Source organism: Arthrobacter sp. UYCo732 (assembly GCF_040547265.1).
Taxonomy (GTDB): Bacteria; Actinomycetota; Actinomycetes; order Actinomycetales; family Micrococcaceae; genus Arthrobacter.
The window spans coordinates 1-43,112 of record NZ_JBEPPJ010000027.1; the positions used below are offsets into that span (position 1 = coordinate 1).

Genomic DNA, 43,112 nt, shown 5'->3' on the forward strand with positions numbered 1-43,112 from the left:
GCACGGGGTCCGATGCCAGGTATCTCATCAAGGCGTGAGATGGCGGTCAGCTGGGCCGCGTCGGGTCCGGTGCCGGCGTTGGGGCCGGTGGTGCCATCGGGGTCGACGCCTTGGGCTGCGGGGATTGCCGCGATCATCTCTTCGATTCGGGTGCTCAGATGTTCGATCTGGCCGGTCAGGGTGTCGACCTGGTCCAGCAGGACCCGGGCCAGTTCGCCGTGGTGGTCGTCGAACCGGCCGGTGAGGGCCTGAACCAGCGCGGCGTGTTTGACCCGCAGCCGGCCCCTGGCCAGGTCCGCCGGGACGAGGGGGTCAGGTTGCCCGGCGAGCTGTCATGACCGTGACCCTGGCAGGTGCCTTTGCATTTTGCGCTGGCGTGGCCGGTGTTCGGCGCCGGCACAGAGAGTGCCTCGACCGTCTGCTCCTCAGCTGGCTTAAGTGGCAAGCCAGCCGCCGAGGAGGTCGGCGGCCTGAGCATCCGCGATGGCGGCCAGTCACCGGGCAATCTGACCGCGCGGCAGTTGAGCGTGGCTGGCGATTACATTTCAGTAGGGAAGCAGCAGGGGGTGCTTCGAGATGGCCAGATCATCGCGATAATGATTGCGCTGCAGGAATCCAGCCTCAGGGTTCTGGCCAACACGAGCGTCTCTGCATCGCTTGGCTAACCGCATGACGGTGTCGGGAGCGATCACGATTCCCTGGGTACCGCTCAGCACCGTCCGGCTGCCGGCTGGGGGAGCGTTGAACAGCTGATGGACCCCATCTATAAGGTGCGGGCCTTCTACGGCAGGACTGCCGGTCCCAACCACGGAAGCCCGCGCGGGTTGCTGGACATCCCAGGATGGGAAACTATGAGCAAAGGCCAAGCGGCGCAGGCTGTTCAGGTGTCGGCGTTTCCCGAGCTGTATGCGCGATGGGAGTCCGAGGCGACTGCCATTGTTGATGCGATCAACGGCGGGACAGCGCCGGCTGCCCTATCGAACGTGTTCAGGTCAGCCAACCCGGACTTTTTAAACACCTGGAGTGTCAGTCCACCTGTGCCGTCAGGCCGGCGGCAGTGATCGCCGTCGATGCCGCGGTCTCGTCGTTGTCCGAGCTGTCGCCGCTGATGCCCACGGCGCCCACGATGGCGCCATCGGAATCCCGGACCAGCACGCCGCCGGGGACCGGGATCAGCCGGCCACCCAGCGCAGCGGTGGCCGCGGCGATGAAGTAGGCCTGCTGCTCGGCGCGCTCCATGATGGCACGCGATCCCATCCCGAGGGCCAGTGCCCCGTAGGCTTTGCCTTGGGCGATCTCGAAGCGGTTGTTCGAGGCTCCGTCCTGGCGGGCCGCGGCGCTGACGTGCCCGCCGGCGTCAAGCACGACGACGGTGAGGGGTTTGAAGCCGTGCTCCTGGCCCGCGGCGACGGCTTTGTCGATGATGGTCCGGGCTGATTCCAGTGTCAGGTTCATGGTGCGTTCCTTGCCCGGTTGCCGGCGTTTTTGTGCGCGGCCCGGCGCCGGTGAAGCACGAGCTCGGTGTAGCCGGACGGCTGGGCCGCGCCCTCGAGGACGAGTTCACGGGCGGCGAGGAACGCCTCGCCGTCGAACGCGGGGGACATTGGTGTGTAGCTCGGGTCGGAGGCGTTTTGTTCGTCGACGACGTTGGCCATCCTCCGAAGCGATGCCTCCACATCCTCCTGGGTCACTATGCCGTGCAGCAGCCAGTTCGCGACGTGCTGGGAGCTGATGCGGCAGGTGGCGCGGTCCTCCATCAGGGCGGTGCCGTGGATATCGGGCACCTTGGAGCACCCGACGCCGTCGTTCACCCAGCGCACGACGTACCCCAGCGTGCTTTGGATGTTGTTATCCAGTTCGTTGCGCCGGTCCTCCTCCGACCAGCCCGTAGGGTCGCCCACCGGGATGGTGAGCAGCTGGCGGAGGGTGGAGCGGCGCTTTCCGGCGAGTTCGGCCTGCCGGGCGTCGACGTCTACCTGGTGGTAGTGGATGGCGTGGAGAGTGGCGGCGGTGGGTGAGGGGACCCAGGCGCAGTCCGCGCCCGCGAGCGGGTGGCCTGCCTTCTGGGCCAGCATGTCTGCCATGTTGTCCGGTGCGGCCCACATGCCCTTGCCGATCTGGGCGCGGCCGCTGAACCCGCAGGCAAGTCCGATATCGACGTTGGCGTCCTCGTAGGACTTGATCCAGCTGGAGTTACGCATGTCCGCTTTGCGGACCATCGGTCCGGCGAGCATGGAGGTGTGGATCTCATCGCCGGTGCGGTCCAGGAACCCGGTGTTGATGAATGCAACCCGTTCGCGGGCCTCGCGGATGCAGGCCTTCAAATTGGCCGATGTGCGGCGTTCCTCATCCATGATCCCGATTTTGAGGGTGAGCGGGTCGAGGCCCAGCACTTTCTCGGTGCCGGCCAGGAGCTCGCAGGCGACGGCGACTTCGGCGGGGCCGTGCATCTTCGGCTTGACGATGTAGACCGAGCCGGCGCGGGAGTTGTGCCCGGCGTGGGGGCCGCGCAGGTCGTGCACCGAGCCGAGTCCCGTGAACAGGGCGTCGAGGATTTCCTCGGGCACCGGAGCGCCGGCGGCGTCCAGGACGGCGTCGCTGGTCATCAGGTGGCCGACCTGGCGGATCAGCAGCAGTGAGCGCCCGGGCAGGGTCAGCTCTGAGCCGTCGGCTGCGGTGTAGGTCCGGTCGGGGTTGAGCCGCCGGGTGTGCATGCGGCCGCCCTTGGTTACTTCGGCTGTCAGGGTGCCCTGCATCAGCCGGAGCCAGTTGCGGTAGCCCTCCACCTTGTCCCTGCCGTCGACGGCGGCGACCGAGTCCTCCAGGTCCATGATCGTGGTCAGCGCGGCTTCCAGCACGATGTCCTTTACCCCGGCCGGGTCGCCGGAGCCGATCGAGTGGTTGCGGTCGATCTGGATTTCCACGTGCAGGCCGTGGTGGACCAGCAGCACGGCCTCGGGCTGGCCGGCCTCGCCCCGGTAGCCGGCGAACTGGGTCGGGTCTGCCAAGCCCAGTTCGCCGTCCGGTGCTTCGGCGACGAGGGCGCCGTCCGTGATCCGGTAGGCGGTGACTGCGGTGTGGGATCCGCCGGCCAGGGGAGTGTGTTCGTCCAGGAAGCAGCGTCCGAACGCAACGACGGCGGCGCCCCTGACCGGGTTGTATCCGCCCGTGCGCCCGCGGCCCTCCGCATCGTCGATGGCGTCGGTGCCGTATAGCGCGTCGTAGAGCGAGCCCCACCGGGCGTTGGCCGCGTTAGCGGCGAACCGGGCATTCAGCAGCGGGACCACCAGTTGGGGTCCGGAGACGGTGGCGATCTCGGTGTCCACGCCGTCGGTGCTGATGTTGAAATCGGCCGGTTCCTCGACCAGGTACCCGATGGACCGCAGGAAGTCCTCGTAGGCCTCCGGATCCAGGGGCATCGAGCCCTGCGAGCGGTGGTACTCGTCAATCTGGCTTTGCAGCAGCTTCCTGACATTCAGTAGTTCCAGAACCCGTGGCGAAAAGTCGGAAATCAGGGCGGCGGCGCCGGCCCAGAACTGCTCGGCGTCGAGGCCAATCCCCGGCAACGCCTCGTCCCGGACGAAGGAGAAGAGCTCCTCCGCGACGTGGAGTCCGTTCGTCTCCAAGTGATTCGGCATTCCGGTCACGCTCCGTTCAACTTTCATAATGCGAAAGAAAAATATCGATCTATAAAGGTAGCCAGGGGCTCCATGGCTGTCAACGCCGTTCCGCGGGTTCATTGGCGGCAGCCCGAATGGCTGACATCAACCATTGACTGTGATCTAAATCTCACATATGGTCTATCCACAAAACAAGAGACAACCTTCACCATGTGGAATTTGTGCCGTTGTTGGATTCTCACCTCGGGCCGCCCGGCCCACTGTTGCCCAAAAACAAAAGGAGTTTTTGTGAGTCCAAGGTTTGAGTCTTTTCAGCAGGTCGTCGATCCGATTGCCGGGTCTCTTGCTGTCTCGGCGGTGGTTGCCGCGCTTCCGCTGCTCCTGCTTTTCGTCCTCCTCGGCGCCTTCCGGGTCAAAGCGCACAAGGCCGCCATCGCCAGCCTGTTGCTCTCCATCGTGCTGGCCATCGTGGGCTGGCGGATGCCGTTCGGCCAAGTGCTCAGCGCCACCGCCCAGGGCGCCTTCTACGCCATCTTTCCGATTCTCTGGATCCTCATCAACGCCTTGTGGGTCTACAAGCTGACGGTTGCCACGGCATGGTTCGAGGTTCTGGGCCGGACCATCCGCTCCATCTCCAACGACCTGCGCATCCTCGCGATCCTGGTTGCATTCTGCTTCGGCGCGTTGCTGGAGGCGCTGGCCGGTTTCGGCGCGCCGGTGGCCATTTCCGCTGCCATGCTCGTAGCCGCCGGCATGAAGCCGCTGAAATCGGCCATCGTGGCACTCCTTGCCAACACCGCCCCCGTCGCGTTCGGAGCGATGGCAGCTCCGATCATTGCCCTCAACGGCGTGACAAACATCCCGTTGCATGACCTCGGCTCCATGGCCGGCCGCCAAACCCCCTTCGTCGCGGTGCTGGTCCCGCTGATCCTCGTCTTTATCGTCGACGGCAAACGCGGCCTGCGGCAGACCTGGCCGGTGGCGCTGGTATCCGGAATAGTGTTCGCTGTGGCGCAGTTCCTCGCCTCGAACTTCCTGGTCGTCGAACTCACCGACGTCGTCGCCGCCATCGCGACGGTTGCAGCGGTGCTGCTGATGCTCAGGTTTTGGCAGCCGGCCGAAATCGTCGGAATGCACAACGTCAAAGGCAGCGGCCCCGCAGAGGTGTCGCTGGTCAGCGCCGGCCCTCCCGCCCGCACCGGCTACGGCACGTCCTCCGGCCTGGGCGGTGTCAGCCGCAACGGCGAACCCGTCGGCGCCGGCCGTGCGGACACGCCAGCGGGCGCCGCCGTCAGGCCGCCGAACCGGGAGGTATGGATGGCAGTCGCCCCGTACCTGATCATCATGGCCGTGTTCTCCATCGCCCAGTTGCCGGATGTGAAGACCTGGCTGACCGCCGTCGGCTCCGTCACCTTCGAATGGCCCGGCATTGACGCAGTGGACTCCGCCGGGCACCCGGTCGCGGCCCACAAGTTTAAACTGGACCACCTGAAGGCCACAGGCACGTTGCTGCTGATCTCGGGCATTATCACCATGGCCCTTTACAAGCTCAAGCCGCTGCAGGGATTCCGTACCTACCGCGACACGCTGTTCCAGCTGCGCTGGACCATCGTCTCGGTCACGTCCGTCCTGGCGCTGGCGTTCGTCATGAACGTGTCAGGCCAGACGAACTCGCTCGGCATCGCGCTGGCCTCCGCGGGCGGGTTCTTCGCCTTCCTCTCGCCGCTGCTCGGCTGGATCGGCGTGGCACTCACCGGCTCGGACACTTCCTCGAATTCACTCTTCGGGCAGCTTCAGGTCACCGCCGCGCAGCAGACCGGCCTGTCGCCAACGCTGATGGCAGCCTCGAACTCCTCAGCCGGGGTGCTGGGGAAGATGCTTTCGCTGCAGAACCTGGCCGTCGCGTCGGCCGCCGTCGGCCTGGACGGGGCCGAAAGTGTCCTGTTCCGCAAGCTGCTGGGCTGGAGTCTGGGGCTGTTGGCCTTCATCACCATCCTCATCCTCCTGCAGTCCACCCCCATTCTGGGCTGGATGGTTCCGTAGGAAACGGCCTTTCCCTTTACGCCGGCGTCCCGGCCGCGGACAGCCTGCCCGGCGGAGCCGGGAGGAGAGCGCCAAGCAACCATAAAGACCTGCAAACGATAGAGAGCAGACCCTGTGAGCACTACCGCTAACCACACGAAGGCCCAGGCAGGCGCGGAGCTTCTCGCCGCGGCCCGGCACGGCACCGCCGACGAAGCCGACCGGATGAGCGTAAATACCGACCGGTCCGGGTACACGCCCGGGACGCTGCCGGACGGCGTTGTGTACGCCACCAGCGTCGACGACGTCGTCGAGACCATGGTCCATGCGACAGCGGGACGCATCCCCATCGTCGCCCGGGGCGCCGGGACCGGCCTCGCCGCCGGTTCCTCCGCCCAGGCTGGCGAGATCGTCCTGGACCTTTCCAAAATGAACCGTATCCTGCGTCTGGATCCGCTGGAACAGATCATCGTCGTCGAACCCGGTGTCCTCAACGCCGAGGTCAACGCCGCCGCGGGCGAGCATGGACTGTTCTACGCCCCGGATCCCGCCAGTACCGCCATCTGTTCCATCGGCGGAAACATCGCCACCAACGCCGGAGGCATGCGGTGCGCCAAGTACGGCGTCACCCGTGAGTCCGTCCTGGCCCTGAAAGTTGTCCTACCCGACGGGCGGCTCCTCGTGACTGGCCGCGCAACGATCAAGGGCGTCACCGGCTACGACCTCAACGCCCTAATGATCGGGTCCGAAGGGACACTGGGTGTGGTGGTTGAAGCAACTCTTCGCCTCCGGCCGCTCCCCGTGGCGACGGCAACCGTCGCAGCGTTCTTCCCGGACATCGTTACCGCCGCCCAGGCCGCCTCGGCTGTCATATCCGCGCGCATCACGCCTTCGGTGCTCGAACTCATGGACGGGCCGACCCTGGCCGCAGTCGACGCCGCCCTGGGCACGGACTATCGAAGCCGCGGCGGCGCATTCCTTTTGGCCCAGACGGACGGATACGGGGCCTTCCTAGAACAGGAGGTGCTGATTCAGGCCATTGAGCCTTTCGCTTCGTCCTACGAAAAAGCCACAGACCCGCAAAGGACGTCGGAACTCCTGACTCTGCGCCGCGAGGCCATTCCTTCGTTGGAACTGCTGGGCAACGTCTGCATCGGTGACGTCGGAGTTCCACGCGGACGTCTCGCCGAGATGGTCACCGGGATCGAGGAAATTTCCCGCCGCACCGGTGTCCGGATCTTCACCGTCGCGCACGCCGCCGACGGCAACCTGCACCCTATGATCGTGCTGGACGAGGGCCAGCCCTCCACGGAAGGACCGGCGAAGGACGCGCTTGGTCAAATGTTTCATTTGGCCCGCGGCCTCGGCGGCACACTGACGGGAGAACACGGAGTAGGAATCCTCAAGCGCGACTGGCTGCGAGACGAACTGGGCAGCGACTCCCTCGAACTGCAGCACGCCATAAAGAATGTATTTGACCCGCTCGGCATCCTCAACCCAGGCAAGGCAATCTAGCCGGCGTCAAGGAGGAGCTGGCCGCCGCACGCACCGGGGAAAACCAACTGGCCCGGGACCTGGAGCGAGCCCAAGTATCGGCTGCCACTGCACAGCAAGAAGCGGAAACAGAGATTGTCGGTCTACGGGTCGACGTGGAGGCTGTCCGCGTGCGACTGAACCATGGGGAGCAACGAGTCACAGACCTCCACGACACCTACAAAGGCCTAATCACCCAGTTACGCGATGAACTAACCCAGGCCCGCGCGGCGGAGACCAAATAACCGAGGCCGCGACCACGATCTGACGCAGAGAGCTAACGGGCAGGTAGCGCAAGCGGGAAACTGACAAAAGTTGCCAGGTACGCGAGACCGGCACGACCGGATGCACGGAGACGGGGTATTACTGCGACGGCCATCCTCAGAAGTCGTCTGCTGTGAATCCAGTGGGAAGCCTCGGGCATGTCCAGTTCCAAAATGGCCTTGCTGAACCGCCACGCGGCCCCGCCGGGGAGAGAACAGCACCAGAAGCACCAGTGAGTGTCCGACAACGATTGTTACCGTACATGGCCCGGTACTCCTGAGCGTGTCCCCAGGGGCAATCTAGGTGCGTCCGGGTTCCGGCCCCGGAAACGGTAGAGTCGCCGGCATGCGGGATCTGTTTGAGGATGAAGAGAACGACGTCGAGATCAAGCACGAATTTGAGACCCGGGATCTGCTTGCCGCGGTTGATGTCTTCGATGAGATGCGCACGCACCTGAACGACATGGGTATCGCCAGGCCGCCGCAGATGCGCGGTGAGCTCCTTGACCTGCATCAACTGGCAATGGAGGCTTATCCGAATGGTTCCAAGGAAGACCTCATCAAGCTCTACGAAGACGCCGAAAACCTCGAAAGCGCGGCTTTTGAGCTGATGGAACAGGCCGAAAAGCTCCATCAACTTCTGGAATCCCTCATGGCCACCGAACCTGAAGACCTCCGCGGCTACTGAACGGACCGGTTCAGCAGGGTGTCATACACTTCAACATCCAAGGGTAGGCCTGTGATCTGGTGGCCGCGAAGCAATAACCACCCCACGACGATCGCAGCAGCTGTTCCCTGGGAGCCCAGCCTTCGTGTACGTTCTGCCCTGAGATAATGGCCACCGTACCGGCGGATGCTCAATCAGTCGGTACGGTGGCCATTATTCCAAGGAGAGGAGCTGTATCCCCTGGTCCCGCGCCGGCAAGCCCTTATGAAGACGCCAGCGATTAGAGTTCGCTGATGTGTCGGAGCTGGTTGTCGTCAAAGCCCTCCGGTCCGGCCATTGGCTTGCCGGGTTGGGGGTTGTAGCTTCCGTACAGCCGTTGGCGCTAAGGATGTTCCGGCATGGGTTTGGCGGTCTGGATGTTGCGATAGATGGTCATGGGGGTGACGGCGCAGGAAGCTGCGATTTCGGCCATGGTGAATTGTCGGGCGTCGTACATGCGCTGGGCTTTGTTGATGAGCTCTGGGGTCATTTTGGGTTTGCGTCCGCCTTTGCGTCCTCTGCTCCGGGCTGCGATGAGTCCGGCCTGGGTGCGTTCGCGGATGAGGGCGGCTTCGTATTCGGCCATGAGCGCGAACATGCCGAAGACGAGTTTGCCGTGTGCGGTGGTGGTGTCCACGATGCCGTTGGTCAGTGATTGGACGCCGATGCCGCGTTCGTCGAGGGTGGCGACGATGTCGATGAGGTTGCGCAGGTTCCGTCCGAGTCTGTCGATTTTCCAGACGACCAGGGTGTCGCCGGGGCGCAAGTCGTCCAGACACAGTGCCCACTGTGGCCGGTCAGCTTTGGTGCCGGTCGCCGTGTCTTTGTAGATCTTCAGGCAGCCTTCGGCGTTGAGTGCATCGAGCTGCAGCTGCGGGTCCTGGTCGGTGGTGCTGACCCTCGCGTACCCGATTTTGTGTCCCATGCCTGCCAATCTAACAAAATCCATGAATCCTGGCCTGTTTAGTTATCTAGATTTCGTTGCGGGTTTTGTGAGCCTGCAACCGCTGGTTGGGTATCGAGATGGCGGATCGGTGTGGGGTCTACCGCAGACGACCGTTTGTGATAGCCGGCAGACGCATCGTGGACGAGCCCGATCCGGCCCAGGTCTAATGGCGATTACTTCCGAAAGACCTGCCCATTAAACAGGTCACAGGAATGATTTATCCAACGATTGTAAAATCGCATACCTTTTGCTAGCGTTTGGGTCGAAGTTGCCCGGTGCAACCATTGTGCGGGCGGCTTGGGTGGTGGGGGACCTGACAGGGCGACTGCAAAGTCGTTGGTGAGTGGCCAGCGTCTTAAATGGTGAGACGATCCGGTGGTGGCTGTTAAAGAGCGGGAACCCCTGTTAAGCATGTGAATGTTCAAGCCCACATGTTGCCAGGAGTTCCCTGTTGTCATCTTCTCATCTTGCCGCGTTCGTCGACGAATTCACCGGGGCAGGACCGGCCGAGATCGATCCCGGCAAGGTGCTTGCCGCCCTGTGTGAACTATCCGATCCGAGGGCCCGACGCGGTGTCCGGCACCGCTTCCCCCACTTGTTGGTCATCATGGTTTGTTCCGTGCTGGCCGGGGCGAAAACTTTGGTGGAGATGGCCGAGTGGGCCTCCGACACGGCCCGGTTCCAGCTCGCAGCCCTGGGTATCGGAGCCCCGCACGCGACTACCCTCGGTCGGGTGCTGGAGCGGCTGGATGCGGATGCCCTGGACCGGCTGGCAGGGGCGTGGGCGCAGGCCCAGGCCGCCGCGAGGGCCATTGCTATCGATGGGAAGGAGGCCCGTGGAGCGAAGAACGGCGGCGGTGACCGCGTGCATTTGATGGCCGCCATCGACCAACGCACCGGGGCCGTGCTGGGCCAAGTCGACGTCGGCATCAAGACCAATGAAATCAGCATGTTCAAGCCCCTGCTGGAGAGGATTCCTGCCCTGGACGGGGTGATTGTGACCGCGGATGCCCTCCACACGCAGACCGGGCACGCGAAGTATCTGGCGGAGCGGGGCGCCCACTACGTCCTCACGGTCAAGGGAAACCAGCCCACGTTGCACAACCAGCTGCGGTCCCTGCCCTGGGAAAAGGTCCCTGCCGGGGACCGGTCCCTGGCCACGGCGAACGGCCGGGAGATCACCCGCACCGTCAAATGCGTCAGCGTTGCCGCCGGCATAGGCTTCCCGAATGCGGAACAAGCTGTCCAGATCACCCGCAAGTCCCGGCCCCTCGGGACCCGCAAATGGCATATCGAAACCGTCCACGCGGTCACCTCCCTACCCTCGTCCGAGGGCAAACCGGCCCAGATCGGAGCCTGGATCCGGGGACATTGGGCCATTGAAAACGGTCTTCACTGGCGCCGGGACGTGACCTGGAATGAGGACCACAGCCAGATCCGCAACGGTCAGGCGCCTCGGGCCATGGCGTCGCTACGAAACCTGTGCATCACCATCCACCGACTCGGGGGCCAAACCAACGTCGCCAAGGCCACCCGAGCCGCTCGAAACCACCCCGACCGCGCCCTCCAGCTCGCCGGCATCACCACCGTCTAACGACTTTGCAGCCGCCCTGGGGGACCTGATAAGGCTGAGTTCTCTGTCCGCGTGACCTGGAATATCCAACATCCGAAGCAGGGGAATTTCGTGACTCAGCGCAGATTCAGAACAATGCCACTTCCAGCGGCACTCGTATTGTTGCTGGCTTCGTCGGCAGGCATCACTGCCGCGCAGGCGGCACCCGCGCCGGCGCACGGTGACTTCAGGACATCTGTTCCTGCTGCTGCTGCCAAAGACGGATTTGCGGATCGGCTCTCCGTCTGGGGAGAGAAAGACGGCGTGCTTCAGGTCGGTCTGACCAGCATCCACGGGAACGAGTTGGCTGCGCTGAAAGCGCGGCTGGGGCCAGACGTCAGTGTATTCCAACACGACGCTGTTGAGTCTGCTGTGAAAAAAACGCCTGTCCCGGCCGCAGTGCCCGTCCATACTGTAACGCCAAGCCGTAAGAAGCAGTCCCCTTCTGTGACCAGCACTCTTTCCGCGTCAACGACCCCGAGCAATATCCCGCCATTCATGGACAGCTTGCCGTACTACGGCGGCGACCGGATAGTCCGCACTACGGTGGAAAACGGGGTCAACTATGTCATTCAGTGCACCGTTTCAGCCCCCTACGTGAATAGCTCGACCGTCTACATGATGACTGCCAGACACTGCGGGCCCGCAGGAACCGCTTGGAATCAGGGCTACTTCGACGGGACGAATATCTACATTTCAGGATCGATGGGAACGGCATCTTCAGTCCAGTGGGGCAACAACAGAACTGACGGAGCCCTCCTGACCGGCACTAGCTACGCCCCCTACATCTGGACCGACGGCGCCAACTATGCCAGCGCACATGTCACAGGTGCTGCCACGGTCGTGCCCAAGGGCGCCGGCCAGGGAACGCCCGTTTGTACTGATGGTTCCTTTACAGGGTATGCGTGCGGTGGAACAGTTAGCTTCACCAATGCTTGCGCCAACATCTCCGAAGGAAGCGTCGTCTACTACGTTTGCGGGCTCGATATCGCAGATTCAGCGACTCCCATCGTGCAGTCGGGAGACAGCGGCGGGCCTGTCGTTGTGCCCGCATCCGGAGGGGTCCTGATGGCCGGAACAATCAGCGCCCAGTCCAACGGCGGGAAAGAAGTGCTGTTCTCCGATGTCAACTATCTTCAGCAGGTCTTCGCTGTCTCAGTGGCCTCCTGACTTGCTGCTCCTGCGGCACGTGACGAAAGGGGCCGCCGCGGTGATCATCACCGCTGCGGCCCTTTTCGGTCTTCTGTCCTGCGGAGCAGACACGGGCAGCCCCGGCCAGGGGGGCGGCGTCACCAGCCCGTCAACAACCAATCCTGGGCCGCCTGCCCCAGTGAAGACCGGCCCGGCCATCCAGACCGTAACCCCGGACTTCTCCGAGCTCCGCGTCGACACCTCACCGGCGGCGGCGGGCGACACGGTGCCATGGAAGCTGGTGAAGGTAGATACGGTGAACAACCGCATTTACCTTTCTTCCGAGCAAGTCAGCTGCACGGTCCCAGAAGTTGTCCACCTTCAGGAGACCCGCACGGAGATCGTCATCGCCGTGGCTGGCGCGCCGACCTCAATGACATGCGCTGCCCGGAAGGTAAGCCTGATTGGCTACGTGCAACTAAACGACCCATTAGCCGGCCGCCGTGTTGTCGGGAACAGCCAGTAAATTCCATGGCCTTGTAGTTCGTGGTGACCCCGGCGGAACCGTTGGAGGTGAACTGGTCGAAAATGTTGTAGGTCTGGGTGGTGGCCCCGGCGGCGGTAGTGTTGCCGTTCGCGTCGTAACTGTAGGTAGTGGCTCCGCCCGGGGTGTGGGGCAGTTCGGGGCTTGAGGACCAATGCTCGGAAAAGTCACGCTAAGCCGATCTCCAGTGGTAACAATGGTTGCCTCGGTTCATCTGTATGGCTAAACACAAATATTTGACTGCGGCCGAGGAGGCCTCGTACGGGCGATTCGAGGCGCAGGCCCCGGCGCAGGCGGTGTTGGAGCAGTTTTTCTTTCTGGACGATGTGATCTTGTTGCGAACCACCGGCGGCACCCCTAACTCGGCGCAACAGCAGCTCCGACCTGCCTTAGCGGACGATTCCGTTCCATTACTACTCAGACCCCTACAGCCTGATTCCGTCCTCGGACGAACCCTCAACTTTCGAAACCGTTGACGCCTCTTTCTAGGATTCGCGAGGGTGATGCACATTCAGCCTTGGTCGTTGATGGCTCGGAGGAAGTAGCTGACGGGCTTTCTGAGGTGCACCCAGGCCGCTAGCGCGAAGGAAACAAGGACGGCAGCCCCAGGACGAAGCTCGGCCCGGCAATAGGGTCCTTTCCAATGGCTTTCCCGTGGCGTAGAAGCACCGCATGTCGAGCATCGGAAACACAGGAAGCTCACGATCTTCGTTGCCAACGCGGCCGCATACCCACGGGATACCGCTAGTGCCCGGCGAGTCGTGAGGTGGGTACCGTAGGCCGCTCTGCCAGGCAGCGATCAGATTGACATATTCATCCCGCGGCGGCGGTTTGAGGTGGACCCTCCGGTGTTGTCGATCCTCAACCTGAGAAATCCTCGGCATTGTTTGGGGCCATCGAAATCCTTTCACAAACTTGCGTAAATCCATGGGTTCTACCCCCTGGCCGTGTGTAGGCTCCCAACAGCGACCACCTTCAAGGAGCAAAATGAAACGCACTCGGTTGTGGCAATACACGGTTCCGCTCCTATTTCTCGGCTTGCTGTTGACGTCTTGCGGAGACAGGAAAACGGGCGGACCAGGAACTGCTGTGCCCACGCCCAGCTCCACAAGCTTCGCCACCCCCACCAACTCCGCAACGCCCACCGACTCAACCCCTGGCTCGACCGGCACCGCGGCACCCCAGGAGACATGTGCGGCGTTCCTGCCGTCGACCCCGTGCACTAAATACACAAGCGTCTCCGGCACGGCCAGCGGCAAAGATTTACCTTGGGTGGCCTCCGGCGGGGTCAGGGCACAGTTGACCTCCGTGAACGGAGAACTTCAGCTGACCGTGACGACCAAATGCGGCCCCATGAGCGGGCAAGCGACAGTCACCGGTAACACGCTGAACGCCCGGAACATAGCCACCGGCGCTGTGGGGTGCTCCGGCGATGTCGGCGAACAACATCTGTGGGTACTGGAATTCCTGAAGCGGCCCATCGAACTGACATTCAGCCAGGGCACTCTCACCTGGAAGAGCGGAACAGACACACTCAGCTTCAAAAGCGAGTGACCGCTCGCCTATTTTCGAATCGCCACCCTCACGGGTGGTGCCCATTCACGACGTAATCAAATATCGATGAACTAATCCAAAATTGGGGGAACAGTGAAGTTCATAACTCATGCCGTCCGCGTGACGGCAGTAATCATGCTCGCCTTGACAGGCATTGGAGGAGGCACAGCAGTCGCCAGCCCAAATCCGCCCACAAGCCCGGCAGGGCTCGACGAAATCGACCGCTACGCACAAGCGCAGGGCGCCACATTCATCGCCAACCAACAGCAACTGTCAGATTTCAAGCACTGGGTCATCATGGTCCCCGGGATTGAAGACGCCGGGTACGTGGAGCAGGTCAACGACGCATCCAAGCTGGCCACGAAGTTCCTCTGGAAGGGCCAGTCACTGCTGCGTGACACAGTCCTGGCTGAAGCCAAGGCCCGCGGAATCACCGCAACGTTCGCGGAGAGGCCATACTCTCTGCCGCAAATCCGTGCAGCAATTAAGAAAATCGACGCAAATAAGGCTGCATTCGCTACACTCGGGTTCCAAGTCGAGGGAATCGTCGGAGTCCGTGACGACGACGGCTCCATTGCCATCGAAGGCCACGCCATCGACGGTGCGGCGCCTGACATAACCAAGGTGTCAGCAACCGCCAGCCAAGCTTCTGGTGTAGCAGTGCGTGTGGCCGACAAGCAGCGAGCCACTGCCACCACGGCGACACGATCCAATGACACCGCACCCTTCAACTCGGGCGGCTACATGCTCCGTGTTGGCGGGGGCACCTGCAGTACAGGGTTCGCAATAGCGGACGCCAGCCGCACCTACACGGTCACGGCAAGGCATTGCCCTCAGGGGTCGTACTACGACCGCGACAACTCAGGGGTCTACGTCGGCTACGAGTTGCGCGATTCGCCAGACGGCCAGGCGTCACTGCTGGACGGAACCGGAAGCAAGTGGATGTTCGACGGAGCATGGAACAACAGTGGGGGCTACGCCAAGGGAGTTTCCGGATTCCAGGACGTGTCCGTTGGCGATTATGTCTGCACAAGCGGAGGGAACTCCGGGGTGCACTGCACTATCAAAGTCGTCAGCACCAATCGCTGGTGGAACGACGGGTGGGGTGGCGCCTGGAACATCGAGGGCTACCAGCAGACTGCCGGTGCAATCTCCGCTATCCAAGGTGATAGCGGAGGCCCAGTCCTCATGCCCCGCTCAGACGGCACTGTCGGCGCGGTCGGTATGATCCAAGCTGTCCTCAACGCTGACACCAACAACTGCGGGTCAGTTCACGACCAGGGGACGAACGTCTGTTCCCCCGACGTACTATTCACTTCAACCAGGACAATAGCCAACAGCCTCGGTATGAGCCTTGTCACCTGGTAGACGAAATCTGAAGGCTTCCCGGACCCGCTCTCACAGGCGGCCGGGGAGCCTTCTTTGCGAGCGGAACTCCCCTGGCAATCTCTGAACGTCTCGGGGGTGCGGTCCCGGCTGGAGTCCTAGCCAGCCTTGATCCTGGGTTATGAGATCCAGCCAGCCGGGAGCTGCGAAAAGTAGACTGACCAGTGGATGCGCATCGTCGAACAGGTCAAGCTCGGGCAGCCGCCGGGACGGAGGGCTTGAGGACCCCAATGCTCGAAAAGTCACGCTAGAAGCCTGTCCCTAGTCAAGTGGTAACGATGGGTGCCTCGGTTCGTTGAGCCTGTATGGCTAAACATAAATATTTGACTGCGGCCGAGGAGGCCTCGTACGGGCGATTCGAGGCGCAGGCCCCGGCGCAGGCGGTGTTGGAGCGGTTTTTCTTCCTGGACGACGCCGATCTGGACCTCGTGGCGAAACGGCGCGGTGATCGGAACCGGCTCGGGTTCAGTCTCCAACTGGTGACTGTCCGACACTTGGGCACGTTTCTGGAGGACCCCCTCGACGTGCCGAACACGGTGGTGGATTATGTGGCCGGACAAGTGGCGGTGGCGGATCCGTCGTGCGTGAAGGGGTACCTGGAGCGGCGGCCGACGCGGTTTGAGCATCAGGCGGAGATCGCCGAAGTATACGGTTATGTCTCCTACGCCTCGGCGGAGGCGGAGTTGATCGGTTGGCTGGACGGGCAGGCGTGGACGACCGGTGATCAACCGAAGCCGCTGTTCTACGCGGCGGTGGGATGGTTACGCGCACGGAAGGTGCTGCTGCCGGGGGTCACGACGTTACGGGACGAGGTGGCCAGCGTCCGCAAGAAGGCGGAAACCAGGCTGTACGCGGCCCTGGCGGGGGCGGTGACCGGCGAGCAGGCCCTTGAGCTGGAGAAACTGCTGCAGGTGCCCGAGCGGAGCCGATGGTCGCAGTTGGAGATGTGGCGCAAGGCGGGGAAGAACACGACCGGGCGCGGCATGGTCAAGGCGCTGAACCGGGTATCGGAGATCGCCGGGCTGCACCTGGGCGAGGTCGACGTGTCCGGGGTGCCCAAACGGCGGTTGATCGCACTGGCGAAGGAAGGCCGGAACGAAACGGCGACCAAGCTTGACCGGTTGCCGTACGAGAAGAAGATCGCCACGCTGCTGGCCACGGTGCGGTGGCTGGAGGTGTCCGCCACCGACGACGCCCTGGAACTGTTCGACGTATTCATGTCCAACGAGCTGATCGGGCGGGCAAACAAGGCCGCGGAGAAGGCCACAATCAAGCGGGCGCCGGTGGTCGCCCGGGCACGCCCGGGTCCTGAAGTCGGTGGTGGAACTTCTGCTCGAGGCCGAGGGGGCGAGTGAGACCATGCCGTTGGGCATGGTGTGGGAAATGATCGAGCACCAGGTGGGCTCCCGGGCGCAGATCGCCGCGGCCGTAGAGGGAATCCGGGAGATCATCCCGCCGCCGCAGGCCGAACCGGAAGGGCAGTGGCGGGAGGCGGTCGTGGAGCGGTACGCCACCGTACGCGGCTTCGCCAGGATGCTGTGCGAGGTAGTCGGGTTCTCGGCGACCGCCGACGCACACAAGATCCTTGCGGCGATGCAGGACCTGGCGCATCTGCTGGACCTGAGGGAGAGCGTGAAGGTGCCCAAAGGGTACCTCGATGCCCGCAAGGTCGACCTGTCAGTGGTGCCGAAGGGCTGGTGGCAGAAGCTCGTGTTCCCCGCCGGCAGGCCCGGGGAAACGGTGGACCGCAACGCCTACGTGTTCTGCGTTCTGGAGCAGTTCCACACCGCGCTCAAGCACCGCGACATCTTCGCGTCCACCTCCGACCGCTGGTCAGATCCCCGGGCCCGGCTACTGTCGGGCCCGGCGTGGGAGAACGCGAAGGGCCCGGCGCTGGGCGCGTTGCTGCTGCCGGAGCAGCCCGACTCTCTGCTCGCCGAGCATGCCGGGACCTTGGATGCGGCATGGCGGACGGTGTCCGGCGCGATGACCGCCGGCGGGGACATCACCGTGGACGCCGACGGCCGGATGCACCTCGGCAAGGACGACGCCCTGGAGGAGCCGCCCGGCCTGAAAGACCTGCGTACCCGTGTGGCGGGCATGATCCCGCGCGTGGACCTGTCCGAGCTGGTGCTCGAGGTGATGGGCTGGCACCCGGACTTCGCCGCGTCCTTCACCTCGGCAGCCGGCGTGTCCTCCCGGCTGACCGACCTGCACGTCTCGGTCGCCGCGCTGCTGACCGCGCACGCGCTCAACATCGGGTTCGGGCCGGTGATCGCCGACGCTACGGCGCTGACCCGCGACCGGCTCTCCCACGTCGACCAGCACTACCTCGGCTCGGACTCCTACGCCGCAGCCAACGCGGTGCTCATCGATGCCCAGGGAGCCAGCGACCTGGCGCAGGCATGGGGTGGCGGGCTGGTCGCCGCCGTCGACGGGATGCGGTTCGTCGTTCCGGTCCGCTCCGTCGACGCCCGCCCAAACCCGAAGTACTTCCACCGGAAGAAGGGCGTGACCTGGCTGAACATGATCTCCGATCAGTCCGTCGGGCTGGCGGCCAAGGTGGTGTCGGGCACGCCGAAGGACACCCTTCACTTCGTGGACCTGCTCTACAACCCCGACGGCAGCCAGCGGCCCGAGATGCTGATCACCGACCAGGGTTCCTATTCCGACATCGTGTTCGGACTGGTCACCTTGCTGGGGTTCGACTACCGGCCGGTCCTCGCGGACCTGCCCGACGCCAAGCTGTGGCGGATCAACCGGTCCGCCGACTACGGCCGGCTCGACAGGACCGCCCGGGGAAAGATCGACGCGGAGAAGGTCCGCCGGCACTGGCCGGACATCTGTCGGATTGCCGCTTCGATCCACACCCGCGAGGTCTCGGCCCACGATGTGATCCGCATCCTGCAACGCGACGGCCGTCCGACCGATCTGGGCGAGGCGGTGGCGCACTACGGACGGATCTTCAAAACCCTGCACGTCCTCACCTTCGTCGATGACCCGGGCTACCGCCGGGAGATGAAAGCGATGCGCAACCTCCAGGAGGGCCGCCACGCCCTGGCCAGGCACATCTTCCACGGCCGCGAGGGCAAGCTCCACCAGGCGTACCGTGATGGGCAGGAGGACCAACTCGGCGCCCTGGGCCTCGTCTTGAATTGTGTGACGTTGTGGAACACGGTCTACCTCGACCATGCCCTGACCGCGCTGCGGGAACAGGGCCACCCGGTGCTCGATGCCGATGTCGTCCGCCTATCGGCGTACGTGCGCCGGCACATCAACGTCCACGGTCACTACTCCTTCCAACTTCCGGACCTCGCCGGCGGCCGGCGCACTCTGCGCGATCCCGACCACCGCGACAGCAACGAGGAGTGAGAAGAGCCTGAGAGGCAACGGAACGAAACCGGGCATTAAGGGGTGTCGGGCACCGAAACCTGCAAGGCAACATAGTCCAAAGCACCTGCAGGAAGCTCAGCCGGCCCGGATGGAAACCTCGCATGCTGCTGGAAAAACTTCAGGAGTACCGCGAACCCGGCTCGGGTCACCCCGGACTTTCTCGACAACAGGAATGCATCTTCTTCAACCAGCGTCCACGCATCAAGGAGCTCGCTGCTCAGCTCGAAACCCATAGCCAAACTCAACCACACCTAGATTGCCCTGGGGACACGCTCAGGAGCACTGGGCCTACATAGGAGAGCTTGCGTGTTGCCGCCGTTCCGCGCTTGGCTCGGTGATGCCGCGGAACGATCGGGTGGGTAGATGTGCGGCCATGCTGATGGAGGTTACCGTACCTTTAGTCCGAAGTGTCAAGAGAGTTGAATGACCAATAAGTGTTTACCCCCAGCATCAGCGCGGTACCTCCGTCGTGGTGCGGTGGCCGCGGCCGTGACTTCGGCCGCGTTGGCTGGCTGCAGCGCGCAGTCCATGCCACCGGGTTAAACGTCGGCTGCTTCCACGACGGCCGGGTCCTTGGCCGCGGCGCGGGTGCCGTATCAGCTGCATATGGACTTCTTCTCCCGTGAATCGAAAATTGGTGCGGTGATCGATTCCCAGGTGTTCCAGAGTTCCCCCGGAGCCCCGGCCGGGTCCGGCCCCCAGGGCATTACTCATGCTGCCGGAACGGCGCCGGCCGCCAAGTCCGCTGACCCCGGGAGCGCTTTGCTGGCAGCGGACGGCACCGCGCTGAACATCACCCTGGGCCAATGGGAGAAAGCTTCCGGAGCGGTGTCGTTCAGCTGCACCGCCGGCGGCGAAGTTGCCGCCAGTGACCTGACGGGCCTGATTCCCAACGGCTCCTACGGCACCTTCGTGGTCCACCTGGATGTCCAGGGCGCAGGCCGCTTCACCCCCTGGGGTGACAGCCAGGGCACCACCAATAACTTCACCGCCGACGCCGCCGGGACAGCGACGATAACAAACACGGTCCCGGGCTGTCTGAGTAACCGCGAAGCTGCGGTCATCATCTGGCACGGCGACGGAAAGCCAAACGGGCCCACCCCCGGAACGCTGGGTGTGACGTGGCACAACAGCCTCATCACCCCGCTGCTTTAAGGCGGGACACACCTGGTGTCCTTCCGCGCCCCTGCCCGGCCTGTAGCCATGGTCCCGACCGAGTCCTTCATTCCTTCCCCGACCGTCAGCGCGTTCCAGCTGGGCCCGTTCACGATCCACTTCTATGCCCTGTGCATCATGGCCGGCATCGTGTTGGCCATCTGGCTGGGATCCAGACGCTGGCAGGCGCGCGGAGGCTTGCCCGGTCAAGTCCTGGACGTCTGCCGGTGGGCCGTCCCGGCCGGGATCATCGGCGTCCGCATTTACCATGTCATCACCGACCCGGAACTGTACTTCCTGCCCGGGAAGAACCCCTGGAATGCGTTCGCGATCTGGGACGGCGGGCTGGGGATCTGGGGTGCCATCGCCCTGGGCTGTGTGGGCGCGTGGATCGGCTGCCGGAGGGCCGGGGTCTCCTTCGTTGGCTTCGTGGACTCCGTAGCACCCGGCGTTCTCTTCGCCCAGGGACTGGGCCGGTGGGGTAACTGGTTCAACAACGAACTCTACGGCGACCCGACGACCCTGCCGTGGAAACTGCAGATCCACCCCATGGACCCCCAGACGGGGGCGGCCCTCACGGACGCCTCCGGTGCGCCCGCCGTCCTGGGCTATTTTCAGCCGATGTACCTCTATGAATCCCTGTGATGCCTGGCAGTGGGGCTGCTGATCCTGTATCTGGACCCAAGGTTCCGCCTCGGCGCCGGCAGCGTTTTCGCCCTTTACGTCGCCTCCTACACCGCGGGGCGGTTCGCCTTCGAGCTCATGCGCTCGGATTATGCAAATCTGATCCTGGGACTGCGGGTGAACACCTGGGTCGCCGGGATTGTCTCCCTCGCCGGCGCCGTCGGATTCATCCGAAGGTTCCGCCGCGGACGCTCGGTCGCCATACCCGCCGCCGATGCTGCCCAGCCATCGCCTTCCCCGGACCAGCGAGCCACGTCGAAGGAACACACCGATGTTCACTAGAAACGGTTCCTGGGGGAGGACTCCTGCTTTGGTAGCCGCCGCACCCTTTGCCCTACCCCCGCCCTCCATGCTGGGACGTTGAGGTCGGTGGGCACAGCTGCCACCAGATACGTCAGGACCGTGGCGGCTGCTGCAGCAAGCCACCTGTGTGCCTGCCACCGGGCCAGGGCCGCATAGCATGTCATGGAATATTCACCGCAGGTTTTGCCCGTTCCGAGGGCTGGCTCTGCCGATGTTGAAGGAGTTGTTATGACGGACACCGATTTTTCGAACGGTACCCCGGATGCCGATGCCTCGAGGGGTCTTCTGGTCCACTGCGCAGGACCGGCCGAGAGCGCCGGGCTCGCCGGAGCCCTGCGCAGTGCGGCCAACGCGGTGGCAGCACTCGCTCCGGGTGTCCCTATTGAGGTCGTGGTCCAGGGCCCGGGCGTGGGTCTGTTGGCCAGAGGTTCAACGCTGGGGGAGTCCATCAGCGAAGCCCTCGGCCAAGGCATCCGGGTTCTTGCCTGCGGGAACAGCCTGCGTTCGGTCGAACTGGCCCCGGGGCAGCTTCTTCCCGGGGTCGGTTCTGTGTCGGCGGCCATTGCCCACATAGCGACGCGGCAGTGGGAAAGCTGGGCCTACATCCGTCTGTGATGCCCGGGCCCGTCAGGCGGACGCGTCCTTTGACGAGACAGTTGGAAGGCTATATATGACGCGCCTCGGATATGCCCGCGTGCGCTCGGCGGAGCAGGACACCGCGCGGCAGATCCGGGGACCTGGAGCCCGTCGGATGCGAACGCATCTACCGCGACCACGGCGCCAGCAAGATCAAACCCGGCAAATACAGGCCTGGACCCAGGCCGGGGGAGGCACGAACCTTGGTGGTTGGCGAACGCCGGGGTCGCTGCCTTGGTTCCGGGAGCACCGCGGCCGCCGTGGCATGGGCGCGTGAAAGGCGCTGCGCAGATGTTTTAGCCGACAGTCGTTTGCGCGGTGGCGGTGTGAACCGTCCGCCGCACTGTTGTCCGGCTGTTTGTGTTAGTGCTTCTTGAAGGCGTCTTTGACTTTCTCGCCGGCCTGCTTGAGGTCGGCTTTGACCTGATGGCCTTTGCCCTCGGCCTTGAGCCGGTCGTTGCCGGTGGCGTCGCCGGCGGCTTCTTTGCCCTTACCGTGGAGCTTCTCGGCAGCGTTGTGGATCTTATCTCCCAAACCCATCGCGGTCCTCCTTATTTGGACGCTCCCGCGACGTGAATGCCGCAGAAGCCGACAACTAATTGTAGGGATGAAACCGACACGAATGGGTGCCATAGACAACCCGAGTATCCGGTTGTCCAGGGCCTCACCGGGGGTCGTTGCCGCCCGGAGGATCCGGGCCGAGATTGCCGGAGGGGGTATTCGCTGCCGTCTTGAGGGCAATAGGCGATCAGGGTGTGCAGATCGACCCCGAAGGTGGCCATGAGGGGCCAGAGCACGATCGCGACCAGGCCTTCGAGGATGTTGCCGGGAATGTTCCATGCCACAAAGTAGCCGTGGGTGGCGGCGACGACTACTCCGATGGCCAAATAAACGAATCCGACCAGGCCAATTCCGCGCCTGCCTGTTGGACGTCTGCGAATCCGCGCCTCATCGCTTATCTTCCTACGCGGGTGTAAACAAATTATAGGTGCGCCCGACGCATTCGGGGAGACCAGCCGGGAGCGTCCGTTTAATGAACCTTCGCATTTGAGCCCGGTTGGGGCCGGTCTGAGACCGGCGCCGCGGCGTAGGCCGTTCCCCGCCCGGCGTGGTGAGGCGGAAAAGAGGTCAGGGCCGCTTCGAATTGGTATCGAGCAAGCAACCAAAACCCAAAAGAGACCCTGACATGAATAGCCCTATGTGAGGTGTAAAGAAGAGAACGCCGGTCACCACGTAGTTAAGCGTCTTTCCGTTTGCCGTGAGCGTTATTTTGAGGTTTGGAGAGGTGCTGATGATGGTCCCGTCAGGTTTCACTATGTTCTTTGCGCTGCCCGTGACCACTTCAGTGACGTCGAAGCCGCCGTTTGTGGGACCGCAGTGGACAGTGAACGTTCCGGCGACGGGGACGGGGGGACCGGAAGGCGCGGCGTTGGCCGTCGGACCAATTCCGAGGATCAGCCCGGAAATCAGGGCTGTGAGGACACGCAAGCGCTTCATGATGATCTCCTTGCATCGACTTGCAGAAGGCGCACCATCAGAATTGACGGAGGAGACCGCTCGCCGTAAGAAGTTCGGGATTGCCCCTGACTGCAGCGTAGGTTTTATGGCCGCTCAACGACGCCGGGTCCAAGGCCCCGCTCACGTGGGTGATTACTCCGCACCGGCCGCGGGCACTAGGGTCCGACGAGACTCACCTATAGTGCTCGCGAAACGGGGTGCATACCTCATTTGAGAAACGCTCGCGAAATTACGGGCCGCTACGGGCACGGCGGTGACGATGAGGGATGGACCTGTCGATGGCAACGCGCAGGGAAATCACGAAGAAGTACGCGACCGATTATGCGAAGTCGTCGAAGAACGCCAAGGGGTTGATTCTGGACGAGCTCGTGGCGGTTACCGGGTCGTCCAGGGCCGACGCCCGCCGGGCCCTGTCTATGGCCCGGAAGCGTAGAGGCCCGGCGAAATCGGTCGTACTTAAGCCGCGGGGGCGGACCTATGGCTATGAGACCGTAAAGGTCCTGATCAGTGTGTGGCGGCTCGCGGGGATGCCCTCGGGGAAGTATCTGGCCGCGACCATGCGCATCTGGTTGCCCAAGCTTCAGGCCTTCGGGGAACTCGACGCGAAGAGGCTGACCCCGGCGGTCAGGGGGCAACTGCTGAAGATCTCCGGTGCCACGATCGACCGGCTCCTCAAACCCACCAAGGACGCGGACAGACCAACGGGCTCTCTGCGACCAAGGCCGGCCCGCTGCGCCGGAACTCCATCACGATCCGTGAGGCCGGCGACGAACACGAACAGGCCCCCGGGTTCATCGAAGCGGACATGATCGTTCACTGCGGCCCCACCCTGGCCGGGGAATTCATCAGGACACTGACCGCCACAAACGTGTTCACCGGCTGGACCGAGAACATCGCGGTCCGTAACGGGGCGCACAAATGGGTGCTGGAAGCGATGGATGAGGTCGTGGACCGACTGCCATTCCCCCTGGTCGGTCTGGACACCGACAACAGCGGCGAATTCATCAACCACGCCTGATCAACTGGGCCGCCGACAAAAACCTCTACTTCACCCGCTCCCGGCCCTACAAGTCCAACGACAACGCCCACCTCGAGCAGAAAAACGGCGACGTGGTCCGCCGGCACGCCTTCCACTACCGCTACGACACGGCCGCCGCACTGGATCTATGACAACCGCGGACCCCGTACCAACGCGTCATCAATTCCAAAATCCTGACCGAAGCCAAAGCCGCTGAACTCGCGGACCTCATGGCAATCACCAACCCGGCCGACCTCACCCGAGGCAGCACCACCATCCAGACCCAGCTGATCGCCGTCGCCGCCGCGAAAACACGGGCCCTAAAAACATCATCCACGCGAGCATAAATAACTGAAGCACGCACAACACTTTCGCGAGCATCGTGACATGAGTCGCTACGACCCTCATGGAACCACTGACCATCGTGAACTTCGTGCTCTCGCGGACAGCGCTTGGAGCTTCGATCATGGCCTACCGCGCCAACTCCAAGGTCCGCAACGACGAAGGAAGCTGACCGGGGTCAGGGCGGGTCTGCCACGCGGCAGGCCCGTCCCTACCGCGCCGGACCGTCCTGGAGACCGTCGGCAGTGTACTTCTGGGTGCGCCTGATCGTGTCCGTCATGGCCCGTACGGACTCCGGGTCGTCTTGCCAGCGGCATCGTCCCGTGTGCAGGCATGGAACGAGGTCACCCCTGACTCTTTAGCCGCCTGACGCAGCTCGGCCCACGCCCACTGCCACCGTACCAAGCCGGTCCAACAAATCTCAGCCCAGATGCATGCTCGCGGGGCTCGCACCCGTTTTGGGCGTCCGCTGGCGCGGCCGGCTGTTGGATGGTGCGGGTCCGTCGCAGAGCTCCTGCCCGTCATCACCTGTTTGTCTACGACGATGCTCCTACAGTCGTCAAATCAGGCGTCGCGGGCTCGCATACGTGGGCTGAAGCTGGTAGTTGTTCTGGCCTCAGGGCCAGTCAGCAGAGAAATCCTGTGGAGGCCACCATCGGGATCGTGGGTGAACCGCGAATCTGCGTCCGCTGACCTCTGTAGGCCTGATCTGCACGAGATGCTCTTTGAGGCCAGGCTCCCATGGTTCACGGTCAGGGCCCGCCTCTTCCAGGCTGGTCGGGTCACCGTTGAACGGGGCTGGTATTCCTTTGACTACAACGCTCCAGACCTCGGTGCCATAGGGGTTAAGGCCGTCAGTTTCCAAGGCCACCGCAACGCCGGTAAGGAGTGCCCGCAGCTTCGTTCCCGGCGCGGTGCGGAAAACCAACATTTGCCCTAGGGTCAGGAAGTTCACTGGGAAGATTTCGGGGCTGGTGCCATTGATCACTGCCAGCCTCCCGATGTAGGAGGACTGAAGATATTCCCAACAATCGGCCAATGCAAGGGTTTCCGTTTGAGGTCCTGGCTGGAAAGTGCTCATGAGGCTGATCCTAAACCTTCATGTGGTGCGGTCAGCGCTGGGCACCGGCGAAGGATCGGCGTCTTCGGGTGCCCTTCCATTGAAGTGAAGCTTGCCTTCGCCGGGGGTCGGCGGGGCGCCTTTATGGCCTGCGCCGTGTAGACGATCCGCCGCGACCATAACCATCGCGCGCCCGATCAGCCCCGGCCCCTTGGCGACGGAATGGACGAAGGGTTTCGCTTCCGTCATATGGATTGTCGGTAGCCGAAGAACTCGTGGTCGTTGTTGTAACCGCCCAGCCCGCCCCCGATGTCGGCAAAGCTTTCGACGAACTCGATCGCCTGGATCCACTTCACCATTTTGAATCCGAGTTCGACTTCGTTGCGGAGGCGCAGTGGTGCACCGTGGCCGAAGGACACGGGTGCGCCGTTCATGTCGTAGGCGAGCATCGTCAGGTGGTAGCTCATCTGCCCGATCGCGTGGGCGTCATAGTAGAGACCGCCCTCCGGGCCGCTGGCGAACGAGTAGAAGATCACCCATTTCGCTTCGGGTTTCGGGCGGACGGTGTCCAGGATGGTCTGCATGGAGACGCCGCCCCATTTGGCCACGCCGGACCAGCCTTGGATGCAGAAATGCTGCGTGATCTGCTCATGATTAGGAAGTGCTCGAAGTTGCTTGAGGGACAATTCGACTGGGTTCTCGACGAGGCCGCCGACAGCGAGCTTGTAATCGACGAAGCCGTTCGCCTGGAGTTGCTTGTAGTTCGCGCTGTCGGGGTAGTTGCCGTTGTGCCAGAAATAGGGCGAGATGTCCTTCTCTGTGTACTCGCCGGGCGTCGAGTCGACGTGCTCGAACAGCCGCTGTGCGGGTCCGACGAGTGCGAACCCCACGCGTTGCACGACCCTCGGATGGCGATACGTGAACGGGGTCGCGGCGACCCACGCGATGATGATCACGACCATCGAGGCTGCGAAGATCCAGAACCCGGTCCAGGATGAGGTGTTCTGCGACGCGTACATGTGGTTGAGATTTCGCAGGGCGCCGGTGGTGAACACAAGAGTGACATGGATGACGATGAAGAGGAGGAACCAGCACAGCACGAGAAAGTGCAGGGACCGGGCGACCTGGATGCTGAAGAGTCGGCTCACCCAACGGAACCGGGTGGACAGTGCCGGGGACATGCCCAGCCCGGTGAGGAGCGCTACAGGCGGGGCGATGAACACCGTGATGAAGTATGCGAGCAGTTGCAGGCTGTTGTAGTTGTTCCACCCGCTCTCGGTCGGCCACTGCAGCGAGAGGTACTGGATCGCGACCGAAACGGCGTTTGGAAAAACATCCCACCGCAGCGGAACCAGCCGCATCCATTGGCCGGTGGTGAACAGCAGGATGTAGAAGACAAGACCGTTCGCCAGCCACAGCGTGTCGATGCCCAGATGCCACCAGCGGGCCAGACCGATCGAGTGCCGCCGACCCGGCAGGCCGACACCGTCCGGGAGCGTGATGGAGTCCTGTTTCGCGGTGTAGAGCGGGGTTGTGGGCACTGGTTTCTGCACCCGGAACCAGTCCTTGCCCGGCGTCGCGTGCCGAGTCCAGTAGAGCCGCGGATGGTCCGCGATGATCGTTACTCCGGACCGGATGATGAAGATCATAAAGAACATGTTGAGGAAGTGCTGCCAGCCGACCCACGCGGGGAATCCAACCGGAGCATCCCCCGGCGGCTGTGACTCGCCGGGATAACGCTGCATGAATGCCTGCACGGTAGGCAGTTCACGGATGCCCTGGGCGACTGCCACACCGACGATCAGCATCAGCAGCCCGATCGGGATCAGCCAGAGAAGGTTGAACCATTTGTTCTGTCCGATTCTGATCCTTGGCGCCACCCCGTATTGCGGCTGGACCCCTCCAGCCCAATGCTCGTCAACTGCCGAATACCGGGCGGCGTCGAGCTCGCTGCGCAAACGCATCCGTGCCCCCGCCCCGAAATCGGCGGCGGGAGGCGGCGGTTCATTCAAAGATTCACCCATACGCCTAACCTAGCCCTCACGAGAACAAGCGGCGCATCGCTCCATGTCCCCGCAGTCGCAGCAAGCCGGGAACGGATTGGCGGCATTCATGGTCTACCGGGATGCCACAGACGCGCCAGGGCACCAGCGCTCCGGGAGTCCGCGGGAGCGGCTGCGCCGCGAGTTCGCCGGCCTCGGCCACGCCGTCGACCGGCTGCTGGAACTGTGCCCCGAGCATCCGTACGACGACGTCGTCGCACAGGTTGTCATGCCGGGCTGGCAGAGGGGCGGACCGTTCTCGTGGGGGACGCCTGCGGGGCCGTGTCGCTCCTCGCGGGTCAGGTATGGGACAGCTTCACATACATACAGCGGGGTTACTCCGTCCTCTGTGAACGAGTGCATCCCGACCGCTCCCGCCTGTGTCCAACAGCCACGCGACCTAGGAATCCTTCAACAAGCCTGGTCACCGCGGGCTGTGCCCGAAAGAATTCCCGGCCTTCCCGGTATGTACACGGTCCGCTATATTCGATTCCCGATGAGAGCAGTTATGCGGGCCAGTGTGTCGGTTGACCTGCCCTTCCTGCATACAGCGTTTCATTCAATTGAACCAGGGAAAAGCCCGATGAATTAGCTCAACGTGTCGGCAGCGAGGCGTGGGCGTGCCTCGAAAGTTGGACTGAAAAATTTAGTTCTGGAATTTCGGGGGAGCAGTTTCATGGATAAGAGAAGGTCGCTATCGCAGGAACGACCAAAAGGGAGTTGATACTGGTGAGGCCAACCCCACCCCGGTCGGGAATCGAGTACTACAGTGGAGACATGGCTGCCAGCCGCAATCCGCTCGAAGACCTGCGCGAAACCATCGGCCATCTGGCCGATCAGCTCAAGCTGCCCGGTTCGGGGCGCGTCGACGACCTGGTCGGCGATCTCATCGGTGCGAGGCCCGGGCCGGCCCGGCCGCTGTCAGAGGTGCAGGCCGAACTCGACGCGCTGGTCGGACTGGAGACCGTGAAGGAACAGGTGCGGGCCCTCGTCGCACTGCTCCAGGTCCAGGCCCGCCGTAAGACGCACGGTCTGCCGGAGGTGGCCACATCACAGCATCTGGTGTTCCTCGGAAACCCGGGCACGGGCAAGACCACCGTGGCGCGGCTCCTGGCCGAGATGTACCGCGCGGTCGGTCTGCTGCAGAAAGGCCACCTGGTCGAGGTCGACCGTTCGGGCCTGGTGGGGCAGTACGTCGGCGCGACGGCCATCAAGACGGACCGGGTGATCCGGCGTGCGCTGGACGGCGTCCTGTTCATCGACGAGGCCTACGCGCTGGCCCCGGAGGACGGCCGGATGGACTTCGGCCCCGAGGCGATCGAGGTCCTGCTCAAGCGGATGGAGGACCACCGCCACCGTCTGGTTGTGATCGTGGCCGGGTACCCGCGGCTGATGGAGTCCTTTCTGCTCTCGAACCCCGGACTGCGCTCCCGGTTCGCCCGCGAGATCACGTTCCCTGACTACTCCGTCGACGCACTCCAGACGATCTTCCACCAGATGCTGGCCCAGCACGATTACACGCTGGAGCCGGGTGCGGACCAGATGCTGCGCCGCATCTTCACCGGGCTCCACGCGGGCGAGGACTCCGGCAACGCACGGTTCGCCCGCACGCTGTTCGAGCAGGCGCTCAACCGCCAGGCGCTGCGGCTGTCGCTCGACGAGGAACAAAGTCTCGACGCGCTCGATCGTGAGGCCGTCATGACGCTCACCGCGGACGACATCGTCGAGGCCGCGCTGGCCTTGGGCGAGGAGCCGGAGCCGGAACCGACGCCGAAACCGGAGCAGTCACGCTGGTGGCGCTGGCTGGTCTGACCGGATCTGCGGCGGCTGTCAGACGAATGCTGCGTTCGCTGCGGCTGGTCTGCAAGGTCCGGCGGAAGAAGCGCTACAACTCTTACCAGGGCGAGCAGGGCATCGTTGCGCCGAACCTGCTTAACCGGCAGTTTGATGCGACCTCGGACTTCACGGCCGGGCGGGGGATCCGGGCCCATCTCTTCCTGAATCCTGGGCTCCGCGCGTCCTAGACCAGCATCGGCTCCTCGCAGTGCCAGCAGGAGGTGAGGCTTCCCCCGACAAAAGTGTCCATTTCAGCCCGGATGGGGTGGGCGCCAACGGCTGATTCCGGGGAGGAAGAGCGGTCGTTCATCTCTGCAATCGACTGCTCGAACGCTTCGGCCTTTTTGCGTTCAGCGTCAGCGGCCGCAGCTTCCCGTTCCGCCGCGGCCTTCTGGACAGTCGCTTGGTCACTCGGTGATCCACGGTTCCAGGACGGACCGCGGCGGAGCAGGGCCTCCACAAATGCGCCGAGCTTCCCGGCGGCCCCTGATCGAGCCCCAGGTTAGCAGTCCACCTGCTTGCCGATCGCGGCTTCTACGGCTTCCGGCTCTGGGGCCAGGCCGCCGGCACGGGCGCGGACCTGATCTGGCGCATGACGACGTCGAAGCGGCAGCGATGCCGGCACGGCCCAGAACGGCAAACGTACAGCCCGCGGCCACAACCGCGAGCGGCTTGCGGCCGCGAACGGACCTTGACAACTTACGCAGGACGGAGGCGCTGGCTACATGCTCGTTGGTGGATCTACTGACTGTTTTTGGAGTTTTTGTCATCCCAGCGAACCTACGGGCCCCAGCTTAAATCCAGGTAACACTCTTGGTTATTCCAGGCAACCATTTGTCACCCAATCCACAATTCGTCTTGATGCCCATGGTAGAGAGTTCAAGCCCATGACGCATACGCAGCCGCATCGATGATGGCGTGATTCTGAGCTGCGGTCGCTGACGTCCCGGCATCGTCACCTGAGGTTCACCAAGCCGTCGCCCGTGGTTAATTACCGGTTAGTAACCATTGGAGGGCGCTTATATAGCACCCGAAATCCTCACCCGCGAAAGACTGGATTACTCATGCCTCACCTTCAGGCAAAACGCAGGTTCGCCCGCAAAGCCGCCGCCGCCGCAGGCGCGGCGGCCCTGGTCGCCTCGGCCCTGACATCGGGGCTGCTCGGCCTCGGCACCGAATCGGCGACCGCCGCCGAACATTCCTTAGAAACGGCAACACCGATCAAGCATGTGGTAGTGATCTTCCAGGAGAACGTCTCCTTCGACCACTACTTCGCCACCTACCCCAAGGCGGCCAACACGCCTGGGGAAACCCAGCAGGGCTCCGGCACCCCGGCGGCGGCCTTCACCGCCGGCAAGGACACGCCCAAGGACATCAACACCCTCGCCGGCGCCAAGCTCCTGGCACCGAACAACCCCAACTCGGTCCAGCCTGCCCGGTTGTCCCCGATGCAGGCCGTCACTTGCGATCAGGACCACGGATACAAGGCTGAGCAGAACGCCTACAACGGTGGGGCGGTGGACAAGTTCGTCCAGTTCACCAGCCGGGACGCCTGCGGCCCCAACCAGTACGGGCGTCCCGGGCTGACAATGGACTACTACGACGGCAACACCGTAACCGGGATCTGGAACTACGCCCAGAACTACGCGATGAGCGATAACCACTTCAGCACCGTCTTCGGGCCCTCCACCCCCGGCGCGCTGAACCTGATCTCCGGCCAGACCCACGGAGTGAAGGAATACAGCCCGGCCGGCCAGCCCGTCGCCACCCCGGCTACGGGAAGCAACACCGTCCGCCAACCGGACGCTAACGGGGTCGGCACCGTCATCAACGACCCGGACCCGGTCTACGACGACTGCTCGAACAACAGCCACACCAAAAAAGAGCCCGGCAACCTGGCTGGCATGACCGGTAAAAACATCGGTGACCTGCTCAACGCCCAAGGCACCTCCTGGGGCTGGTTCCAGGGCGGCTTCACGCCTACCACCGCCGCTACCGGCACCACCCCGGCGTCATGCCTGGCCAGCCACACGAACGCCGCCGGCGCCAAGGTCGTCGACTACTCCCCGCACCACCAGCCGTTCCAGTACTACGCCTCCACTGCCAACCCGCACCACCTGGCACCGGCGTCGGACGCAGAAATCGGCCACAACGGCCGGGCCAACCACCAGTACGACCTCACAGCGTTCAACAAGGTCCTCAACACTGACGACATGCCCGCGGTGTCCTTCCTGAAGGCGGGAATGTCCCAGGACGGCCACGCCGCCTACTCCGACCCGATCGACGAGCAAAAGTTCATCACCAACACCGTGAACCAGATCCAGAACTCCAAGAACTGGGAAAATACCGCCGTCGTGCTCGCCTACGACGACTCGGACGGCTGGTACGACCACGTCGCCGCACAGGTGAAGAACTCCTCCAATACCGCCCAGAACGCCGACAAAAAAAACCCCTCCACCGTCGATGACGCAGCCTGGTGCCAGAACGCGGCCGCCAAGGGTGTCCCCATGGCCGGTGGCTACGCCGACCGCTGCGGCCCCGGCCCGCGCCAGCCGTTGGTCGTTATCTCGCCGTACGCGAAGAAGAACTTCGTGGACCACACCCAGACCGACCAGGCTTCCATCCTGCGCTTCATCGAAGATAACTGGCATACCGGCCAGATCGGTGACGCTTCCGCCGACGCCACCGCCGGCTCCGTGAATGCGATGTTCAACTTCCACCACCAGCGGGACGAGAAGGTCCTGCTGAACGAACAAACAGGCACCGTCGTCTCAACCACCCCGACCCGCGACGGCAACGAAGACAACAACTCCAAAGAGGACAACTCCCAAGACAAAGACTCCAAAGACTAAGTCCCCTCGCCGCTCTGCCCAGGGCTGTCCTAAGCAATAACAAAACAAGCGCTGCCCGGCACCCCCGCCGGGCAGCGCTTCTCTTGTTAGTCCTCACATCCGGCGGGCTATCCGGCCGTAGTGCCGTGAAGGGGAACGAACCGTTCCACAGGGGATCCTCCAAGGGTCACTGTTCTCTTCTATAGTTATATGCTCCCAATCACGTGCTTGGTTCATAATCGTGGTATGAGAAGGACAGGAATTCTCCCCGAAGACGCGCCCGACCCTCGTGTCGAGCAGGCTGAGCGCCTGAAACGCATGCCCATCCCGGTGATGAGACTGGTGTCCCAGCCCTCGCTGGAGGACACGGATACCGTCGGTCCTGGGATATGGTCAGGACGCTCAGCGGATACAGTGAAATGACAGCGGGCGTCAGCTATACACTCTGGCGAACCCGATTGACCGCTTAGACCCAATAAATCTCACCGACGTCAACCAGCAGGCGCGCAGGGCGATCGAGGATGTTCCGCCGTGGCCCCGACCCGCGCGGCTGGTCGAGCAGGTAAAGCGAATGCTATACCGCAACTGTGGGAGCCCGTGCGAACTACCTGGCACCGTGACCCATCCGAGCGTACTTCGGTCCGCAGAGTGCTGGTCGACCACGTCAACTACATCCTCATGAACCAGTACCGGCACGAGCTCGGACTAAGCGACAACCCCTGGGACCAACCCGCACCCGCAGTGACCGACCGGATGGTCAGCGGTCAGGTGAGTGTCTTCGTCAATGGAGTCGAAGTACCCGGTGCTGAGGTCGATACGGACCCGTTCGTATACGGCATCGGCGCGGAACTAGCAGGCGGTGGCGTCGTGACCGCCGTGCTTTCCAAGCGCCGAGCCCAAGCGCATTCAGGTCCAGTTCACGACTCGGGGGTAAGGCGGCACGTCAGGAGCACCCCTCCCTCTGCCCAGCCGCAACGGGAGACCAAGTCTCGCCGGCGGATCTTCGCCCAGAACCACTGGGCTCCGTCTCCACGAGTAGGGAGCCGGTGGTTCATTTGGCGGTAAATCCATGTGTAGGCGTCCGCCATGCGCGGCGTTGCCTGCGAAGGGTTGGGCACGATGCGCCCTGTGGCGCAGAGTTCGTCATAGGCCTCGACGGACTGCACGGTTTGAAGGAGCAGAACGGGCGCGTGGATGTCGTAGGCGATCCTCCCTGCTGGAATGGCGTGGGTGCTGGGTGAAGTGCGAATGGGAAAGTGCGTGTGCCCATCCTGTCTGCACCCTCTGACATGGTGGTTAGGAATTGCTTCCGAGTGCTGGTCCATTCCGAGCCAAAGAGGCTCGTGGGGTTTTTGCTGCAGCCGATCTTCGCTTTTGCGGACTGCGTAACGTGAGTCAGTTCAATCGCTTTGTTCTACGTCCAGACGCCCTGGTTGCCGGATCCAGCGGCCCCGCTGTAGAGCGCTGATTCAGTTATCCGCCAGAAGCACGCAGTTACCCTGTGGGAGAAAGTGTGGCCCTCCGTGTGGCTGATTTGACCTGTCGGTGATTAGGATCAGGGTTGTAGTCCACATACTGCGCTGGCGAGAGCTTATCCCTGAAGAGGTACACGCGTGAGGGTTCAGAACTGTCTTGACGCATTGAAGGATGCTGCTCGTCTCGTTGATGCCCTGCGACTGGCCGACGATCTGGCAGTCCAAGCGAGTCAAAACGGCGGTGTGCGAAACATCCGCATACTCCGCAGCGCCATCAGTTCCAAGGACCAGATTGTCGCGATTGCAGCAACTCATGCGCTGGCGCAAATGGTTGACGAGGAGGCCGACATTGTCCTTTCCGAACTCCTCTCCAGCGAACATGGTTTTATTCGCGAGCACGCGGCGTGGGCGCACAGGTCCCGCCTTCCTCGCCCAGAATCCATGGGACGGCTTGTTGGGCTCGTCGCTTCGGGCGGATTTGCGGGGATGTTGTCCCAGCGAACCCTTGAAGCGTGGGGTTTTTCCGCGCCAGAAATCGTCTCCGTCTCCCTGGAAAGCGCGCTCCTTGGCGTCACGGAAGTAGAGAGCCGCTATCGGTTGGTGGAGACACTTGGCTTGGTGCAACACTCCATCGCCACGACGTTGTTGCTGCGCCTGGCAGATGACAGTAGCGAGGATGTGCCCGTCCGCATTGCCGCCGTCGCGGCCCTGGGACAACGAAAGGGCCAGCCAAAAATAGTCGATCTGCTGACCATTTTGGTGGAGGGCGGAGGTCATCTCGCCGAGGTAGCCAAGCTCTCCTTGCTGGACCTCGATGTCCTTGAAGTTCCAGATATAGGCGAGGCCATTCCGCAACAAGAGTCAAACCTGACGGTCGCCCAGCTTTTTCTGCACGCCGACATCGACGCGCACCTAAGCCATTCCGGCAGTGGAGACAACGGCGGAATCGCCACCTTGTTGGTGCGTCTGGGTGACGCCCTCGTGGCCGGCCAGCAGCGCGATCCGGATGACTTCCGTGTGAGCGAGGGCCATTGCCTGCAGGTTGACCGTGTGCTCACCCTTTCAATGGGTGACACGCAAGCGGCATCACAGAGTATGACAGCACTGGGGAACACCGAGCACGGTCACCTCTACGGCCGTATCCCGTTGCTGCAGGACCCCAAACAATCAGCGAATGCCTGGCCGTTTTTGGTCGCTGCCCGTCGTGGCATCAGCCGCATACTCAGGGCCGCCGGAGGCGTTGACGTGATTCACCTTCGGATGGCGGATATAGGCAGCCTGGCTGCCTTCGACGTCGCCCGGACCCTCGATATCCCGGTGGTCTTCACGGTGGCACCGGATCCGCACTCAGTCATCAACTCCATGGATCATGCAGGAACCCTCAACCGGGAGAACTTCGGGACCACTGATGAAATTGAACATTTTTGGTTTCGTGCCCGACTCGTTCAACGACTCGCCGCCAATTCAGCCCATACCGTGTTTTTCCCCCGACCAAATCTTCGGCACGACATCATCGAGCTGATTGGAATTGATATCGGCAAGGAACCCCAGCGGCACACCATTGTCCCCGAAGGCATCGATCTGGGAGTGGTTGACCGTGCGGTTCTTGAAGCCCAGTCCTTGGTTTCCGGGCAACCAGCGAGTCCGGCATTGCTGGAACTTCGAGACCTCCTCAACGATCTTCCAGCCGAACGCCGCGGGCTGCCCTTGCTGACCAGTGTTGGCAGGTTGCACCGGGTCAAGGGGATGTCCACCATTGTTGAAGCGTGGGCAGGCTCTGATCTGCGTCACCGGACCAACCTTTTGATCATTGGTGGAAATCTCCAAAACCCGTCAGCGGACGAACGCGAACAGCTTCAGCTGATCAACGGAACAGTCAGTCCAGAGGAACAGCGCCAGGAGGGTTTGTTGATTGCCGGTCACCGCCCGAACGACACCGTGGCCCGATGGGTCGCCGCAACCCGCACTGGAATGCCTGGTTTCGCGGCTCCGAAAGGTGTGTACGTCTGCGGGAGCCTCAAGGAAGAATTTGGCATAGCGCTGTTGGAGGCCATGGCCTCAGGTTTGCTGGTGGTTGGGCCGGATGCCGGTGGTCCAGCGACGTATGTGGAACAGGGGCTAACCGGATTTCTCACAACAACCTGGGACACTGCGTTGCTGAGTGAGGCCATCAGTGTTGCACTGGCGTGCGCAGCCAATGAAGTCACAGATGCCCGGGCTGCCTACGCGCGCAGTGTCGTCCAAGATCGTTTCACGATCGAAGCGATGGCCCACACGCTGACCCGGGTGTATTCCGACGTGCACCACAACGATGTTGAACTGCGACGAGAATTGATTGCCAACCCATGACACTTTTGATCATCAGCCCCGACTACGCCTCTCACCTCTATCCTCTGGCTGCCTTGGGAACCAGCTGGTTGGCCGCTGGCGAGCGGGTTGTGGTCGCGACCGGACCCGCCACGGCATCCATCGTGGAATCCTTTGGGTTTGAACATGCCTCCCTACAACTTAGCCGTGGCTCAAACCCTGGGGTGATCCGCGCCGAAGAACAGCCTGAAGGTGAGGATGATGCACTTCGCGGTTTTTTCTCGGCCACGCGCAACGGCATGATTGGGACTCTTTCCTTCCAGGCGGAGGCCCGCATGAACGACCTGATGTGGGAGCCTGTCAAGACGGCCAGGGCAGTGCAGTCGATCATCGAGGACATTGAACCGCAGACAATCATTGTCGATCATTTGGCTTTCAGCGCGCGTCTGGCCATGGTTGCCGCAGGGATCCATCATATCGACGTCGTCCTGGGCCATCCCACGGCATTGCCATTGCCCTTGGCAGCGGAGGTCTACGGGTATCCTCCGGCGTGGCCGGCTTCATTCTCTCCGGGTGAGACCGAACTGGAAGAGCTGAAGAACTTATGTGTGCAGGTCAGTGAATCGTTTACCGCTGAGTGGAACCTGGCGTTGGCCCAGCTGGCTCCCACGCTCCCGCCCTCACCCGACGCCTTCGCCGAGCACGGGGACCTGCTCGTTTTTAACTATCCTGCAGAGTTGGTGCCAACGCAACGGATGGGTCTCCTTCCGCAACACATATTCCTGGGCTCCTCCGTGCGTGCCGAGCCCACCGTCCCGCACGTCGCAGAGTGGATTGCCTCCACCAATGAGCCTTTTGTCTATGTGAGCTTTGGCAGCTTTCTTTCGGTGCGCTCCGACGTCCTCACCAAGGTCGTCACGGCACTGCGGGAATCCGGGATCCGAGCTGCCGTGGCTTACGGTTCAGCGGATTTTACGGCGCTCGGTGAAATTCCGGAGCATTGGCTGGTGGGTGAATTCCTGCCGCAGGTGACTTTACTGGAATCTGCCGCCGCCGGCGTAACCCACGGGGGCAACAACAGTGTCACTGAGTCCATGACGTTCGGCGTGCCGTTGGTGGTTCTACCCTTCTCCACGGACCAGTTCGCCGGCGCCGCGGCCCTTGAATCCACCGGCTTCGGAGCAGCCCTTGCACCGAATACTGCCACCGTGGAAGACATCAAAAGTGCTCTTGGAACCATGCTGGACCTTCCAGAGGACAAACGTGCGGCGCTGCATGAACTTGGGCGGACCCTGCGTCAAGGAGACGGGCCTACCCGGATTCGGACTGCAAGGAATGCATAGTTTGTGGCCGCTGCCTAGGCTCGCTGCGGGGTTCGCACCGCAGCGAACCCGTGCTCTCGCATCTGTTGCTCGCAGGCACCAATCGCGCCAATGAGCGTGACGGCCGCCGTCGTTTGCAGTTCCTGGCACAACACGCCGGCGTCCTGTCATGGGCGGAGGGGCTCCCTTCCAGTCCAGGCTGCCATCATACGAGTCTGTTTTCGACCCGAATGTCGTGAGAATATCCATGACCTTGGTTCAATCGGTAGTCGGTATCGAAAGTGATTCGTTTTCCCTGATTCTTTTGGACAGGCGCTGGCCTGAGGTCGGCGGCGCGGAAGTGGAGGAGTGGTATGTTCTAAATCCGCGGTTGAGCACGTCCTTGAGTTGGCCATGGGCGATTGGCTCCGGATGTGATCGTTCCAGACGGGAAGGGAAAGGAGGGTGGCCAACTGCGGGGAGTCAGGTCCTGATACTTCGTAACGCGTTGTCATCTCTTCGCTGGCTTTCTTGCTCCCTTTGGCTGCCGTCCCCTGGTCTCATCGCAGATGGCATTCGATCATGTAGCTTCCTGCGCTTTGGCCGATGAAATGTTTGGGAGAGGATGACCGAAATGAGGAAATTTCAATGTAGGCCTATGCCGCCGACTAAGACGGCCAGACACTACGGTGCCGCGACGTTGCCGCGGTCCCTGAACGGGCCGCAGTCGTTGGAGGGGTATGGAATACGGCAAAAGGACGTGTGGACAATGTCCACACTTTTAGCCTCGGATCGGGTCGTGCTAGGACCGTGCTGATTTAGGCGGTTCTGTGACGTCCGGGATTTCGGGAGGGCCATTTTTTGTGCCGGAGCCGGATGTCGGTTGGGGGCGCTGCGGGCTGAAATCCTGGTCCGTGGCCTGTCTTGGGCGCTTCGCGGGGTTTCTGGCCGTCGTTCAGGCCGGTCGGAGCCTATCGTGGGGGTGGATCAGCATTTTCCGCCCGTTCTTCGCCGTCGTGCACCGGCCCATCAGCGGGCAGCCTCCGCAGGCACTGCCGAAACTTGCCCGTCCTTTCGCGCTGACCGGGCGGGTGATCTTCGCCGGGCACGTCACGGTGTTCGCGGCATCGTCGATGGTGAAGTCTTCAACGGTGAACCCGTCGGGGACGGCACGGCCCAGCGGCATCGGTTTGATCACCGGGGTGTGCCCGGCGGCCTGAGCGCGGCCAGCAGGTCACCGCTGCCGTAGGCGGAATGGCCCAGCACCTGGACCTGTACGGTTCCGATGCTGGTGTCGGCGGCAATGAGTTCGGCACCGCGGGCCGCGTCGCTGTTCTGCGGGCCGGCCGCCGTCGATCTTCTTTTGCCGGCTCTTATGCGCGTGCCGGGTATCCGGGTCAACGGTGGAGATCACCCGGTCCGGGGCGACCTTGCGGGCGATCCTCTACCGACCGTCCGTGCCGTCGGAGCCTTCGGCCGGCTCGACGTCCTGCCCTGCGACCAAGGCCAGCAGGGCAGGTGTTTCCTGCTGCGCCTCATCGAGATATTCGGCATCGATACTGCCCAGCAGGGTCAGGGCGTCGGTAACCAGCGCCGACACGAGATCATCCCGGGCACCCCTGTCATCCCGGGCACCCCTGTCATCCCAGGCGATGTCCGGTTTTCCCGGTTTGGAGTAATCATGGCCCCTCAGACCCGTCACCACCAGGTCCGCGCCGGGGATTTCCCGGCCGACCCGGCGGATCTGCGCGATCAGCTGGGTGACCGTGTTCTTCACAACAAGGTTCCAGCCGCGCACTTTGGCGTTGACGATCAGGTCGGCGTTTTCGATCGGGGTGACAGACGTGACGGTCTCAACGGTGACGAGCGCGCGGACGGCACTAAAGGTTTTTATGCCGCTGCCTGAATTGTTTCCCCGGCAGCAGACTAAGGGTGCCGGAAAGAATCCGGGTGAGACTGCCCATGAGGGGTAGTGGCGGCGGTCAAATCTCGGGAATCCTGTCCCAACCCGCGCCGCGGCACTAGAGTGGCACCAACCACCGCCGAGCCGGCGGACGCCGATCAAAGGAGATTTTGCGTGTTCTCGAGCCCGTTCCCCTCTGTTGATATTCCCGACGTCAGCCTCTACGGGTACCTCTTCGGCGGTTTGAAGGAGGACGACCTGGACCGGGTCGCCGTCGTCGACGGCAGCAGCGGCGCGGAAACGAGCTACCGCGAGCTGCGCGACCGGATCAACGCCCTCGCCGGCTCCGTCGCCGCCCAAGGACTGGGCATCCACGGCGTGGCCGCCATCCTCTGCCCGAACATCCCGGGGTTCACCGTAGTGTTTCACGGCCTGCTCCGGGCGGGCGCCACCGTCACGCCCGTCAATTCGCTGTATACGGCCGACGAGATCGAAAAGCAGCTCACCGACGCCTCAGCCAGCTGGCTGTTCACGATCTCCGCCATGCTGCCCGCCGCCCGCGAGGCGGCCGGCCGGGCCGGGATCCCGGCGGACCGGCTGGTGGTGCTCGACGGCGCCGAGGGTCACCCCTCGCTGCAGGACCTGCTCACCAGCGGCGCGCCTGCCCCGGATATCAGCTTCGACCCCGCCACCCACGTCGCCGTGCTGCCGTACTCCTCGGGGACCACCGGACGGCCCAAGGGCGTGCGGCTCAGCCACCGGAACCTCGTCGCGAACGTGGCACAGTCGCGCGGACTGCTCAAGGTCCGGCCCGACGACCGTATCCTGGCGCTGCTGCCGTTCTTCCACATCTACGGACTGACCGTGCTGCTGAACCTAGCCCTTCGGGAGCGCGCCCGCCTGGTCACCATCCCGAAGTTCGAGCTCGCAGAGTTCCTGCGGATGGTCCAGGACCACAAGTGCAGCTACCTCTTCATCGCTCCCCCGGTGGCCGTGGCGCTGTCCAAGCACCCGCTGGTGGCGGACTATGACCTCAGCTCCGTGCACACCGCGCTGTCCGGAGCGGCTCCGCTGGACGGGGAACTGGGGGCGCGGCTGGCCGAGCGGCTGGGCTGCCGGGTCCTCCAGGGCTACGGCATGACGGAGATGAGCCCCGTCTCCCACCTGATCCCGGTCGATGCCACCGAGGTGCCGGTCAGCTCGGTGGGCTACACCGTGCCCAACATGGAATGCCGGCTGGTCGACCCTGCCACGGGGGAGGAGATCGAGGTCCCCGCCGAGGGAACCAGCGCCCCGGGCCATCTGCTTTGCCGCGGGCCCAATGTGATGCTCGGTTACCTGAACCGGCCCGAGGAGACGGCGGACACCCTCGATGCGGACGGCTTCCTGCACACCGGTGACATCGCGACGGTGCGGGCTGACGGTGTGGTGTCGATCGTGGACCGGCTCAAGGAGCTGATCAAGTACAAGGGCCACCAGATCGCACCGGCCGAGCTCGAGGCGCTGCTGCTCACACACCCTGGCATCGCCGACGCGGCCGTGATCGGAACCACCGACGCCGACGGCCAAGAGGTGCCGATGGCCTTCGTGGTCCGGCAGCCGGGCGCGGACGGCGAGCAGTTGGACGAGGCAGCCGTGGAAGAATTCGTGGCCGCGAGGGTGGCGCCGTTCAAGAAGATCCGGCGGGTCAGGTTCATCGACGCCGTGCCGAAGTCCTCCTCGGGCAAGATCCTCCGCCGGATGCTGAGGACAGCGGAGCCGGCACCGCAGCCCTAGACGCATGGTCCGGGAGTATGTCACCGATCCTGAAAAGCTGCCCGCTTCCAGTTCTTCCGGTGCTGCATTGCGTTGGTCCGGGCCGTAGCGAGCTTCACGACGGGTAGTTTTAGACTGCAGAGTCGCTTCACGTGGCCCGCTGCCCTTCTAGTCGCGGCCGGGGCGACGCGTTGGCGTCTGGGTAGAATTCGCCAACTGGTGTTCCGTGTTAATGGCTTGTTTGCGTTTCATCTTGCCCAGGAGATAATCCGCTGATTTGGTCCAGGTGAATGGTTTGGCGTCCTGGTTGTAGTTCTCGATGTAGCGTTCCATGGTTTCTTCCAGCTCTTTCACCGAGCTGAAGGTCCCGGGTTTGCGGCACTGGCGGGTGATGATCCCGAAGAAGATCTCCACCATGTTCAGCCAGGAACAGCTGGTCGGGGTGAAAAGCAGGCGCATGCGCGGGTTGTCGGCCAGCCAGTCCTTCACGTTCTGGTGCTTATGCGTCGCATAGTTGTCGCAGATGACATGCAGCTCGATTCCGGGGTGGGCGTCGGCGACCCGGCCCAGAAAATCGACGAACTCGATGTTGGTGTGCTTGGGATAGAAGGCGTTCGCGCTGAGTTTGCCCGTGAGGACCTCAAGGGCGGCGAACAAGGTGGTGGTGCCGTTGCGCTTGTAGTCATGGGTCTGCTGCAGCGGGTGCGTCGGGGACAGCGGTTGGTCAGGGCCGGTGCGGGAGCTCGCGGAGGATGCCGTAGAGACTCAGGCTGCCCCAGGCGCTTTTGGGCGTGTCAGGCGCAGTGTGGTGATGAATAAGTGGGCGGCGGTGACGAGGGTGGCGTGGTGGTGCCAGCCGAGCCAGGTGCGGCCTTCGAAGTGGTCCAGGCCGAGTCCGGTTTTCAGTTCGCGGTAGTCGTGCTCGATGCGCCACCGGATTTTGGCGATCCGGACGAGTTCCTTCAGCGGTGTCGTCTCGGGCAGGGTGGAGAGCCAGTAGTCGGTGGGTGCGGGTGCGCCTTTGGGCCATTCGGCGAGCAGCCACTCGGCGGGGAGGGAACCGTCCTCGGCGCGGGGGATGTCGCGGTTGGCTGCCCGGACGCGCAAGGCGATGAACCGGGAGGTCATCGAGGCGAGTTTGTTGTTGGTGGTGGACTTGGTGCCGTGCCTCCAGGTGACCTGATGCAGCTTCCGGCGGCCGGCGTCCATGACGAGGTCTTTGAGTGACTGCGGGTCCTCGAGGTAGCGGCGCCGGGCCGGGCGTGGGGCCTTGCCGGCGTACTCGGGCACGTCGATGGGAGCGTCTTGGAGGTGCGCGGTTGTGGAGTGCTTGACGGCGACCATGTAGGGGATCGCCCGTTCGCTGAGTCCGGACCGGAACGCGGTGATCTCCCCGTAGCCGGCGTCCCCGACCATGATCGGGGGACGGTAGCCCCAGGCGCGGAGTTCGTCGATCATCTCCAACGCCATCGCCCACTTCGTACGATGGCGTTGGAGTTCGGGGATCTGCGCCTTGGCCCGGCGGGCGGCGATCATTTCGGCTTGGGCGTTCGTGTCCGCGCAGGTGTCATCCCAGGCTTCGGGCACATAGAGCCGCCAGTCCAGGGGGCAGGAGGCCTGGTCGGTGGCCGCGTGGATGCTTACGGCTATCTGGCAGTTGCCGATCTTGCCCAGGGTGCCCGAATACTGCCGCGCGACGCACGGCGAGGAGCCACCGTCCTTCTTAAACCCGGTATCGTCAACCACCCACGCGTCGGGGCCGATCACCTCCACGGCCTTGCGCACCAGGACCCGGCGGACCGGCTCGGGCTTCCACGGCGAGGACGAGACGAACTGCTGCAGCTGCTGGTAATCGACCCCGAGCCGTTCGCCCATCGGCTGCATCGATTTCCGCCGCCCGTCCAGCATCAGACCGTGCAGATACAGGTTCCCCTTGTTCCGCTGATCCGTCCGCGGCAGCGAAGCAAACACGTCCGCCACAAACGCTTCCAGCTCCGTTTTGGTCTCGGCAAGCTCATCCGGTTTCATGCCTCGAAAATTAACAGGATCGGTCAGGGATTAAAAGCCGCCACGCCGACCTAACTAAGTACTACTAGAGGATTGTCGAGGTGGAGCCGGCCCTCGGTGCCTGTGATCTCCAACTAGGTGCGTGGGTCAGAAATGACAGGCCCTAATTCTTAAAACGCCGACAGAATAACCATGTCCTCGTAGGGGCGGCTGGGAGAATCGTGGGCAT

At 63.2% G+C, this 43,112-nt stretch carries 36 protein-coding genes and 2 pseudogenes; 24 read left to right on the forward strand and 14 right to left on the reverse strand.

What is annotated here, in order from left to right; genetic code table 11:
• The first annotated feature begins 158 nt into the window (after positions 1 to 158).
• On the forward strand, positions 159 to 338 hold the full coding sequence (locus tag ABIB45_RS20980) for a hypothetical protein (protein WP_354217785.1): 180 nt from the start codon (positions 159 to 161) through the stop codon (positions 336 to 338).
• A 21-nt stretch (positions 339 to 359) separates the two neighbouring features.
• Positions 360 to 665, forward strand: coding sequence for a hypothetical protein (locus ABIB45_RS20985; RefSeq protein WP_354217786.1), 306 nt, complete (start codon positions 360 to 362; stop codon positions 663 to 665).
• 361 nt (positions 666 to 1,026) lie between these two features.
• Here the strand turns inward: ABIB45_RS20985 and ABIB45_RS20990 are convergent, their stop codons facing one another.
• Positions 1,027 to 1,455, reverse strand: a complete 429-nt coding sequence (locus tag ABIB45_RS20990; protein WP_354217787.1) for a GlcG/HbpS family heme-binding protein — start codon at positions 1,453 to 1,455, stop codon at positions 1,027 to 1,029.
• Positions 1,452 to 3,638: a malate synthase G gene (locus ABIB45_RS20995; protein WP_354217788.1), complete on the reverse strand. Its 2,187-nt coding sequence runs from the start codon at positions 3,636 to 3,638 to the stop codon at positions 1,452 to 1,454. Before ABIB45_RS20995 ends, ABIB45_RS20990 begins: the two co-directional genes overlap by 4 nt.
• 270 nt (positions 3,639 to 3,908) lie before the next feature.
• Between ABIB45_RS20995 and ABIB45_RS21000 the strand changes: the two genes are divergently transcribed.
• The 3 genes from ABIB45_RS21000 to ABIB45_RS21010 all read left to right on the forward strand — a co-directional run bounded on the left by ABIB45_RS21000 (position 3,909) and on the right by ABIB45_RS21010 (position 8,126).
• A complete protein-coding gene (locus tag ABIB45_RS21000; RefSeq protein ID WP_354217789.1) occupies positions 3,909 to 5,663 on the forward strand; it encodes an L-lactate permease in 1,755 nt (584 codons plus the stop codon).
• 114 nt (positions 5,664 to 5,777) lie between these two features.
• Positions 5,778 to 7,157, forward strand: coding sequence for an FAD-binding oxidoreductase (locus tag ABIB45_RS21005; RefSeq protein ID WP_354217790.1), 1,380 nt, complete (start codon positions 5,778 to 5,780; stop codon positions 7,155 to 7,157).
• Between the two features lie 627 nt (positions 7,158 to 7,784).
• Positions 7,785 to 8,126, forward strand: coding sequence for a transposase (locus tag ABIB45_RS21010; protein ID WP_354217791.1), 342 nt, complete (start codon positions 7,785 to 7,787; stop codon positions 8,124 to 8,126).
• Positions 8,127 to 8,487: 361 nt separating this feature from the next.
• Here the strand turns inward: ABIB45_RS21010 and ABIB45_RS21015 are convergent, their stop codons facing one another.
• Positions 8,488 to 9,069: a recombinase family protein gene (locus ABIB45_RS21015; RefSeq protein ID WP_354217792.1), complete on the reverse strand. Its 582-nt coding sequence runs from the start codon at positions 9,067 to 9,069 to the stop codon at positions 8,488 to 8,490.
• Positions 9,070 to 9,541: 472 nt separating this feature from the next.
• Here ABIB45_RS21015 and ABIB45_RS21020 point away from each other — a divergent pair, with 472 nt between their 5' ends.
• The 7 genes from ABIB45_RS21020 to ABIB45_RS21050 all read left to right on the forward strand — a co-directional run bounded on the left by ABIB45_RS21020 (position 9,542) and on the right by ABIB45_RS21050 (position 18,689).
• On the forward strand, positions 9,542 to 10,684 hold the full coding sequence (locus ABIB45_RS21020) for an ISAs1 family transposase (protein WP_354217793.1): 1,143 nt from the start codon (positions 9,542 to 9,544) through the stop codon (positions 10,682 to 10,684).
• 51 nt (positions 10,685 to 10,735) lie between these two features.
• Positions 10,736 to 11,872: a chymotrypsin family serine protease gene (locus ABIB45_RS21025; protein ID WP_354217794.1), complete on the forward strand. Its 1,137-nt coding sequence runs from the start codon at positions 10,736 to 10,738 to the stop codon at positions 11,870 to 11,872.
• A gap of 40 nt (positions 11,873 to 11,912) precedes the next feature.
• On the forward strand, positions 11,913 to 12,359 hold the full coding sequence (locus tag ABIB45_RS21030; RefSeq protein ID WP_354217795.1) for a hypothetical protein: 447 nt from the start codon (positions 11,913 to 11,915) through the stop codon (positions 12,357 to 12,359).
• A 1,107-nt stretch (positions 12,360 to 13,466) separates the two neighbouring features.
• On the forward strand, positions 13,467 to 13,931 hold the full coding sequence (locus ABIB45_RS21035) for an META domain-containing protein (protein WP_354217796.1): 465 nt from the start codon (positions 13,467 to 13,469) through the stop codon (positions 13,929 to 13,931).
• 93 nt (positions 13,932 to 14,024) lie between these two features.
• Positions 14,025 to 15,299, forward strand: coding sequence for a chymotrypsin family serine protease (locus ABIB45_RS21040; RefSeq protein ID WP_354217797.1), 1,275 nt, complete (start codon positions 14,025 to 14,027; stop codon positions 15,297 to 15,299).
• Between the two features lie 323 nt (positions 15,300 to 15,622).
• On the forward strand, positions 15,623 to 16,672 hold the full coding sequence (locus ABIB45_RS21045; RefSeq protein ID WP_354217798.1) for a DUF4158 domain-containing protein: 1,050 nt from the start codon (positions 15,623 to 15,625) through the stop codon (positions 16,670 to 16,672).
• A complete protein-coding gene (locus ABIB45_RS21050) occupies positions 16,638 to 18,689 on the forward strand; it encodes a Tn3 family transposase (RefSeq protein ID WP_354217799.1) in 2,052 nt (683 codons plus the stop codon). The genes ABIB45_RS21045 and ABIB45_RS21050 overlap by 35 nt, the downstream gene beginning before the upstream one ends.
• 35 nt (positions 18,690 to 18,724) lie before the next feature.
• Here ABIB45_RS21050 and ABIB45_RS21055 read toward each other — a convergent pair whose 3' ends face one another.
• On the reverse strand, positions 18,725 to 18,943 hold the full coding sequence (locus ABIB45_RS21055; protein ID WP_354217800.1) for a DUF4158 domain-containing protein: 219 nt from the start codon (positions 18,941 to 18,943) through the stop codon (positions 18,725 to 18,727).
• Positions 18,944 to 19,316: 373 nt separating this feature from the next.
• On the opposite strand from ABIB45_RS21055, the gene ABIB45_RS21060 reads away from it, so the two are divergent.
• The 3 genes and pseudogenes from ABIB45_RS21060 (at position 19,317) to ABIB45_RS21070 (ending at position 21,467) form a co-directional block, all read left to right on the forward strand.
• Positions 19,317 to 19,865: a hypothetical protein gene (locus tag ABIB45_RS21060; RefSeq protein WP_354217801.1), complete on the forward strand. Its 549-nt coding sequence runs from the start codon at positions 19,317 to 19,319 to the stop codon at positions 19,863 to 19,865.
• A 48-nt stretch (positions 19,866 to 19,913) separates the two neighbouring features.
• Positions 19,914 to 20,831 (forward strand): annotated as a pseudogene (gene lgt / locus ABIB45_RS21065) (prolipoprotein diacylglyceryl transferase).
• Between the two features lie 249 nt (positions 20,832 to 21,080).
• Complete coding sequence (locus tag ABIB45_RS21070; RefSeq protein ID WP_354217802.1) at positions 21,081 to 21,467, forward strand: DsrE family protein; 387 nt, start codon at positions 21,081 to 21,083, stop codon at positions 21,465 to 21,467.
• A 384-nt stretch (positions 21,468 to 21,851) separates the two neighbouring features.
• On the opposite strand, the gene ABIB45_RS21075 is transcribed toward ABIB45_RS21070, so the two are convergent.
• Both ABIB45_RS21075 and ABIB45_RS21080 read right to left on the reverse strand, forming a co-directional pair.
• Entirely contained in the window at positions 21,852 to 22,028 is a 177-nt protein-coding gene (locus tag ABIB45_RS21075) for a CsbD family protein (protein ID WP_234754158.1), read from the reverse strand.
• 588 nt (positions 22,029 to 22,616) lie between these two features.
• Positions 22,617 to 22,985, reverse strand: coding sequence for a hypothetical protein (locus ABIB45_RS21080; RefSeq protein ID WP_354217803.1), 369 nt, complete (start codon positions 22,983 to 22,985; stop codon positions 22,617 to 22,619).
• A gap of 287 nt (positions 22,986 to 23,272) precedes the next feature.
• Between ABIB45_RS21080 and ABIB45_RS21085 the strand changes: the two genes are divergently transcribed.
• Complete coding sequence (locus ABIB45_RS21085; RefSeq protein ID WP_354217804.1) at positions 23,273 to 23,815, forward strand: hypothetical protein; 543 nt, start codon at positions 23,273 to 23,275, stop codon at positions 23,813 to 23,815.
• Complete coding sequence (locus ABIB45_RS21090) at positions 23,812 to 24,024, forward strand: hypothetical protein (protein ID WP_354217805.1); 213 nt, start codon at positions 23,812 to 23,814, stop codon at positions 24,022 to 24,024. Before ABIB45_RS21085 ends, ABIB45_RS21090 begins: the two co-directional genes overlap by 4 nt.
• Before the next feature lie 958 nt (positions 24,025 to 24,982).
• Here the strand turns inward: ABIB45_RS21090 and ABIB45_RS21095 are convergent.
• The gene (locus ABIB45_RS21095) at positions 24,983 to 25,447 is read right to left on the reverse strand and encodes a pyridoxamine 5'-phosphate oxidase family protein (RefSeq protein WP_354217806.1); all 465 of its coding nucleotides are present in this window, start codon (positions 25,445 to 25,447) and stop codon (positions 24,983 to 24,985) included.
• 224 nt (positions 25,448 to 25,671) lie between these two features.
• Positions 25,672 to 27,450, reverse strand: a complete 1,779-nt coding sequence (locus ABIB45_RS21100) for a molybdopterin-dependent oxidoreductase (RefSeq protein WP_354217807.1) — start codon at positions 27,448 to 27,450, stop codon at positions 25,672 to 25,674.
• Positions 27,451 to 28,245: 795 nt separating this feature from the next.
• Here ABIB45_RS21100 and ABIB45_RS21105 point away from each other — a divergent pair.
• Positions 28,246 to 29,280, forward strand: coding sequence for an AAA family ATPase (locus tag ABIB45_RS21105; protein WP_354217808.1), 1,035 nt, complete (start codon positions 28,246 to 28,248; stop codon positions 29,278 to 29,280).
• Positions 29,262 to 29,492, forward strand: a complete 231-nt coding sequence (locus tag ABIB45_RS21110; protein ID WP_354217809.1) for a hypothetical protein — start codon at positions 29,262 to 29,264, stop codon at positions 29,490 to 29,492. Before ABIB45_RS21105 ends, ABIB45_RS21110 begins: the two co-directional genes overlap by 19 nt.
• Here the strand turns inward: ABIB45_RS21110 and ABIB45_RS21115 are convergent.
• Entirely contained in the window at positions 29,489 to 29,764 is a 276-nt protein-coding gene (locus ABIB45_RS21115) for a hypothetical protein (RefSeq protein ID WP_354217810.1), read from the reverse strand. The genes ABIB45_RS21110 and ABIB45_RS21115 overlap by 4 nt on opposite strands.
• A gap of 604 nt (positions 29,765 to 30,368) precedes the next feature.
• Between ABIB45_RS21115 and ABIB45_RS21120 the strand changes: the two genes are divergently transcribed.
• The 4 genes from ABIB45_RS21120 to ABIB45_RS21135 all read left to right on the forward strand — a co-directional run bounded on the left by ABIB45_RS21120 (position 30,369) and on the right by ABIB45_RS21135 (position 38,438).
• Positions 30,369 to 32,156, forward strand: coding sequence for a phospholipase C (locus ABIB45_RS21120; protein ID WP_354217811.1), 1,788 nt, complete (start codon positions 30,369 to 30,371; stop codon positions 32,154 to 32,156).
• 1,592 nt (positions 32,157 to 33,748) lie between these two features.
• Positions 33,749 to 35,959 carry a glycosyltransferase gene (locus ABIB45_RS21125; RefSeq protein WP_354217812.1) on the forward strand — a complete coding sequence of 737 codons (2,211 nt, stop codon included), beginning with the start codon at positions 33,749 to 33,751 and terminating at the stop codon, positions 35,957 to 35,959.
• On the forward strand, positions 35,956 to 37,260 hold the full coding sequence (locus ABIB45_RS21130) for a glycosyltransferase (RefSeq protein ID WP_354217813.1): 1,305 nt from the start codon (positions 35,956 to 35,958) through the stop codon (positions 37,258 to 37,260). The genes ABIB45_RS21125 and ABIB45_RS21130 overlap by 4 nt, the downstream gene beginning before the upstream one ends.
• Positions 37,261 to 38,048: 788 nt before the next feature.
• On the forward strand, positions 38,049 to 38,438 hold the full coding sequence (locus ABIB45_RS21135; protein ID WP_354217814.1) for a hypothetical protein: 390 nt from the start codon (positions 38,049 to 38,051) through the stop codon (positions 38,436 to 38,438).
• Here ABIB45_RS21135 and ABIB45_RS21140 read toward each other — a convergent pair.
• The 3 genes and pseudogenes from ABIB45_RS21140 to ABIB45_RS21150 form a co-directional block, all read right to left on the reverse strand.
• Positions 38,413 to 38,619: a hypothetical protein gene (locus tag ABIB45_RS21140; protein WP_354217815.1), complete on the reverse strand. Its 207-nt coding sequence runs from the start codon at positions 38,617 to 38,619 to the stop codon at positions 38,413 to 38,415. The two genes, ABIB45_RS21135 and ABIB45_RS21140, sit on opposite strands and share 26 nt — an antisense overlap.
• A gap of 43 nt (positions 38,620 to 38,662) precedes the next feature.
• Positions 38,663 to 38,995 (reverse strand): hypothetical protein, encoded by a 333-nt coding sequence (locus ABIB45_RS21145; protein WP_354217819.1) that lies wholly within the window; start codon positions 38,993 to 38,995, stop codon positions 38,663 to 38,665.
• 3 nt (positions 38,996 to 38,998) lie between these two features.
• A pseudogene (locus ABIB45_RS21150) lies at positions 38,999 to 39,283 on the reverse strand (hypothetical protein); the annotation flags it as partial.
• Between the two features lie 12 nt (positions 39,284 to 39,295).
• Here ABIB45_RS21150 and ABIB45_RS21155 point away from each other — a divergent pair.
• Entirely contained in the window at positions 39,296 to 40,897 is a 1,602-nt protein-coding gene (locus ABIB45_RS21155; RefSeq protein ID WP_354217816.1) for an AMP-binding protein, read from the forward strand.
• Between the two features lie 147 nt (positions 40,898 to 41,044).
• On the opposite strand, the gene ABIB45_RS21160 is transcribed toward ABIB45_RS21155, so the two are convergent.
• Together ABIB45_RS21160 and ABIB45_RS21165 are read right to left on the reverse strand one after the other, a co-directional pair.
• Positions 41,045 to 41,593 (reverse strand): IS630 family transposase, encoded by a 549-nt coding sequence (locus ABIB45_RS21160; protein WP_354217818.1) that lies wholly within the window; start codon positions 41,591 to 41,593, stop codon positions 41,045 to 41,047.
• A gap of 48 nt (positions 41,594 to 41,641) precedes the next feature.
• Entirely contained in the window at positions 41,642 to 42,904 is a 1,263-nt protein-coding gene (locus ABIB45_RS21165) for an IS701 family transposase (RefSeq protein ID WP_354217817.1), read from the reverse strand.
• Positions 42,905 to 43,112 lie beyond the last annotated feature (208 nt).

Coding starts and splice junctions, on each gene's coding strand:
- ABIB45_RS20980 (WP_354217785.1), top strand. CDS start 159: ATGTTCGATCTGGCCGGTCAGGGTGTCGACCTGGTCCAGCAGGACCCG.
- ABIB45_RS20990 (WP_354217787.1), bottom strand. CDS start 1,455: ATGAACCTGACACTGGAATCAGCCCGGACCATCATCGACAAAGCCGTC.
- ABIB45_RS20995 (WP_354217788.1), bottom strand. CDS start 3,638: ATGCCGAATCACTTGGAGACGAACGGACTCCACGTCGCGGAGGAGCTC.
- ABIB45_RS21010 (WP_354217791.1), top strand. CDS start 7,785: ATGCGGGATCTGTTTGAGGATGAAGAGAACGACGTCGAGATCAAGCAC.
- ABIB45_RS21015 (WP_354217792.1), bottom strand. CDS start 9,069: ATGGGACACAAAATCGGGTACGCGAGGGTCAGCACCACCGACCAGGAC.
- ABIB45_RS21045 (WP_354217798.1), top strand. CDS start 15,623: ATGGCTAAACATAAATATTTGACTGCGGCCGAGGAGGCCTCGTACGGG.
- ABIB45_RS21055 (WP_354217800.1), bottom strand. CDS start 18,943: ATGGGTTTCGAGCTGAGCAGCGAGCTCCTTGATGCGTGGACGCTGGTT.
- ABIB45_RS21060 (WP_354217801.1), top strand. CDS start 19,317: ATGGACTTCTTCTCCCGTGAATCGAAAATTGGTGCGGTGATCGATTCC.
- ABIB45_RS21070 (WP_354217802.1), top strand. CDS start 21,081: ATGACGGACACCGATTTTTCGAACGGTACCCCGGATGCCGATGCCTCG.
- ABIB45_RS21075 (WP_234754158.1), bottom strand. CDS start 22,028: ATGGGTTTGGGAGATAAGATCCACAACGCTGCCGAGAAGCTCCACGGT.
- ABIB45_RS21080 (WP_354217803.1), bottom strand. CDS start 22,985: ATGAAGCGCTTGCGTGTCCTCACAGCCCTGATTTCCGGGCTGATCCTC.
- ABIB45_RS21085 (WP_354217804.1), top strand. CDS start 23,273: ATGGACCTGTCGATGGCAACGCGCAGGGAAATCACGAAGAAGTACGCG.
- ABIB45_RS21090 (WP_354217805.1), top strand. CDS start 23,812: ATGATCGTTCACTGCGGCCCCACCCTGGCCGGGGAATTCATCAGGACA.
- ABIB45_RS21095 (WP_354217806.1), bottom strand. CDS start 25,447: ATGAGCACTTTCCAGCCAGGACCTCAAACGGAAACCCTTGCATTGGCC.
- ABIB45_RS21100 (WP_354217807.1), bottom strand. CDS start 27,450: ATGGGTGAATCTTTGAATGAACCGCCGCCTCCCGCCGCCGATTTCGGG.
- ABIB45_RS21105 (WP_354217808.1), top strand. CDS start 28,246: ATGGCTGCCAGCCGCAATCCGCTCGAAGACCTGCGCGAAACCATCGGC.
- ABIB45_RS21120 (WP_354217811.1), top strand. CDS start 30,369: ATGCCTCACCTTCAGGCAAAACGCAGGTTCGCCCGCAAAGCCGCCGCC.
- ABIB45_RS21130 (WP_354217813.1), top strand. CDS start 35,956: ATGACACTTTTGATCATCAGCCCCGACTACGCCTCTCACCTCTATCCT.
- ABIB45_RS21165 (WP_354217817.1), bottom strand. CDS start 42,904: ATGAAACCGGATGAGCTTGCCGAGACCAAAACGGAGCTGGAAGCGTTT.